Source organism: Sphingomonas sp. BLHR8 (assembly GCF_056821725.1).
The window spans coordinates 1576867-1631715 of the sequence record NZ_JBPDIM010000001.1; the positions used below are offsets into that span (position 1 = coordinate 1576867).

Sequence of the window (54849 nt, forward strand, 5' to 3'; positions counted from 1 at the left end):
CCCGCCAAAGCGCGCCGCGGCGTTGCGCCCAGCCTCGGGACTGATTTCCACCTCCCAGCGACGCGCGCCGGTCGCCGCGTCGAAGGCGACGACGCGGGCGTTGGTGTCGACGACGTAGAGCGTGCCGCCCGCGACAACCGGCGGCGCCGCAAGCCGCGCGCGGTTGGTGCCGCCCGCAATCTGCGCGGTCCATGCCTGGCCCAGCTGTTCACCGAGCGCGAGGTGGCCGCCCGATTTGGTGGCGCTACCGCCCGACTGCGCCCAGTCGGCGTTGACGGTGGCGGGGGGCAGGATCATCGCCTGCGCCGCGGTTGCCGCGTCGACCTCGAGCGCGCTGCGGTTGGAAAGGATCGGCACGCGCGTGCCGACGGTCGGCGTCGTCGGGGCGCCGCGCCCCTTGAAAACATTGCACCCGCCCAGCGCCAGCGCCGCGCCAACGAGGGCGACGAGAGGAAGCTGCGAAATCTTGGCTCGAGCCATCGTCACTTGGTCCTGCTGCTGGTCGTGGCCGGGGACGCCGCGGGGGTAGATGGGGTGGAGGTGGGAGGCGCGGGGGTGGCAGGCCGGGCCGCCGTCGCAGCCGGCGCGCCAGGGACCGCCGTTGCGGCGAGCGAGCTTGCCATCTGGTTGGCGCGAGTCTTCAGCGCCTCGCTCGCCTGCGGTGAGGCGGCGATACGACGGAACAGCGCCGCCGCAGCGTCGCGCTTGCCGCGCTTCAGCTCGGCAATGGCGGTCAGTTCAGCAGCAGTGGCCCAGCCCGGCCCCTCTGCGGCCACCATCGGCGCGAGCCGCGCGATGATCGCATCCGGCGGAGTCGTGTCGAAATCGGCGATCGTCTGCCGCAGCAACGCGACGCTGCGCAGATCGTCGGGCAGTGCCGTGTCGCCAGCGATCGCGGCAAAGGTCCGCGCCGCCGCCGCCTGGTCGCCCGCGCCTGCGGCCGCGCTGCCCTGCGTCATGCGCGCCAGCGCACGGTAGGCCGGCGTGCCGTCGCGAGCGATCGGCGCCATCGCCTTATCGAGCGCCGCCCGCCCGCCCGGCGCCTTGTCGAGCGCCGCATTGAAGGCGGCACCCTGCTCCGCGGCGCGCGTCTCCTGCCGGTGGTCCCATAGCATCCAGCCGCCGAACGCGAGCAATCCGGCCAGCGCGACCGCGACGATGGTGCGGCCATGGCGCTGAGCAACGTCGCGCGCGACATCGGCGCGGACGGCTTCGTCCACCTCACGCAAGATCGCGCTGTTCTCGGCAGGGGGCAAAGCCATGTTCTTCAAACCTCGTCGTCAGGTGCCGATCGATCGTCCGCCACCGCGCCGCGGTCCCTTAGCCGCGCGCGCGCCGGGGGGAAAGCCCGCCGCCCCGGCCCGCCCTGTCGCGATCAGGCTGAACCGCCGCTGGCTGGCGCCGGATAGACCTGATCCGCGGTCGGAAAGCTGCGTGCGCGCACCTCCTCGGCATAGCGCGCGGCGGTATCCGACACGGTCACCGCCAGATCGCCATAGCGTTTGACGAAGCGCGGCACGCGCTCGAACAGGCCGAGCATGTCTTCCGTGACCAGCACCTGTCCGTCGCAGCGTGCCGATGCGCCGATGCCGATCACCGGCACGGTGAGCGCGTCCGTCATCGCCTCCGCGATCGGTTCGAGCACCCCCTCCGCCACCACCGCGAACGCGCCCGCATCCGCCACCGCGCGGGCATCGCGCAGGATCTTGTCATGCTCGGCCTGGCTCTTGCCGCGCGCGCCATAGCCGCCGAGCGCATTGACTGCCTGCGGCGTCAGACCGACATGGCCCATCACCGGGATGCCCCGCCGGGTGAGAAACGCGACCGTGTCAGCCATCGCCTCGCCCCCTTCGAGCTTCACCGCCGCCGCGCCGGTTTCCTTGAGGATGCGCGCCGCGCTCTCGAACGCGCGCTCGGGCGAGGCTTCATAGGCGCCGAACGGCATGTCGATGACGACGACGCTGTGATAGCTGCCGCGCACGACCGCCGCGCCGTGGGCGCACATCATCTCGATCGTGACCGGCACCGTCGACGGGAGGCCGTAGATCACCTGCCCCAGCGAATCGCCGACCAGCAGCAGGTCGCAGTGCGGGTCGAGCAGCTGCGCCATGCGCGCGGTGTAGGCGGTCAGCATCACCAGCGGCTCCGCCGTCGCGCCGTCGACCTTGCGCCGCTGGATGGCGGGCACGGTCAGCCGCTTCATCGGCGCCGGGGTCGGGTTGGCGCGGCTGGTCGAGGTGTCGAGCGTGAAAGTCGTGGACATGGGGAGCGGGTGTAACTCCGCCGCACCGGAGCGCAATGGCGTCCCGGCTGGAAGGGTCAGCGACGCCGCGCGCGCACCCGCTCGACCGCGACCGCCGGGAAGTCGCTGAACATTCCGTCGACTCCCTCCGCCAGCAGCGCGTCGATCTCGCCGGCAAGATCGCCATGCTGGCGTGGGTCGTCCCCGCGTCGGAAACGCGGTGGCAGGAAATAATTCTCCGCGCGCAACGTCCAGGGATGCACCTTCAGCCCTGCGCCATGCGCGGCGGCGACGACGCTGGTCGAAGCGAGCGTATCCGGCGCCAGCACAAGCCGTTTGTCCGGGCCGATGCCGTCGGCGTAGCTCGCAATCGCGCGCAGTCCAGTGGGCGTCAGCATGTCCGCATAGGCCATGCCGGGGCGGTCGGCAGGGCCGCCCTCGGCGGCGATCAGCTGGATCAGCGTGACGTGGAGGCGGGGGCGCAGTCGCTGGAGGTTACCCACCTCGAAGCTCTGCACATACACCGGCGCGCCCGCGCGGTTGAGGCCGTGGCGCTCGAGCGCGGCGATCAGCGGCGCATCGTGGCTAAGACCGATGCTCGCGAAATAGCTGGGATGCTTGGTTTCGGGATAGACGCCGACGCTGCGCCCCGTTTCCACCGAGCGCGCCGCAGCGAGCTGCAGGATCTCGTCGAACGTCGGGATCGGGTGGAGGCCGTCGAAACGCGCATTGGCGGGACGCAGCTGCGGGAGGCGTTCCCGCGCCCGCAACGTGCGCAGTTCGGCGAGCGTGAAATCCTCGGTGAACCAGCCGGTGACGGTCGCGCCGTCGATCGTCTTGGTCGCTCGCCGCGCGGCGAACTCCGGGTGGTCGGCGACGTCGGTCGTGCCCGAAATCTCGTTCTCGTGCCGCGCCACCAGCACGCCATCCTTGGTGAGGACGAGGTCGGGTTCGATGACGTCCGCGCCCTGATCGATCGCACGGTCATAGGCGGCGAGCGTATGCTCCGGCCGCTCCCCGCTGGCCCCGCGATGCGCGATCACGATGGGCTGCGATACAGCGGAAGCCGGAGTGACCGCCGTACTGCTCATCGCCACTGCCAGCCAAGCCAGAGCATTGTGCAGCATGTCGCTCCCCTCATCCTTCGAACGCCTGCGTCCACGCGGCCTCATCGAACCCGACGAGCAGCGCACCCGCACCCTCCACCACGGGGCGGCGGATGGCCGATGGGTGTGACACCATGAGGTCCATGGCGCGGAGTTCGTCCAAGTCCGCCGTCAACGCGGATGCCAGTTTGCGAAAGGTCGTCCCGCGACGATTGAGCAGCGCCTCCCACCCCACCTCCCCCACCCAACGGCGAAGTGCGGCCACATCGACCCCGGACTTCTTATAGTCATGGAAGGCGTAGCCGATGTCCCGCGCGCCAAGCCAAGCGCGGGCCTTCTTCACCGTGTCGCAATTTGCAAGACCGTATAGATAGATTTTGGACACTGACTTTCTTTGCTTCATTTTCGGACTGTTCTGAGTTCGCTTGGGTGTGCAACGGAATTACGGAAGCAATTCCGTCAATTTGGGAAAAAGCTGCCGTTCAGCTGACGACCCCACAGCAGGCCTTCGCTACCGGCTGGAGCGTCGTATTTTGCGGCCGAACCGGGCTTCACGATGTAGCCCTGCGGCATTCGAACCAAATCCGAAGTAAGCGAGATAGCGCCATTCGGCATGATGGGAAGCGAGCTCGTTTCTGACCACCCGTCCTTGATCGCTGGCATGAGAGACTCTCGGAATCGACGTGATCGCTCGGGGTCCTTACCAAGCGAGAAAAGGAGGGGCAAAGGCAGGAGCACGCGAAGCGCCGATGTGGGATCGGCGCTCGACCGCGCCTAGTCAATGTCCGCTTTCCACTCAAAATCGGACATTCGTCCTGCCACCGAAGTTCGCCAACAGCGGCTGGTTAGCACGCTTTTCCATCTACAAGTGTTACGGATTGCTCGCAATTGGAGATGCCATGGAGGATGATCGCCATGGCGCATTCGTCGTACCGGAGGCGGCGGGTAAAGATGGGACGCGGACGCAAAAAAGGGCCGGAGATCGCTCCCCGGCCCCTTCTTGCGGAACTCCGTCCGATCAGTTGCGGACGAACTGACCGCGGATCGCGCCGTTGGGATATTCGGTCGTCGCGACCTGGATATAGTAGGCGCCCGGCGAGCGTTCGAAGCCCGCCTCCAGCCACTCCGCGCGCTGCACGCAGCGGCGCCAACCGCCTTCATTCGCCGCTTGCGCGCGCAGCACGACCGGGCCCGTTCGGCCAACGGTGCCGCGATGGATCGTGACAGCGGTGATCTGGCTCAGACCCTGCACGTCGTTGAGGTCGTAGCAGATGCTGTCGAGTTCGTTCGCGACCGACAGTTCGGCGCGCGCCGATCCGTCGGGATCGCCCCGCGTGCCAACCAGCTGCGCGGCGGTCAGCGTCGCGCGGCTCGTCTCCGATACGGCCTCAACCGCCGCTTCCTCAAGCGTTGCGCAGCCTGCCAGGCCAAGCGACGCGGCGGCGAGCGAAGTCGCCGCGAACAGACGGATGTTCATGAATATCTCCCTCGAAGATCCACGCTCGCGAAGGCGAGCTCTCCCCGGGGCAAGAACCGGCGGAGCGGGGTGGGGTTCCGGGCAGGCCTCAAGCGCCCGGCATAGCCACGACGCGCTTCAGCGGCGGTTCAGCCGATCGGGCCAGTCTGGGGATCGATATCTCCAGGGGGAGGTTCACCATGCTCGCTTTGATCGCCGCGCTCGCTGCGCAAGCTTCACTCACATGTGAGAGTGTCCGCGCTGTCGCGCCCGACGCGCGCTGCACCGCGACCGCCGGGGGATTGGTGCTCACAGAGGAAGCAGACGCTGCGCAGGCGCCGCGGCTGGTCGAGGCCGCCGCGGCGGCGACCGAACGCGCTCTCGCAAGCATCGCGCAGGCGATCGCAAGCGGCGGCACGTTCGAGGCATGGCTCGCCGCCAACGGAGCGGCCAAGCGGCTGCCAACGACGGTGCCGGCGCTCCAGAGCGCGTTCGTGGCGTGGCTGCCCGGCTATATCGGGCGCAACGGCGTCCCGCAGCGTCACAGATGCTAGCGCCAGCCCCCCGGCCGGAATGCGGCGTCCGCTTTGCGGGTCGCAGATAGCCCCGCTATTTCGCTCGCGTCGTCATTCCCACTCGATCGTGCCCGGTGGCTTTGAGGTGTAGTCGTACACCACCCGGTTGATCCCGCGAACTTCGTTGACGATCCGCGTGGCTACCCTCGTCAGGAAGGCCGCTTCGTAGGGGTAGACGTCGGCGGTCATGCCGTCAGTCGAGGTGACCGCTCGCAGCGCGCACACGCTGTCGTAGGTGCGCGCGTCGCCCATCACGCCGACCGTCCGCACCGGGAGCAGCACCGCGAACGCCTGCCAGATCGCGTCGTAGAGCCCGGCGGCGCGGATCTCCTCGAGGTAGATGGCATCGGCGCGGCGCAGGATGTCGCAGCGCTCCTTGGTGACCTCCCCCGGAATCCGGATGGCGAGGCCGGGGCCGGGGAACGGGTGGCGGCCGACGAAGACGTCGGGGAGGCCGAGTTCGCGGCCGAGCGCGCGCACCTCGTCCTTGAACAGCTCTCGCAGCGGTTCGACCAGCGCCATGTTCATACGTTCGGGGAGGCCGCCGACATTGTGGTGGCTCTTGATGGTGACGCTCGGCCCGCCGGTGAAGCTGACGCTTTCGATCACGTCGGGGTAGAGCGTGCCCTGCGCCAGGAAATCCGCGCCGCCGAGCTTGGTCGCCTCCTCCTCGAACACGTCGATGAACGTCTTGCCGATGAATTTGCGCTTGGCCTCGGGGTCGGTGACGCCTGCGAGGCCGGAGAGGAAGCGTTCCTCCGCGTCAACTACCACGAGCGGGATGTGGTAATGTTCGCGGAACAACGTCTCGACCTGCGTGCGCTCGCCGGAGCGCAAAAGGCCGTGGTCGACGAACACGCAGGTCAGCTGGTCGCCGATCGCTTCGTGAATGAGCACCGCCGCGACCGCGCTGTCGACGCCGCCTGACAACCCGCAGATGACGCGTGCGTCGCCGACCTGCGCGCGAATCTCCGCGATCTTGGTGGCGCGGAACTCGGCCATCGACCAGTCGCCAGCGCAGCCGCAGACGTGGCGAACAAAACGTTCGATCAGCCGCGCGCCGTCGGGGGTGTGGACGACCTCCGGGTGGAATTGAATGCCGTAGCGTTTCGCGGCATCGTCGGCGATGACCGCGAAGGGCGCGCCCGCGCTGGTAGCGACGATGCGAAAGCCGGACGCAAGCTGCGTCACCTTGTCGCCGTGGCTCATCCACACGAGATGCTCTTCACCCGGCGCCCACAGCCCGTCGAACAGCGCGCAGGGTTCGGTCACGGTAATGTTGGCGCGGCCGAATTCGCCGCCTTCACCGCGCTCGACCGCGCCACCGAGCGCACGGCTCATCAGCTGCTGGCCGTAGCAGATGCCGAGAATGGGAAGACCGCTGGCGAGAATTTCCGGCGCGAGATGCGGCGCCCCGTCATCGAGCGTGGAGGCGGGGCCGCCCGACAGGATGATCCCCCTTGGCTTCATGCGCGCGAGCGCCTCAGCGGCTTTCGGGAAGGGCGCGATCTCCGAATAAACGCCCGCCTCACGCACGCGGCGCGCGATGAGCTGGGTTACCTGGCTGCCAAAATCGACGATGAGGATGGAGTCGGCGGCGGGGTCGGTCTGCGCGGTCATGGGCGCGCGGATAGCGATGCGGCGCCAGCGCGGCTAGGCCCCCCGCCACGCAGAAGGGCCGGAGCGTTTCCGCGCCGGCCCCTCTTTTCGTCTCACCTATGTTGTCGATCAGAAGCCGCGCAGGCGGACGTCCTCGACCCGGCCATGGCGCACCGTGCAGGTGAAGCGCCCGTTGTCGGCGTCGCGGCTGCGGTTGTAATTGTCGTAATAACCGCGGTTGCCGTACCGCGGGTCATACCGCGGGTCGTACCGGGGATCGTAGCCCTGGTTGTAGCCCTGGTTATAACCCTGATTGTAACCGTAGCCGTCGGTGCGCGCATCGCCCTCGATACGGAAGCCGTTGTTGATGCGGTCGATGTCGCGGATCTGCGTCACATCGATGCGCTGACCGCGGTAGCCCTGACGCTCGACCGCATACACGCACTGCTCTACCGCCTGACGGCCATTGTCGTAGCCATTGCCATAGCGATCGTCATAGCCGTAGCCATAGGTGCGGTTGCGGTTGCCGGTGCCGCCGAGGATGGCCGCAAGCCCGCCGAGCACGACCGCGCCGGCGATAATCTCACCCACGCCGATACCGCGGTCGCGGCGGTAGTCGTCATAACGAATCTGCGCACTGGCGGGGACCGAACCCGCCAGCATCGCGCCGGCCAGCAGCGCGCCGGTCGCGCCCTTCCAAGTCTTCGCCAAGGTCGCCATCGTCTCAATCCTCCTGCCGTACGAAGCCATCTCCGCCGAGCCTGGTATGGAGTTATCGGATTCGCGGTGGCGCAACGCTGAACTTCGCTGACAGCGATCATTCAGGCGAAATGTCCGATTTCGATGCGACAAGTTGGTGAAATTCCCCAACTAACGTTGTCTAAGATACGCCGATCTGCCAGTTTGCGGCTCAACCCCGGTCTTTGGCGACTGGCACGCGCCTTGCGGAATGATGAACGTCGGCACCACGCCGGATGTTTCATCAATGAAGGGGTCTCCCATGTTCCGCACCATCCACCGCACCGAACTCGCCAGCTACGCTGCGGCGGCGACGATCGCCCTCACCTCGACGCTGACGCTGGCCGCCATCATGCTGTCCAGCCTCGCCGTCCCCGCGTCGGGAGTGGTCGCATGATCCATCCGATCGGTTCGGAGCCGCGGCGCTTCACGCTCGACCGCAGCCGGCGCAGGCTGCTCGGGGTGTGTGGCGGCATCGCCAACTATTTCGACATCGACGTGCTGTGGGTGCGGATCGGGTTCATCGCCGCGACGCTGGCGCTGGGCTTTCCGCTGCTGCTCTACCCCGCGTTTGCTCTGGTGGCGGATTGAACGCCGCCCGCCCGCCTCGGCAACAACGAAAAGCCCCGCCGGTGACACCGGCGGGGCTTTTGTTTGGCTCATGCGAGCAATGGCTTAGGCGTCGTCGCCCTCGCTATCCGCGCCCTCGTCATCTTCGACCGACGGCATTTCTGCATCGTCGCCGTCGGCGGCTTCGGGGTTGAGATAGTCGCCGGCGTCCGCGTCGGTGCCGTGGGTTTCACCGGTGACCATGCCCAGCGGATCGTCGCCCATCGCCGCTTCCGGCCCCTGCGCGAGTTCCGCGGCATGCTCCTCCTCAGCCGACTCCGGCGCGATCAGCGCGGCTTCGGTGGCGGCGCGCATCGACGCCCGCAGCGCCGCATCGCGCGACGAGGCGGTGACGCGGATGCGGTTCATCGCCGCCCCCGTGCCCGCCGGGATGAGCCGGCCGACGATGACGTTCTCCTTGAGGCCGTCGAGCGTATCCACCTTGCCCTGCACCGACGCTTCGGTGAGCACGCGGGTGGTTTCCTGGAACGACGCGGCGGAGATGAAGCTGCGGGTCTGCAGCGACGCCTTGGTGATGCCGAGCAGCACCGGCTTCCCTTCCGCGGGCACCTGGCCCTTGCTCAGGCGCGAGTTCACCTCGTCCATCTCGACCCGGTCGACCTGCTCGCCCGGCAGCAGCGTGGTGTCGCCACCCTTGGTGATCTCGACCTTTTGCAGCATCTGGCGAACGATCACCTCGATGTGCTTGTCGTTGATCTTCACGCCCTGCAGTCGATAGACCTCCTGGATCTCCGACACGAGGTAGGCCGCCAGTTCCTCGATTCCCAACACCTCAAGGATGTCGTGCGGATCGGGGCTGCCAGAGACGATGGTGTCGCCCTTCTTGACGTTATCGCCTTCCTGGACCTCGATCACCTTGGACTTCGGCACCAAATACTCGACGGTTTCGCCGTCTTCGGTGTGGATCGCGAACTTCCGCTTGGCCTTATAGTCCTTGAGGAATTCGATCTTGCCCGAAACCTTGGCGATGATCGCGTTGTCCTTGGGCTTGCGCGCCTCGAACAGCTCCGCGACGCGCGGCAGACCGCCGGTGATGTCGCGGGTCTTGGCGGCTTCGCGGCTGGCACGCGCGAGCACGTCGCCCGCCGCCACCGTCGCCCCGTCCTCGACCGAAATGGTCGTGCCCGGCGCGAGCAGGTAGCGCGCGGCCTCACCCGACTCTTCGTCGAGCAGGGTCAGGCGCGGCTGCAGGTCTTCCTTCTTGCCGCGACCGATGGCGCGATATTCGATCACCACGCGCTGCGCGATGCCGGTCGCTTCGTCGACCTGCTCGGTCATGGTCTTGCCGTCGACCAGATCCTGGAAGCGAACGATCCCCGGCTGTTCCGTAATCACCGGCATGGTGAACGGATCCCACTCGGCGAGGCGTTCGCCCTGCGCCACGGTCGCGCCATCCTTGACGAGGATGTTCGAACCGTAAGGCAGCTTGTGCACCGCGCGTTCGTGGCCGTCGGTGTCGGTCAGCACTAGCTCACCACCGCGGGCGAGGCTGAGGCGGCGACCGCGCGCGTCGGTGATCGTCGGCATGTCGCGATAGGCGACCGTGCCGTCGACCATCGCTTCGAGGTTCGACACTTCGTTGAGCTGCGCCGCACCACCGATGTGGAAGGTTCGCATGGTCAGCTGCGTGCCCGGTTCGCCGATCGACTGCGCCGCGATGACACCCACCGCTTCACCGATGTTGACCGGCGTCCCGCGCGCGAGGTCGCGCCCGTAGCAGGTGCCGCAGACGCCCGTCTTCGCTTCGCACACCAAGGGCGAGCGAATGTAAGCGGTCTGGATGCCCAGCGCCTCGATCTGCGCGATGTGCGCTTCGTCGAGCAGCGTGCCCGCGGTCACGACGACGTCGCCGGTCTTGGAATCGACCAGGTCCTCCGCGAGCGTACGCCCGAGGATACGTTCGCCCAAGGACGCGATGGTCGAACCGCCCTGCACGATCGATCGCATTTCGAGGAAGCGTTCGGTGCCGCAATCCTCCTCGACGATGGTCGCGTCCTGCGACACGTCGACCAGACGGCGGGTCAGGTAACCCGAGTTCGCCGTCTTGAGCGCCGTATCCGCGAGGCCCTTGCGCGCGCCGTGGGTCGAGTTGAAGTACTCGAGAACCGTCAGCCCCTCCTTGAAGTTGGAGATGATCGGGGTCTCGATAATTTCACCCGACGGCTTGGCCATCAGGCCGCGCATGCCGGCGAGCTGCTTCATCTGCGTCTGCGAACCACGCGCGCCGGAGTTGGCCATCATGTAGATCGAGTTGATCGGCGCCAGACGACCGCTGTCGGTCTTCGGCGTCGCCTTGATCTCGTCCATCATGGCGTTGGCGACCTTGTCGCCGCACTGCGACCAGGCGTCGATCACCTTGTTGTACTTTTCCTGCTGGGTGATCAGCCCGTCCTGATACTGCTGCTCATAGTCCTTCACCTGAGCGCGCGTTTCGTCGACCAGCTCGTCCTTCGATTCTGGGATGATCATGTCATCCTTGCCGAAGGAAATGCCCGCCTTGAACGCGTTGCGGAAACCGAGCGCCATGATCGCGTCGGCGAACAGCACCGTCTCCTTCTGGCCGGTGTGACGATAGACCTGGTCGATGACGTCCCCGATCTCCTTCTTGGTGAGGAGACGGTTGACGACGTCGAACGGGACCGTGTGGCTCTTGGGCAGGCATTCGCCGATGAGCATGCGGCCCGGCGTGGTTTCGAAGCGGACCATCCGCTCCTCGCCCGCCTCGTTGGTCTGCGGCACGCGCGCGGTGATCTTCGAATGCAGCGTCACCGCACCCATCGCCAGCGCGTGGTGCACCTCCGCCATGTCGGCGAGCAGCATGCCCTCACCCGGCTCCCCCTCACGCTCGAGGCTGAGGTAGTAGAGGCCGAGGACCATGTCCTGCGACGGCACGATGATCGGCTTGCCGTTGGCGGGGCTGAGGATGTTGTTGGTCGACATCATCAGCACGCGCGCTTCGAGCTGCGCTTCGAGTGAAAGCGGCACGTGCACCGCCATCTGGTCGCCGTCGAAGTCCGCGTTGAACGCCGAGCAGACCAGCGGGTGCAGCTGGATCGCCTTGCCCTCGATCAGCACCGGCTCGAACGCCTGGATGCCGAGGCGGTGGAGCGTCGGCGCGCGGTTGAGGAGCACGGGGTGCTCGCGGATCACCTCATCGAGGATGTCCCACACCTCGCGGCGTTCCTTTTCAACCCACTTCTTCGCTTGCTTGAGGGTCATCGACAGACCCTTGGCGTCGAGGCGCGCGTAGATGAACGGCTTGAACAGCTCGAGCGCCATCTTCTTCGGCAGACCGCACTGGTGCAACTTCAATTCGGGACCGGTCACGATCACCGAACGACCCGAATAGTCGACGCGCTTGCCGAGCAGGTTCTGACGGAAGCGCCCCTGCTTACCCTTGAGCATGTCGCTGAGCGACTTCAGCGGACGCTTGTTGGCACCGGTGATGACGCGGCCTCGGCGGCCGTTGTCGAACAGCGCGTCGACGGCTTCCTGCAGCATGCGCTTTTCGTTGCGGACGATGATGTCCGGCGCGCGCAGCTCCATCAGCCGCTTCAAGCGGTTGTTGCGGTTGATGACGCGGCGGTAAAGGTCGTTGAGGTCCGAAGTCGCGAAGCGGCCACCGTCGAGCGGCACCAGCGGGCGCAGCTCGGGCGGGATCACGGGGACGACCTGAAGGATCATCCACTCCGGGCGGTTGCCGGAGTCAATGAAGCTCTCGACGACCTTCAGCCGCTTGATGATCTTCTTGGGCTTGAGCTCCGACTTGGTCGTGCGCAGCTCCTCGAGCAGCGCCTCACGCTCGCCCTCGAGGTCGAGCTCCTCGAGCAGCTTGCGGATCGCCTCCGCGCCGATGCCGGCCGAGAAGGCGTCCTCGCCATATTCGTCCTGCGCGTCGAGCAGCTCGTCTTCGGTCAGCAGCTGGAACTTCTCGAGCGGGGTCAGACCCGGTTCGAGGACGATATACTGCTCGAAATACAGCACGCGCTCGAGCTGCTTGAGCTGCATGTCGAGCAGCAGGCCGATGCGGCTCGGCAGCGACTTCAGGAACCAGATGTGGGCAACCGGCGCGGCGAGTTCGATGTGGCCCATCCGCTCGCGGCGCACCTTGGTGACCGTCACCTCGACGCCGCACTTTTCGCAGACGATGCCCTTGTACTTCATCCGCTTGTACTTGCCGCACAGGCATTCGTAATCCTTGATCGGACCGAAGATGCGCGCGCAGAACAGGCCGTCGCGTTCGGGCTTGAACGTGCGATAGTTGATCGTTTCGGGCTTCTTGATCTCACCGAACGACCAGCTGCGGATGCGCTCGGGGGAAGCGATGCCGATCTTGATCTGGTCGAACGTCTCCGGCTTCGCGACCGGGTTCATGAAGTTGGTGAGCTGGTTCATTTGTCCGTCCCTTGAAGGGTGTCATTCGAAATGCGCGGGGCTGAAATCCGCCAACCCCAAACAAATACGCCGATCGAAAGCAGGAGGAATATTAAGCCGACAAACGTGCTTCTGCCGTAAGCACTGATGACCGCCTCATGGGCCAGCGGGATGCCGAAGAAGAAAACAAGCAAGAGCGCACAAGATAGCCCTCTATTCTCCTTCGGCATCCCTGCTGATGCCACGCCTTACTCCGCCGCTTCCGGTAGTGCTTCCGGGCCTTCGCCGTCCTCGCCGAGCTCTTCATGGCTCTTGAGGTCGACGTTGAGGCCGAGGCTGCGCATTTCCTTGACGAGCACGTTAAAGCTCTCGGGAATGCCGGCCTCGAAGGTGTCGTCGCCCTTGACGATCGCCTCATAGACCTTGGTGCGGCCGACCACGTCGTCGGACTTCACCGTCAGCATTTCCTGGAGCGTGTAGGCGGCGCCGTAGGCTTGCAGCGCCCACACCTCCATCTCGCCGAAGCGCTGGCCGCCGAACTGAGCCTTGCCGCCCAGCGGCTGCTGGGTGACGAGGCTGTACGGCCCGATCGAACGCGCGTGGATCTTGTCGTCGACCAGGTGGTGCAGCTTCAGCATGTAGATGTAGCCGACGGTCACCTTGCGGTCGAAGGCATCGCCCGTGCGGCCGTCGTAGAGCGTCACCTGACCCGACGGATCGAGCCCGGCGCGCTCCAGCATTTCGGCGACGTCCGCCTCGCGGGCGCCGTCGAACACCGGGGTCGCCATCGGCACGCCGCCGCGCAGCAGCTCCGCCATCTCGACGAGGTCGTCCCCATCGCGGCTGGCGATGTCGTCGGCATAGTTCTCGCCGTAGACGCGCTGCAGCGTTTCGACGACCGCCGCCGGCGCCTGCCCGCCGCTCGCGTCGGGGTTCGCCTCGCGCCACTCATCGAGCGCCTGCCCGATCTGCTGGCCAAGCCCGCGGGCCGCCCAACCAAGGTGCGTTTCAAAGATCTGCCCGACGTTCATGCGGCTCGGCACGCCCAGCGGGTTCAGAACAATGTCGACGTGCGTCCCGTCTTCGAGGAACGGCATGTCCTCAATCGGCAGGATGCGGCTAATGACGCCCTTGTTGCCGTGACGGCCGGCCATCTTGTCGCCCGGCTGCAGCTTGCGCTTCACCGCGACGAACACCTTGACCATCTTGAGCACGCCCGGGGCGAGCTCGTCGCCACGCTGCAGCTTTTCGACGCGGTCTTCGAAGCGGTCCTGGATGACCTTCACCGCCTCGTCATACTGCGCGCGGATGGCCTCAAGGTTCGACTGGACCTTGTCGTCCGCCACCGCGAACTTCCACCAGTCGGCCTTGTCGACGCCTTCAAGCATCCCCTCGTCGAGCGCGCTGCCCTTCTTGACGCTCTTGGGCGTCGCGGTCGCGGTCTGTCCGACGAGCATCTCTTTGAGGCGGGCATAGCTCGCACGGTTGAGGATGCCGCGTTCGTCGTCCGCGTCCTTCTTCAGCCGCTCGATCTCCTCGCGCTCGATCGCCATCGCGCGCTCGTCCTTGTCGATGCCGTGGCGGTTAAACACGCGCACCTCGACGACGGTCCCGGTCACGCCCGGCGGCAGCTTGAGCGAAGTGTCGCGCACGTCGCTCGCCTTTTCGCCAAAGATCGCGCGGAGGAGCTTTTCCTCCGGAGTCATCGGCGATTCACCCTTGGGTGTGATCTTGCCGACGAGGATATCGCCCGGCTCGACCTCGGCACCGATGTAGACGATGCCCGCCTCGTCGAGGTTGCGCAGCGCTTCCTCGCCGACGTTGGGAATGTCGCGGGTGATGTCCTCCGGCCCGAGCTTGGTGTCGCGGGCCATCACCTCGAACTCCTCGATGTGGATCGAGGTGAACACGTCGTCCTTCACGATGCGTTCGGAGATGAGGATCGAGTCCTCGTAATTGTACCCGTTCCACGGCATGAACGCGACGAGCGCGTTGCGGCCGAGCGCGAGCTCACCAAACTCGGTCGACGGACCGTCGGCGATGATCTGCCCGTCCTCGACGCGGTCACCGACCTTAACCAGCGGGCGCTGGTTGATGCACGTGTCCTGGTTCGAACGCTGGAACTTCTGCAGGCGGTAGATGTCAACGCCCGACTGGCCGGCTTCGACATCGCCCGTTGCGCGCACGACGATTCGGGTCGCATCGACCTGATCGACGATGCCGCCCCGGCGCGCGGCGATCGCCGCCCCGGAGTCACGCGCCACCGTCGCTTCCATGCCGGTGCCGACGAACGGCGCTTCGGCGCGGAGCAACGGCACCGCCTGACGCTGCATGTTCGAGCCCATCAGCGCGCGGTTGGCGTCGTCGTTCTCGAGGAACGGGATCAGCGACGCGGCGACCGAAACAAGCTGCTTCGGAGACACGTCCATCAGCGTCACCGTGTCGCGCGGCGCCATGACGAACTCGCCCGCCTCACGCGCACTCACCAGATCGTCGACCAGGCGGCCGTCGGCATCGGTCTCTGCCGACGCCTGCGCGACGGTGTGCTTCTGCTCCTCCATCGCGGAGAGATAGACCACCTCGTCGGTCACCTTGGAGTCGATCACCTTGCGGTACGGCGTTTCGATGAAGCCATATTTGTTGACCCGCGCAAAGGTCGACAGCGAGTTGATGAGACCAATGTTCGGCCCTTCGGGCGTCTCGATCGGGCAGATGCGGCCATAATGCGTCGGGTGCACGTCGCGCACCTCGAAGCCCGCACGCTCGCGGGTGAGACCGCCCGGCCCAAGCGCGGACACGCGACGCTTGTGCGTCACTTCGCTGAGCGGGTTGGTCTGGTCCATGAACTGCGACAGCTGCGAGCTGCCGAAGAATTCACGCACCGCGGCCACCGCCGGCTTCGCGTTGATGAGGTCGTTGGGCATGACCGTCGACACGTCGACGCTCGACATGCGCTCCTTGACCGCACGCTCCATGCGCAGCAGCCCGACGCGGTATTGGTTCTCGAGCAGCTCGCCGACCGAACGCACGCGGCGGTTGCCGAGGTTGTCGATGTCGTCGATCTCGCCCTTGCCGTCCTTGAGGTCGACAAGCTCCTTGACCACCGCGAGGATGTCTTCACGGCGCAGCGTGGTGAGGTCGTCGGGCGCGTCGAGGTCGAGGCGCATGTTGAGCTTGACGCGGCCCACCGCGCTGAGGTCATAGCGGTCGCTATCGAAGAACAGGCCCTGGAACAGCGCCTCCGCCGTCTCGCGGGTCGGCGGCTCGCCAGGGCGCATGACGCGGTAGATGTCGGCCAGTGCCTGGTCGCGGTCCTCCGCCTTGTCGACGCGCAACGTGTTGCGCATCCACGGACCCGTCGTGACGTGGTCGATGTCGAGCAGGTCGATCGCGTCGATCCCCGCCTTGTCGAGCTTCTCGAGATTCTCGGCGGTCACCTCGTCGCCGGCCTCGATGTAAATCTCGCCGGTCGCTTCATTGATGAGGTCGTAGGCCGAATAACGCCCGAAGATCTCCTCGGTCGGGATCATCAGCGTGGTGAGACCGTCCTTCGCCGCCTTGTTGGCGAGGCGCGGGCTGATCTTCTGGCCGTTGGCAAAGACAACTTCGCCGGTGCTGGCGTCGACCACGTCGAACGCCGGCTTTACCCCGCGCCATGCGTCCGCGCTGAACGGGATCTTCCAGCCGTCGCTAGCCCGTTCGAAGCGCGCAGTCGTATAGAAATGGTTGAGGATTTCCTCGCCATTGAGGCCAAGCCCGTAGAGCAGGCTGGTGACCGGCAACTTGCGCTTACGGTCGATGCGGACGTTGACGATGTCCTTGGCGTCGAACTCGAAATCGAGCCACGAGCCGCGGTAGGGGATGACGCGCGCAGCAAACAGGAACTTGCCGCTGGCGTGGGTCTTGCCGCGGTCATGATCGAACAGCACACCCGGCGAACGGTGCATCTGGCTGACGATGACGCGTTCGGTGCCGTTGATGATGAAGGTGCCGTTCTCGGTCATGAGCGGCATGTCGCCCATGTACACGTCCTGCTCCTTGATATCGAGCACGGAGCGGGTCTCGGTTTCCGAGTCCACTTCGAACACGATCAGACGCAGCGTCACCTTCATCGGCGCGGCGTAAGTCAGCCCGCGCTGGCGGCATTCCTCAATGTCGTACTTCGGCGGCTCGAGCTCATAATGCACGAAGTCGAGTTCGGCCGTGCCGGCAAAATCGCGGATGGGGAACACGCCGCGCAGCGTCTTCTCGAGCCCCGAGACATAACCCGTCGCCGCATCCGAACGCAGGAACTGTTCGTAGCTTTCGCGCTGAACCTCGATCAGGTTCGGCATCTCGATCGCTTCGTGGATGTTCCCGAACAGCTTGCGGATACGCTTGGTCGAAGTCGCAAGACCGCGCGTGGGGGCGCGAGTCGCAGCCTCGTTCGCGGTCGCAGCGGTGGTCGCCGGAGCCTTTTTCGCCATGTCGGAAAATCTGCCTTTGCCGTAGAAATCACGGGCGCATGAGACACGCAAAGCACCGCACGACCTCCGGAAAATCCGGTGGCGGCGGTGTCCAAGCGTCCTGATCCCCGCCGGTCCATCCGTGGAAAGCACTGCGCGACGGCGCCTTCCGTCCCGACCGATCGGGTAGGGCTGCATTACCGGGTCGGACGATGACTGTCAAACCGCCTAACCGACCGTCATATCGAAAACCGATAATATCGATTGACAATAAGAAGCCGCTTAAACATATCGACTTTCGATGAGTCATACATCGGAGCTCGATATGCGTAGTCCTGGTCCCTTCCTCAACATCAGCTTCGTGGTGACCCGCGTCGGGCTGATCCTTCTGGGCATTTTGACGCTGGTGACGGCGGGCATCACTTTCGCGCTCGTGGTAGGGTTGAGCCCGCTCCCAACGGACGCCGGGCTCAACTCCGCGCTGGTGGTCCCGATGATGGCGATCGCTACATTGGTGCTTGCCGTCTCCGCCCTCACTTTGTGGCAGCTCGATCGCATGCTGCGGGATGCCCGCGCGGGAGCGATCTTCACCGACCGGAACGTGCGCCGGCTGCGGACTCTCGCCTGGCTGGTCATCGCCTATCAGCCGGTGATTGTCGCCCAGCAGTGGATCGCGATGCGCATGGAGGGGAAAGGACTCCTGGACGGCGTGTTCCAGTACAGCCTGTCGGGCCTCCTGGCGGCGCTCCTGTGCTTCGCCCTCGCCGAGGTGTTCGCGCACGGCGTGGCGTTGCAGGAAGACGCGGAGGGGACGGTCTGATGGCGATCCGTATCCAACTCGACGAGCTCCTGCACCAGCGGCGCATGACGCTGACCGAACTCAGCGAGCGCGTCGACATCACCCTCGCCAACCTGTCGATTCTCAAGACTGGCAAGGCGCGCGCGATCCGTTTCTCGACGCTCGACGCCATTTGCCGCGCGCTGAGTTGCCAGCCCGGCGACCTCGTAGTCTGGGAGGAAGATGGCCCGTCGTAGGCGCGGTCAGCCGGAACCTCTCGGCCGCCGCCACGTTTCCATGCCACGGCCGCGCAAGTCATGTTGCGGCATTGAAATCGGGAGATATCTCATGGGTGAATTCGTCGACAAGGCGAAGGCCGCGGGTAACGACATCGCCGGCAAGGCCAAGGAAGCCGCAGGCGCGGCGATCGGCAACGAAAAGCTCGAAGCCAAGGGCGAAGCGCAGCAGGCGAAGGCCGATGTCCAGCACGCCAAGGGCACTGTGAAGGGCGCGCTGGGCGACGACGTCTGATCTTCCCAGCAGCGCTCGATCGGGGCCGGGGGGCGCGACGCCTTCCGGCCCCGGTTCGTTGAGCTAGTGACAGCAAGCGCACTCCGCGATAGAGCCGCGAACAAGCTGGCCGCTCCGGGAAGGGGCGGCCCTTATTGTTTCTAGCTCCGGGAGCCGCCTTCGATGGCCCAGCCGCTCATGCCCCACGCGACCGCCGCCTGGCTGGTCGACAACAGCTCGCTCACTTTTCAGCAGATCGCCGATTTCTGCGGGCTGCACATCCTCGAAGTGCAGGCGATTGCCGACGATACCGCGGGCACCAAGCTCACCGGCCGCGACCCGATCCGCGCGCACGAACTGACGCACGAGGAGATCGAGAAGGGCCAGGCCGACCCCAGCTATAAGCTGCAGATGCTCGCCGGGCCGGAGCCGGTGCGCCGCACCAAAGGGCCGCGCTACACCCCCGTCAGCAAGCGCCAGGACAAGCCCGACGGCATCGCCTGGTTGGTCAAGCATCACCCGGAGATCAGCGACGCGGCGATCGGCAACCTGATCGGCACCACGCGCAACACGATCGAAGCGATCCGCGAGCGCACGCACTGGAACATCGCCAATATCGTGCCGAAGGACCCGGTCGCGCTCGGGCTGTGCTCACAGCGCGAACTCGACGCCCTGGTGGCGAAAGCCGCGAAAAAGGCGGGCATCGAAGCCCCGGTCGACACCCGCTACGCCGGTGATCGCGCCGCGCTGATCGAAGAGCTGAAGGCGGAGCGGGAGGCCAACGCCCGCGCCGCGGAGGCGGCCGCGGCAGCCGAGGCGGCGGAGCAGGATGGTCTGACGATCGTCTCGGACGAGGAAGCGGCGGGGAGCGCCGCAAGCTCGTAACCGGCGATCCAGATAGCGTTCAGCTGACGCGAAAGAGGGCGGCGCGAGATCGATCGCGCCGCCCTTTTTTGTCGATCAGTTCGGGTTGCTGCCGGCGCGGGTGTGATCCAGCCCCTGCTTTTCCTCCCAATTGTCCGGGTTCTGCTCGCCCAGCGGCGCCTGTTGCGCCTGCGCGCCGCCGCTCTGCTGGCTGGCGATCCCGGCGGTTTCGCTGCGCTGCTGCTCAGGCGAACCTTCCGCGCTCGCGTCGTTGCCGGTCAGGCTGACGCCTTGTTCACCATCCGGCCCCGCAATCGGTCCTTCGTAGCGGGTGGTGGGGGAGTCGGACGGCCGCGCGCCCTGCGGGGGCGTGCCCCCGCCCTGCTGCTGCTGCGAACCCTGTTGCTGCGAGCCCGGCTGCTGAGAGCCCTGCTGCTGCTGTGAGCCGCCCTGCTGGCCTTGCGGCTGCGCGGTGGCGTCGGTCGGCATCGTGCCCGACGGGCCTTGCGGGCTGTTGGCGGTGTTCGGTTCAGGATTTTGCATGACGCTCTCTCCGGTGCGGCCGCGCAACGCAGCCGTTCGTCCGGATCAACCATCCACCCCGCGCCGGGTTGCCGGGTTGAGCAACGAAAAAGGGCCCCGCTTCCAAGCGAGGCCCCCTTCATCCGCGTTCGGAGGGTCAGGCAGGCTTGTTCAGCCCCGCCGCTTGCTCCTTGGCCGCGACGGCGTCGTCGTGCGCCTGCTTCTTGGCGCGGATCGCGTCCTGCTCTTCCTGCGACATCTGCTTGTCGCTCGAGCCCTCGGCCGCGCCGATCGCGTCCTGCTTTGCCTGCTGTTCGGGGCTGGCGCCGCCCATGCCCTTGCTCAGCCCTTCGAGATTGACGCCTTCCGCGCCACCGCCGCTCATCCCACCCACCGTCGCTCTCCTTGGCGTTACAGGCTCGCCGCCTGGAAGGTATCGCACTGGCGCGGATCGCCGGTCTGATACCCACGCTGCAGCCAACGCATGCGCTGCGCACTGGTGCCGTGCGTGAAGCTTTCGGGCTGTACGCGGCGGCCGGCGTTCTGCATCAGCGTGTCGTCGCCGATCGCTTGCGCGGCGCGCATGGCCTCTTCAAGGTCGCCCTGCTCCATCACCGGCTGGTTGGTGCGCGGGGTGCGCGCGCGGCTCGCCCACACCCCGGCGTAGCAGTCCGCCTGAAGCTCCATCCGCACTTGCAGCTGGTTGCCCTGCGTCTGGCTTGCGCGCGATTGCGCGCGACGCACCTGGTCGGACACGCCGGTGATCGTCTGGATATGATGCCCGACCTCGTGCGAGATGACATAGGCCTGCGCGGCGTCGCCCGCCGCGCCGAAGCGCTGCGACAGCTCGCGGAAGAAATCGGTGTCGAGATACACGCCCTGATCGCTCGGGCAGTAAAACGGACCCATCGCCGACTGCGCCGCGCCGCAGCCCGACTGCGTGCTGCGCGAATAGAAGTTGAGCGTCGTCGGCTGGTAGCGCGAACCCTGCTGCTGAAAGATTTGGCCCCACACCTGCTCGGTCGAGGCGAGCACGCGCGCGCCGAACAGCTCTTCGGGGGTGTCGCCGACGACATTGCCGCCGCCCGCGGTGCGCCCGCCAGCCTGCGTTGCCGGAACGCCACTCGACGGGCCGCTGAGGCCGCTCGAGAACAGGCCGCTGTTGAGGAGAAAAAAGCCGACGACGCCGATCAGCAGCATCGCCCCGCAGCCCAACCGCCGCCCGAGCAGCAGCGGGAGAAAATTGAACAGCAGCCCGAACAGACCCGCGCCGCCGCCGCCGCCACCGCCGAGGCCAAAGCCGCCACCGCCCCCGCTGCCGAGGTCGCGCGTGTTGGCACTCGGATCAAATTCGTCGAGCCGCATCCGGCCATTCCCCCTGTCGTCGATCGCTCGGCCCGCGAGCATAGCCGATTGAACCCCCGAGGGAAGCTTTCTATCCCGCGCTCGCCCCCACAGGAGATCCGCCTACATGACCGCCACCCCCACCCATCCGCTCCACGGTCGCCGCGCGCTCGTCACCGGGGGGACCAGCGGCATCGGCGCCGGCATCGCACGGGCGCTGGCGGGGGCGGGCGCGGCGGTGATCGTCAACGGCTTCGGCGAGGAAGCGGCGATCAACGCGCTGCTCGGCGAGCTCGGCGAAGGCGCGCGGCATGATGCAAGCGACCTCACCCAGGCAGCGCAGATCGAGGCAATGATGGCGAGCGCGGGGCCAATCGACATCCTCGTCAACAATGCGGGGATGCAGCATGTCTCGCCGGTGGAGAGCTTTCCGGTCGAGCAGTGGGACCGCATCATCGCGCTCAACCTCACCGCCGCGTTCCACACCATCCGGCTCGCGCTGCCGGGGATGAAGGCGCGCGGGTGGGGGCGGATCGTCAACACCGGCAGCGCCCACAGCCTCGTCGCCAGCCCCAACAAGAGCGCCTATGTCGCCGCCAAGCACGGCATCGCGGGCCTCACCAAAACCGTCGCGCTGGAGGCGGCGCAGAGCGGGGTGACGGTCAACACCATCAGCCCGGGCTATGTCTGGACGCCGTTGGTCGAGGCGCAGATCCCCGACACGATGGCCGCGCGTGGGCTGACGCGCGAGGAGGTGATGAACGACGTCCTCCTCGCCGCGCAGCCGACCAAGCGGTTCGTGAGCGTCGAGGAGGTCGCCAGCCTCGCGCTCTACCTCTGCAGCGAAGGCGCCGCGTCGATCACCGGGGCGAACCTCAGCATGGACGGGGGGTGGACAGCCGCATAGGCGAGCGATGTAGCGAAGCTACATCGCGGTGCTGCAAGCACGCCTAGGCCCGGCCGACAGGCGGCGAAGCCGACCTGATCGACGTCATGGGATTTACTCCCATGACGGCCCGCCGCTCAACCCCCTCTCCCCCCGGGAGAGGGGCGGGGGTGAGGGCCACCCGCCCACCGCCGAGGCGGACCGCCCCGCTACGCCCGCAACGACAAGCGGGGCGCCACGCCCCGCAGTTGCACCCGGAGCGGACCCACGCCACGATACGCCGCATGACCCGCGACCGCACTCGACCCCGCCGCCCGACCATCGCTCTGACCGCCGCCACCGCGGCGCTGGCCTTGGCTGGCTGCACCCCGACGAAGGTGGCCGGCAACCGCGCCGCCGCCCCCGCAGGACCCGAAAGGGCGCGCACCACGCTCTCCCCAACCGATGCGGACCGGGCGCGGCTGCGCGACTGGTATGGCGCTTGGGTAGAGGCGCTGCGCGCAGCGCGCGCCGCGGGGCATGGCGCGGCGATCGAGGCGGAGGGCGCGCTCTTGCAACCGCTCGCCGCGCAGACGCGCCCGGTGCCGCCGCCGGGCGACTATCGCTGCCGCACGATCAAGCTGGGCGCGAAGCGGCCGGGGCTGCTCCCCTACATCGCCTATCCCTGGTTTCGCTGCCGGGTGAGCGTCGAGGGGGGCATCACCCGCCTCGTCAAGCTGACCGGCTCACAGCGCCTGGCGGGGGAGATCGCCCCGCCCGAAGGCACCCGCGCCCGCTTCCTCGGCACGCTTGCGCTGGGCGATGAAACCACCCACCTCCCCTACGGCCGAGACCCCACCCGCGACATCGCCGGCTGGGTCGAACGCGTGGGCGAAGGCCGCTGGCGCGTGGTGCAGCCGAGGCCGGCGTTCGAGAGCGTGGTGGATGTGATGGAGTTGGTGCTATAGGAGCGACCCGCGACCCGCAGTATCTCTCCGATCATACCGCCGCGAAGAAACTTCCTCGGCCAAAATCGCGTAAGTCTCTTGGACGTCCAGAACAAGTTGATCGTAAGTGAAGTAAACCAACTCGTCCTTCAAAGCTACCAGGGGTCGCTCGCTGCCCCCCTTATAATCCCAGATCTCTAGTCCGATATGTTCGAAATCGGGATGTGTAACACGGAAACGCTGGTGCATCGCCGAGACGACGAACAGGCGTCCACGAGACGTTAGTCCCGAACGACGCAGATCCAAGAACGCGGCCGAAGTTTGGCCCGCCGCATCCCGGAAGAGTGTTGGCAAACCAAAATCATATCGGAACGGTGCGCCTAACGTGATCCTCGTGAAGGGATACGGAGCGGCGACAAGACCGCTTTTCTCGGCATACTCCTTAGTCGAATTCGCAACTTGGCGATTCATTTTAAGTAGGTCAGGACTACGAGCACAACTCTTCGCTAGCAGCCGATCGATCGCTCCCCACGGCGCAGCCGGAAGTGTTTCATCAGGAAATAGCGATAGACTGCTGTCTATGCAGCTGGGCAGCGCTGCACGAAATGGTTCGTACGACAGACCAGAGAGATTTTTAGCCGCGAGAAAACGCGCTGCATTAGCGCGCTTTTCTCGCGCACTTAGGAATGACCAATTAGCGAGATCAGTTTCAGGTAGGCGGACACTCATCCAACGGCTCCTCGTAGGCATTTACTTTAGACAAATCTCGTTTATGAGCTACGAAACGATTTCGTATGAGATCGTTGTGCATTCTGTCTCCGTAGGCTCGACTTGGAACGCCAAGTGACGTCGCGACGTCCCATGGGCTACCACGTGCGTGAGATAGGTCGACCAACAGTCCTGCCGAGAGTCTTGTCAGCGACGGAGCATACGTCTCTACGTAGGCGTGAATTCGAGTGTCTGATATTTCATACGCATTGCCTAAGCACTGCGTGAACGGATCAACCTGTCGAAGCAATCCTTGGATTGGGCGACCCCGAGTTTCCTTAAGTGCAGAGAAGAGAACGGGATGAACCGGTCCATACTTCCAGGCTTCGAAAAAGCCTGTCACCAGGGCGACATTTCGCTCAACGAGATACCTGCCATGAAGGAAGTAGACGATCTTCTGAAGAGATAGATGCGTTAGCGTCTGACCCTCTCGATCAGCGACTCGGAGGACTGCATTGGCGACCGCACGAGGATCCTGGGGGAGGTCAGGACTCATCTTACGCCGCGAACATGTCCGGCTCACTGCCGTCACCTTCGCCGACATCGTTGGCGCTATCGCTCCCCCGCGCCTTCAGTCGGGAGTCGAAGCTCGACCAGACCTGGTTCCAGTCGCCGCGGGTGGCGGCTTTGCTGTATTCGGTGGCGCGGGTTTCGAAGAAGTTGGCGTGCTCCACCCCGTTCAATAGCGGCGTCAGCCACGGCAGCGGGTGTTCGTCGACCATGTAGATCGCCGGCAGGCCGAGCTGGCTCAGACGCCAGTCGGCGATGTAGCGGATATACTTCTTGATCTCCTTGGGCGTCATGCCGGGGACCGGGCCCATCTCGAAGGCGAGGTCGATGAACGCGTCCTCCAGCCGCACCGTCGTCTGGCACATGTCCATGATGTCGTCGCGGACCGATTTGGTCATGCACTGCCGCTCCGCGCAGAATGCGTGGAACAGCTTGATGATGCCTTCGCAGTGCAGGCTCTCATCGCGCACCGACCAGCTGACGATCTGCCCCATGCCCTTCATCTTGTTGAAGCGCGGGAAGTTCATCAGCATCGCGAACGACGCGAACAGTTGCAGCCCTTCGGTGAAGCCGCCGAACATCGCCAGAGTCTTCGCAATGTCCTCGTCGGTGTCGACGCCGAAGTTCTGCAGATAATCGTGCTTGTCCTTCATCTCGGCATATTCGAGGAAGGCGCCATATTCGCTTTCGGGCATGCCGATGGTGTCGAGCAGGTGCGAATAGGCCGCGATGTGCACCGTCTCCATGTTGGAGAAGGCGGTCAGCATCATCTTGATCTCGGTCGGCTTGAACACGCGGCCATATTTCTCGTGGTAGCAGTCCTGCACCTCGACGTCGGCCTGGGTGAAGAAGCGAAAGATCTGAGTCAGCAGGTTGCGCTCATGCTCGCTGATTTTTTGCGCCCAGTCGCGGCAATCCTCCCCCAGCGGCACCTCTTCGGGCATCCAGTGGATCTGCTGCTGGCGCTTCCAGAAGTCGTACGCCCACGGATATTCGAACGGCTTGTAGGTCTTGCGGGCTTCGAGGAGGGACATGGGGTTCGGCCTTCGGTTCGGGTGAGTCGCTTTAAGGTCAGATATAGGACGCGATGAGCGGCCAGTTGAGGGCGATGTTGAGCACCAGCATCGCGATGCTGACGCCGACCTGGATCAGCCCCACGTTGCGCAGCGCGGCGCCGCGCGGATCGTCGCGTCCGACCGCGCCCGCCGCGCGCAGCTTGGCGAGGCCGGCGAGGAGCTGCCACACCGCCAGCGCGGCGATGATGAAGAGGAGGATGATCACGACCTCTGCGCTCCGATCACTCCCTCCCCCTTGTGGGGAGGGCTGGGGTGGGGGCCGGGCCGCGTCTGCGGCCCAATCAGGACTGTGGCGCTTGCGTTGCCGGGGGTCTCTTCCGCTCGCAGACGCGAGCGGGCCCCCACCCCTACCCCTCCCCACAGGGGGGAGGGGGGATAGGGAGCGATCACTGACACGCCAGGCATTCGTCGTAGTTGGTGACCTCGACCTGGATCACCGGGGCCTCGGCGGTATTGTCCGCCTCCACCCCGCCGGCGAAACCGGCGCGCTGCACCGACTTCGAGCGCAGGTAATAGAGCGACTTGATGCCCAGCTCCCACGCGCGGAAGTGGAGCATCATCAGGTCCCATTTCTCGACGTCGGCGGGGATGAACAGGTTCAGCGACTGCGCCTGGTCGATGTAGGGCGTGCGGTCGGCGGCGAGTTCGAGCAGCCAGCGCTGGTCGATCTCGAAGCTCGTCTTGAACACGTCCTTTTCTTCGGGCTCGAGAAAGTCGAGGTGCGCGACGCTGCCGCCCTTTTCGAGGATCGAGTTCCACACCGCGTCGCTGTTCTTGGCCTTGGCGATCAGCAGCTTTTCAAGGTGCGGATTGCGGATGGCGAAGCTGCCCGACAGCGTCTTGTGAGTGTAGATATTGGCCGGGATCGGTTCGATGCAGGCGCTGGTGCCACCGGCGATGATCGAGATCGATGCGGTCGGCGCGATCGCCATCTTGCAGCTGAAGCGTTCCATCACCCCCTGGTCGGCGGCGTCGGGGCACGGCCCGCGTTCGTTGGCGAGCAGCATCGAGGCTTCGTCCACCTGCGCCCGCACGTGGCGGAAGATGCGGAGGTTCCAGCTCTTGGCCATGGCCCCCTCGAACGGCAGCCCGCGCGCCTGGAGGAAGCTGTGGAAACCCATCACGCCGAGACCCACCGAGCGTTCGCGCGACGCGCTGTACTTCGCCCGCGCCATCTCCGGCGGCGCGCGGTCGATGTAATCCTGCAGCACATTGTCGAGGAAGCGCATCACGTCCTCAATGAACTGCTTGTCCTGCGACCATTCGTCCCAGGTTTCGAGGTTGAGCGAGGAGAGACAGCACACCGCGGTGCGATCCTGCCCGAGATGGTCGACCCCGGTCGGCAGCGTGATTTCGCTGCACAGGTTGGAGGTGGTGACCTTCAGCCCCAGATCGCGGTGATGCTTGGGCATCGTCCGGTTCACCTGGTCGATGAAGATGATGTAGGGCTCACCCGTCGCGAGGCGCGTTTCGACGAGCTTCTGGAACAGCGAGCGCGCATCGACGCGGCCGCGCTCCGACCCGTCGCGGGGTGACGTGAGCGCAAAGTCGGTGCCGTCGCGCACCGCCTCCATGAAGGCGTCGGTGATCAGCACCCCGTGGTGGAGGTTCAGCGCCTTCCGGTTGAAGTCGCCCGACGGTTTGCGGATTTCGAGAAATTCCTCGATCTCCGGGTGGCTGACGTCGAGGTAGCAGGCCGCCGACCCGCGCCGCAGCGAGCCCTGACTGATCGCCAGCGTCAGGCTGTCCATCACGCGCACAAACGGGATGATGCCGCTGGTCTTGCCGTTGAGGCCGACGGGCTCGCCGATGCCGCGGACGTGGCCCCAGTAGGTGCCGATCCCGCCGCCCCGCGAGGCGAGCCATACATTCTCGTTCCAGGTGTTGACGATCCCTTCGAGGCTGTCGCTCACCGAATTGAGGTAGCAGCTGATGGGAAGGCCGCGCCCCGTCCCGCCGTTCGACAGTACCGGCGTTGCCGGCATGAACCACAGCCGGCTGATATAATCATAAACGCGCTGCGCGTGGCCCTGGTCGTCGGCGTAGGCCGCGGCGACGCGCGCGAACAGGTCCTGATAGGACTCGCCCGGGAGAAGGTAGCGGTCCTCGAGCGTGTCCTTCCCGAACGCGGTGAGCAGCGCGTCGCGACTGGCGTCGGTGACCACGTCGAAGCGGCGCGCGGCGATACTGCTGGAACCCAGCGCTTCGGGTGCTGCCTTCGCCGACGCAGCGGCCGCGAGCAGCGAGGCGTTCATTGCCGCCAGCGCCGCATCGCTGTCGCCGCCGGTGGTCGCCGGACGCTCCTCGAGCTGCGTTGCCATCGTCATTCCCTCCGTCGTGGTGCCCGCGCCATGCGAGTCCGAACCGCGCTCCGCGGTCGAGTCCCTGAAATCCATCCCTACCCCCCTGTGACAGGCGCTCGCATGAGTCGCCAGTCCTTTTGTTCTATGTTCGTTCGCGCCGACACGCCGGCGGGGGAAGCACGGTCCGCAACCCTAAACCACAACCTGTAGGGGGCCCGCCTCGCTTCAACCCCTACAGCTTGTGGAAAGACCGTGGGTTGATCAAGCCCCCTGCGACGAGACGTGAAGACGGCTCCGCTCGTCGCGACCGCAACGATCGGGTGCGACGCGTGGACGCAGCGGGCTTTCCCCGACTGGCAAGCTGAACATTGCGGTAACGAAAAAATTTGTTCCCGCCCCCATTTGGGGGGTTCGCTTGTGCGAGCGGTCCCGCTTGTCTGCGTCGCCGGCCGGACGCATGGTCGTGCGGCCGGTGGGGAGGCGGCAGCGACATGACGGCGAAGGGCAAGCGACTCCGGGCACGAGGGTTTTCTACGCCGGCGGCGATGGTCGCGATGGCCGCAAGCGCATGGCTTGCGGTCACGGCATCGCCCGCGCAGGCGAGCGCAGATATGCTCTGCCGCTCCGGCTGGACGCTGTACGAAACGCAGTTCGGCAGCTGCAGCGGCCGCGCCTTGCTGAGCCCCGGCAATGACAGTCGCATCAACCTCGCCATGCTGCTCGGCGATCGGTTCGGGCCGCTCGGAGTGGCGATCCGACCGGTCTATGTCGAGCCGATGGAGCGCTCCCCGGCTGGCGGCTTCGACTGGCCGAGCTTTTTGGCAACGGTGGCGACGATGCCGCCCGACCCGGCGGAGAACACGACCGCCGTCCGCAGCGCCGACGACGACCTCGTCGGCACGCGCTGTCAGAGCAACGCCAGCGGGCGCGCCGCCTTCATCGCCGCGGTGCGCGCAGCGGGGGGCGTCAGCGCCGCTGATCGCGCCACGCTCATTGCCGCGCGCGAGACGCTCGTTCCGACCTGCACCGACGAGCCGGCCCCGCCGGTTGCGCCGATCGCCGTGGCCGCGGGCGAAGCGCAGCGGTTCGCCGATTATCTGCGCGGTGCGCGCGCCTTCTACGTCGGCGACTGGGGCGCAGCGGAGCGGAGCTTCGCCGGGGTGGGTGCCACCAGCAACGGCTGGCTCGCCGAAGCGGCGGGCTACATGCGCGCGCGCACCGCTTTGAACGCCGCGGTCGCCAACGCCTATGACGAGTGGGGCAGCCCCGACTGGACAAAGGTCACCCCCGCTCAGCAGGCTGCCGTCGACCAGGCCTTCGCCGCCTATCTCGCGGCGCACCCCGGCGGGCGATACGCGGGCTCCGCGCAGGCGCTGCTGCGGCGGGTTGACTGGGTCGCGAAGCGCAACGAGGCGCTGCTCGGCCGATATGCGCAAGTCTTCGCGGAGGGGCGCGACCCCGGCGATGCCAGCCTCGCCGCGCTGATCGAGGAGTTCGACAGCAAGGGTGCGCCGGTGCTCACCCCCGCCAATGCACCAACGCCGCTGCTGCTCGCGATCGCCGACCTCGAGGCGATGCGTCGGCTCGACCCCGATGCCGAGCTGGGCACGCCGCCGCCGATCAGCCGCGCCGCGCTCGAAGCACAGGCCGCGCGCTTTCGTCGCGCCGAGCCACTGTTCGCTTATCTGCGTGCGGCGCATGCGCTTTACGTCGAGCGCGCGCCGCAGCGGGTGGCGGCGCTGATCCCGGCGAGCGCTGACGGGCGCGGGCGGGCATCTCGGCTTCTCGCGCAAGCTGCTCCGCGCCCTGGCCGCCGACGCGGGCAACGCCGCCGACGCTCGAGCGCAGTGGGTCGGCGCGATCGACGCGGGCGCCACCCCCTATCAGCGCGGCAGCGCCGAGCTTGGGCTCGCCTTGCACGAGGAGCGGCGTGGCGACATCGCGCGGGTCTTCGCCGCCGGTTCGCCCGTGCGCGACCCCGGGGTGCGCGCACAACTCATCGCCTACAGCGCCGGCCCCGCGCTGCTGGAGGCAATCGCTGCCGACAATCGCGCTAACGGTGAGGAGCGCGCGCTGGCGCGGGGGGTGTGGCTCTACAAGTCGCTGTTCGCGGGCCGCTATGGCGAGCTTGCCGCCAAGATCGACCGCTACGCGGCGCCCTGGCCGGTGCGCGACAACCGCTCGCCGCACTATACACCCCTCGCGATCGATCCCGAGGCGTTTGCCTGGACCGGCACGCGCGCCGGCAGTGCGGGCTACGACTGCCCCTCGCTGAAGCAGGTCGCGGCAACTTTGACGGCGCGGCCCCGCGATCCGGCAGCGCTGATCTGCCTCGGCGAATTCCTGCGGCTGACGGGTGGCGATTCGTCCTGGGGGCCGCGCGGGTTGATTACCGAGCGACCCGAACCCGACGAACTGGGCGGCGCTGGCGATCACTGGGCGCGACCGGCCGCGCCGACCTGGTTCAGTCGCCTCGCCGCCTATCGCCGCATCATCGCCGACCCGGCGAGCCCCGCCGACGCGCGCGCCTACGCGCTCTATCGCGCATTTCATTGCTATGCGCCGTCGGGCAACAACACGTGCGATGCGAGCGAGGACCCGCTTGCGCAGCGGCGGGCGTGGTTCAACGAATTGAAGCGGCAGTATCCGCAGACTCGCTGGGCTCGCGCGGCGACCGTCTATTGGTGAGACTTCGCCGGCGCGCATGGCTGCTGGCGCTGATCGCCACGCTGACGAGCTGCGGCGATCGGCAGGCGCCCGAGCAGGTCGTTGCGCGGGGGGACTACGATGCTTTCTGGCTCTGGCCGGGGGTCAGCCCCGATCCGGCCACCGCGGCCAGGGCAACGCGCGTCTATATCCTCGCAGGCGAAGTGCTGGCGCGTGCGCCCGACCGCATCGAACCGCGCCGTGCCGCACCGCCGCGCGGGGTGCGAGCCAGGCTTTACCTCACCTATCGTCTCGAAACACTCGCGCTCGGACCGCGCGTGGTGCCGCAAATGCGTAGCGAGCTGGCGAGCTGGCGGCGGCTGTCGCCCGACGTCGCGGGGATCCAGATCGACTTCGACAGCGCCACCCGCGGGCTCGACCGCTACGCCGCGTTCCTCGCCGAACTTGATCGCGCGCTGGGGCCGGACGTCGAGCTGTCGGTCACCGGCCTCTACGACTGGGCGGCGCAGGGCGACCCGCAAGCACTTCGCGCCATCGGCGCGAGGGTGGAGGAGCTCGTCATCCAGACCTATCAGGGCCGCGCGACGGTCGGGAACGCCGACCGCTACGGCGCGGCCCTAACACGCGTGCCGATCCCCTTTCGCGTCGGACTGGTCGAAGGCGGACGCTGGCGCGAGCCTCCGGAGCTCAGCTCGAACCCGCGCTTTCGTGGCTACGTCGTGTTCCTCACGCGGTAGCTCACATGCGCCAGGCCGCTCGCGGTCAGCGCGGCGGTCGCGTCGCGCGCGGGTCGGGCAGCGGCGCGCTGTCGGCGTCGGTTTGCGGGGAGGTCTCCCCGGTGCGCGCGCGACGCGCCGCTTCATCCCGCGCAATCGCCTCCTCCTGCGCACGCGCGGCAGCATCGAAGCTTTCGAGCCGGCGGCGACGCTCGGCTGACACGGTGGTCGTCCAGTCGACATTGGCCGCCTGACGTCGCTCCTCCTGCGCTTCGGTGACGAGGTCGTTGAGGCAGCCCGTGAAGCCCCCCAGCCCGACCGGCGAGCAGCTCAGCGTTCCCGTCCGGCCAACGCGTTCGAGCGCGCGGACTCGCTGCGTCCAGCTTTCACGGCGCGGGCTGTTGGGGTCGCCACGCAGCGCCTCGGGGATGCGGTAGCGTTCACCTTCATCGAGTCGGCCGCACACGACGATGTCCTCGCCTTCCGCCTCCGGGCAGGGGTCGTCGCCGAACACGAACACCGTGTTGACGCGCTCCCCGCGAACGGTCGTCGTTTCGCTTTGCGCAAGGGCCGGCGACGCGATGACGAGGGCGGCGAGCGGGAGGAGATAACGGGTCGCGGACATGGTCATACCTTTAGCGTGCGAGCGGATTGACGTGGACTGAACGCTCAAATTCGCTCCGAGAGCCGGATGGCGATGCGGCAGATCGCGCGGATCCCGAAACTCATCAGCGCATAGGCGGGTGCGCGCTCGGCGCCCGCCGACAGCGCGTGGTCGCGATGCTCCAGCTCCTCCGCCTGAAACTGCGCGATCACGCCTTCGAGTTCGGGATCATGCCCGACGAGTGCGTTGCGCTGCTGGTCATAATGCCGGTCGATTTCGGTCTCAACTGCCGCCGTGCAGGCCATCGCCGCTTCGGGAGAGATCGCGGCCGTGACCGCGCCCAGGGCAAAGCCGCCGCGATTCCAGATCGGATGCAGCAGCGTCGGGCGGACCCGATGACGCGTCAGTGCCGCGTCGAACCACGCGAGGTGCGCGACCTCCTGCTCCGCCATGTGCGCAATGTCGCGCGCACCGGGCCCGCCCGACCCCAGCACCGCGAGCTGGCCTTCATAGATGCGCGTCGCACCATATTCGCCGGCATGATCGACCCGCATCATCGCCGCCTTGGTGCGACGCGACGGCGGGATGCGGCTGCGAACCGGTGAACTATTGGGAACGGTCGTCGTCATGCCGAGTGCTTCCTTACTCGCGCCAGGAGCCAGCCGATCACCGCAGCGCTCGCCAGCGACAAAATCGCGTTCCAGGCGGCCATCGACAGTCCGAGAAAGCGCCACTGCACTTCGTCGCAGCGAACCAGCGGCGCGGCCATGATCTCCTCGAAGCTGCGCGCCGACCCGCCGGCGGTGCAGGCGGTCACCCCGCTCCACATCCGCGCCTCGACCCCGGCGTGATAGACGCCAATCACCCCGCTGACCGCAATCGCCAGCGCCGCCAGCGTCAGCAGCGCGATGCGCGGACTTCCCCGCGTCGTCAGCGCGACGAGGCCCAGCGCCAGCGCCGCGAAATGCGGCCAGCGCTGCCACAGGCACATCTCGCACGGAGCGAGGTCGCCGACATATTGCGACAGCAACGCCCCCGACAGCAGCGCAGTCGGCACCGCCAGCGCGAGCAGGTGCGCGAGGCGCAGCGCGTCGCGGGGCGGGAGGGCGCGCGGCTCCGATGGCGCCGGCGTGGCAGCCCCGCCGACGAGCGGATCTTCGCTACGGCGTCCGATGCGGCGCACCGACTGTCGCTCAGCGGCCGCCCGACGTGCCGCTGCGGGGCGTCGCCGCTGCGGTGGCGGCCGGGGCCGGGCCCTGCGCCAGGCGTGCGACCGCGCGCGTGGCATAGTCGAGCTGGAAGTCGGTGATGCCGGCCGCCCGCAGCTGTTCGGGCGTCTTGCTGAAGCGCGGATCGGTCGCGGCGTCGTCCTCGACCAGGCGATCGTCCACCCGCGCCTGATTGACGAGGTGGCGGCGCAGGTCCGCCTCGCGGATGACCGGGCGGCGGCGATAGTCGGGGTCGGTCAACTGCGGCACGCGGATATCGGGGGCGATCCCGCCCTCCTGCACCGACCGGCCCGATGGCGTGTAATAGCGCGCGGTCGTCAGCCGGAGCCCCGTGGTCGCGGTCAGCGGCACGACGGTCTGCACCGATCCCTTGCCAAAACTGGTCTGCCCCATCACCACCGCGCGGCGATTGTCCTGCAGCGCACCGGCGACGATCTCACTCGCGCTGGCGGAGCCGGCGTCGATCAATACGACTATCGGCTGGCCGCGGCTGATGTCGCCCGCCTGCGCCGCCCAGCTTTCATTCTCCGCCGACACGCGCCCGCGCTGCGACACGATCGTGCCGCGCTCGAGGAACAGGTCGCTGACCTCCACCGCCTCGTCGAGCAGCCCGCCCGCGTTGCCGCGCAGATCGAGTACCCAGCCCGCCGGCGCGCGGCCGAGCTGACGCTGCACCGCGTTCATCGCCGCGGTGATCTCCCGCGCCGCGCCCGCCGAAAAGCTCGCCAGCTTGACCACGCCGACGCCGTTCTTGACCTCCCAGGTCACCGGCCGCAGCACGATCCGTTCGCGCCGGACGCTGATGTCGAGCGGCTCGTCGCGTCCGAGGCGGATGACGGTCAACCGCACCGTCGTGCCCGCCGGCCCGCGCATCTTGGCGACCGCCTCGTCGAGCGAGTAGCCGCCGAGATATTCGCCATCGATATGGGTGATGTAATCGCCCGCCTTGATCCCGGCGCGGTCGGCTGGCGTGCCCGCTTGCGGTGCGATCACCTTGACCGCGCCGTCCTCCTGCGTGACCGACAGGCCAAGCCCCGGATATTCGCCGTCGGTCTGCGTCCGCAGCTGGGTGAAATCCGACGCATTGAGATAACCCGAATGCGGATCGAGCGAGGACAGCATCCCCTCGATCGCGCCGTCGATCAGCTTGGCATCATCGACCGGCTCGACGTAGTTGGCCTTCACCTCCCGCAGCACGGTCATGAAGCGGGCCAGTTCCGCGCGGGTATCGCTCTCGACCGCAGCCATCGCCGCCGTCGATGCCGGGATCGCGACCAACGCAAGGCTCGCAGCAACCACCGAGGCGACGCCGCGTCGCGAGTGCGCGGCTGGACGGGAGAGTGTCATGAGCGCCGTTTTACTGTGATCGGCTCGCCTTGCATAGCGCACTGTTCACGGGCTGTCCCTCAGCGCAGGTGCGGCGTCACATCGACCGCGGTGCCGTCGTGGCGAAGCTCGAACCCGACCGTCGGGCTGCCCGGCCCGGCGCGGCCGATCGGCTCCCCGGCGGCAAGCTGCTGACCGACATCGACCTCCAGCGTCAGCAGATCGGTGATCAGCGTCGACCATCCGCCGCCGTGGTCGATGATGACGATCCGCTGATAGGTGCGAAAGGGCCCGGCGTAGGCGACCCGACCGCTCGCCGCAGCGACCGCGAGCGCGCCCGGAGCGACCGCCAGCGTGACACCGCGCGACTGCAACGTGCCCTCCCCCGCCCCGAAGCCGCGCACGACCCGGCCCACCGCCGGCAACCGCAATCGCGGGGCGCCGACCGGAACAGCGGCACCCGGCAGGTCCTCGACCGGCTGCTGCGCCAATGATGCCGCTCCGGCCGCGAAATCGGCCTGGCCGGGGCGAGGGCGTGGCGGCGGCAACGTGGCCAGGTCGTCGCGGATCCGTGCCGCCTCGGCCAGCGTGCCGAGCAACCGGTCGAGGTCCGCCGCCCCCTCCCCGACCGCGGTCGCCCGGTCCGCCTCCAGCCCGGCGCTGGCGCGCAGCCGATGTGAGCGTGCGCGCGCGGCGGCCTCCGACTGTGCCAGCGCCGCGCGCCGCGCGTCGAGTTCGCGCGCGCGTGCCCTGGTGGCCGCGAGCGCAGCCTGCTCCCCTGCGACGAGCCGCCGCCGCTCGGCAAGCGCGCCCTCCAGCACGGCGGTTCGCGCCCGGATCTGCGGCATCATCGCATCGATGAGGGCGCGCGCGTGGATGACCTCGTCGAGCGTATCCGGCGCGAACAACAGCGTCGCGGGCGGGCGGCGCGACATGAGCTGCAGCGCCCCCGTCAGTTCCACCAGCGGCGCGCGGACGCGGGCGATCTGCCGCTCGCTTTCCGCGACTTCGGTCCGCGCCCGCGCCAGGTCCGCGCCCGCGGCGAGCAGACGCGCTTCCGCCGCCTGGATCGCCTGCGCCAGCGATGCCAGGCGGGAGCGATCCGCATCGGCGGCTTGAGCGGCTGCTGCGGCTTCGCGTTCGAGCCTGCGCGCCGCTTCGTCCGCCGCGCGCGCCTGGCGCTCGGCTGCCTCACGCGCGTCGCGTTGTGCGGCAAGTTCAGCGGCCACCGCGTCCGACAGAGGGGGGCGTGGCAGGACAACCGGCGCAGCGGGGCTTGGCTGCCCGGCGCTCCACCACGCCCACCCCGCCGCCCCGAGCAGCAGCGAGATCAGCGCGATCAACCCCAGGCGCTGCGCGATGGTCATGCGCGATGGTAGGGGTGGCCGGACAGGATCGCCGCACTGCGCCACAGCTGCTCCGCCAGCATCGCCCGCGCGAGCATGTGCGGCCAGGTCAGCCGGCCCATCGACAGCAGCCAGTCGGCTTCGGCGCGGTCCGTCGCACTGAACCCGGCGTCCGGTCCAAGCGCGAAACGCAGGGTTGCGATACCGTCGTCCCGCCATCGGCCGATGCGCGCGGCCAGCGCGGGACTGTCGGCAACCTCGCCGCGCTCATCGAGCAGCACCGTGCGGCTGCGGGGCGGCGCAGGCGGAAGCGATTTCGCCGACATGGGAAGCTCGACGACCTCCACCGGCCAGGGAAGGCGGGCAATATAACGATCGACGATCGCCGCTTCGGGGTCGCGGCCGATCCGCCCGTGCGCGAGAATGATGATGCGCACGGCGGCCGGTCCCTCCCGGATCGGTGCGTCAGGCGGGGCCGACCGCCACGCGGCGCGGCGCCGACGACGCGTTCGCCGCATCGCCCCACATCCGCTCCAAATTGTAGAAGCTGCGCACCTCGGGCCGAAAGATGTGAACGATCACGTCATTGGCGTCGATCAGCACCCAGTCGGCGGCGGGCAATCCTTCGATGCGCGCGTTGCCGAAGCCTTCGTCCTTCATGCGACGGGCAATCTTGTCCGCCATCGCCGCGACGTGCCGGGTCGAGCGGCCCGAGGCGATCACCATATGATCGGCGATCGCGCTCACCCCGGCGAGCGGGATGGACACCACCTCGATCGCCTGGTCCTCGTCCAGCTGGTTGAGGATCAATTGGTGCAGCGGATCGCTGGCGAGCGGGTTCGCGGGCGCAGCAGGCGTCACATCGTCTCCGTGGGTAGCGCGGGGGATCCCGCAAAGGGCAGCGGTCGGTGGGTCACCGGATCGTGAGCCAGTTGCAGCGGTTCATGCGCGGCCCAGTCGGGCCGGCCCCGCCGGATCGCGCTCGCCGAGCGCGGGTCCGCGGGAAAGCGCAGCAGAACAATGGCAGGCAGGGTCCAGTCGGTCCACTCCAACGCGCGATCGGCTGGACGTTCAAAGCGCCGCAGCCAGCCCATCGCGACCGCCGCGCGGGCCTGACCGTCATACCCCGGCCGGGCGATGACCGCAATCGGCATCTCCCGCGCGATCCCGCGCCAGTCGCGCCACAGATGCAGTTGAGCGAGATTGTCCGCGCCCATCAGCCAGATAAAGCGCCGTCTGAGGTAGCGCGCCTTGATCGCCCGCAGCGTATCGATGGTGTAGCGCGTGCCGAGCTCCGTCTCGATCGCGGTCGGACGAATGCGCGTTCCGTTTGCGACGCGCGCCGCGGCGTTGAGGCGCGCCGCGAGCGGCGCCATCCCGGCCTTCGGCTTGAGCGGATTGCCGGGGGACACGAGCCACCAGACCTCGTCCAGCCCGAGCGCCGCCAGCGCTGCCAGGCTGATTCCCCGGTGACCGCCGTGGGCCGGATTGAAACTGCCGCCGAGCAGGCCGGTTCGGATCACGGCCCCATCCTGTCAGCGACGATTGCATCCACGCCGCACCTATAATGCACGCGCCCGCGTAGTCCACGCACCACGGCATCAACTCGCTCGCCGCGCCGCCCGAGCAGCTTGCCAGGCGGCGGGGCAAGCCTCTACGCCACCGACGCGGCCTTGAGGGACGCGACGGGGGGAATGGCATGGCGGCGTCGGAGACCTGCCTCAATTGCGGCAATGCGCTGGGCACGGGCGCCTACTGCTCGGGCTGCGGGCAGGAGGCGCATCCGCATCGCACGCTCGGCGCGTGGTGGCACGAGGCGCTGCACGGTGTCCTCCATGTCGAGGGGCGCATCCGGTCGACGCTGCCGATGCTCGCTTGGCGTCCGGGCGAACTGACGCGGCGCTACATCGACGGGGAGCGCCGCCATTTCGTCGCGCCGTTCGGGCTGTTCCTGTTCGCGCTGTTCGCGACCTTCGCTACCATGGGCCTCACCGGGCACAGCATCGCAGGCGAAGGCGATGGGCTGGTCCGCCAGATCGAAAACGCCCGCGTCATCGACAGCGACGTTGCGCGGCTCGAAACCTCGGTTAATGCCCTGCCCCCCGGCTCGCGCGAGCGCGTCCGAGCGCAGGCCCAGCTCAACGAAGCGCGCACCGCGCGGCGGCTGTTGCGTGGAGAGCTCGGCGATTTCGATCCGTCGACCGAACTGTCGGTCGAACGTCAGGCGGAGGCCGCCAAGGGGCGAGTGACGATCGAAGCCGACCGCCGCTCCCTGACGGTGATCAGCAATGCAATCCGCAAATTCCGCGAGAACCCGAACCTCGCACTCTACAAGCTCCAGAACAACAGCTACAAATTCGCCCCGCTGCTGGTGCCGTTGTCGCTGCCGTTCCTGTGGCTGCTGTTTCCGTTTTCGCGCCGCTACGGCCTCTACGACCATGCGGTGTTCATCACCTATTCGCTAGCGTTCATGCTCTTGCTGGCGACATTGTTGACGCTGGCGTGGTCGGCGCGAGTGCCGAGCGGGCTGCTCTCGGCGGCAGCGGTACTGATACCGCCGGTCCACATCTATCGCCAGCTGCGGGGCGCATACCGGCTCAGCCGGGTCGGCGCGGCGGGACGGATGCTGGTGCTGGTTGCGGTCGCGGTGTTCCTCGTCGCGAGTTTTGGGGTGGCGCTGCTCGGCTGGGGCCTGGCGGGCGGGAGCCATTGATTGCCGCGCGTCGGATAGACCGCTAGACCGCGCGAGGAAGCTGCGGGAAGGATAACGCGGGGCCGCATGATCATTTCGCTGCACGAACGGCGTCGCGCCCGCATCGCCCGCCTGCCGGTCGATTGGCCAGCGCGCGCGGCGATGACCGCGCTGATCGCGCTGGCGAGCGTGCAGGGGGTGCGCCTCGCCCTTGCCGCGCTGACGCCGGTGTCGCCGCTCGGCGACTGGCGCCTCGCCGGCCCGCCCGAGCTCGACGATGCGACCCGCGCCGGCCTGTTCGCGCGCGTCGACCCGTTTTTCCGCACGCAGCCGGTCGCGGCGCAGCCAACCAGCCGCGTCACCGGCCTGCCGCTGCAGCTGTTCGGAACCCGCGTCGACCGGTCGAGCGGCGGCGGCTCCGCCATCATCGCCGGGCAGGATCAGATCCAGAAATCGATCCTCGTCGGCGAGGAGATTCAATCCGGCGTCAAGCTCGTCGCGGTGCACTTCGATCATGTCGAGATCGACAATGCGGGCGCGCGCGAACTGCTGTACATCGACCAGAGCGATGCACCGCAGCCTCCCGCTGGCGCTCAGGGTGCGTTGCCCTCGACCCCGCCGGGCGTCGTTGTCGTGCCAGGCTCGCTGCCCGGCGCTGTCACACCGCCGTCACAAAGCGCGCCCACCGCCCCGCCGCCGCCCGCCCCACCTGCGCCTGTGAGAAACACCGTCATCACCCCGCCTCCGCAAGTCGCGCCACCGCCGCCACCTCCGCCGCCGGCAGGCATTTCGCGATGAAGCGGTCCGCATTCCGACTCACCGCCGCGCTGGCGCTCGCGCTGGCGGTGCCCGCTCCGCTTGCTGCGCAGAACCAGATCAATGTGCGCGATGCCGATGTGCGCGCGTTTCTGACCGACGCGGCGCGCGTTACCGGGCGCACCTTCGTCGTCGATGGCCGCGTGCAGGCGCGGGTGACCGCGGTGACCGACCGGCCACTCTCGCGCGCCGAATATTTCGAGGTCGTGCTTTCGACCCTGCGCGCCAACGGCCTCGTCGCCATTCCGATGGGCAATGGCGCCTATCGCGTGCAGCCCGCAGAGGGCGCGGCGACGCAGCCGTCGCGGCTCGGCAGCCGCGGTGCACCCGCGAACGCGCTCGTCACCGATGTCATCCGCCTCCAGCGCGCCGATGCCGCGAGCGCGATCGAAACGCTGCGTCCGCTGGTGAGCAGCGCGGGTTCGCTGACCGCCAATCGCGCCGCCAACAGCCTGGTCATCGCCGACTACGCCGACAATGTGCGCCGCATCCGCGCACTCGCCGCGACGCTCGACCGCGACACGACGACGCAGCGGATCATCAACCTGCGCAACGCGGGCGCGCGGGAGATTGCCGAGAGCCTGCGCCAGCTCGGCGGCGCGGCGGCACCGGGGGCGCCGGGGGGCGTGTCGATCGCGCCCTTCGACGGCTCCAACAGCGTCGCCATCCGCGGCGACGCGCGCGAGGTGGAGCGGCTCGCCGCGCTCGCGCAGCAGCTCGACACGCGCGCGGCGAGCGCGGCGGAGATCCGCGTTTACACGCTCCAGCATGCCGACGCGGCGCGACTGCTGCCGACGCTGCAGCAGCTGATCGGCGGCGGCAGCGATCCTGCTGGGCCCGCGACCGGCGCTTCGCAGCGTGGCCCGTCGAGCCCCTACAACCTCCCCGAAGGCGGCAACGGTAACGCCAGCCAGCCGATCGAGCGCGCGGTTCCTGCACAGACCACCGCCGGCGGTGGCGCGGGTAACAGCATCGTCCGCCGCGGCCCGGCGATCGTCACCCGCTACGAAGGGGTCAACGCGATTATCGTCGCCGCCAACCCCGACGTGCAGCGCCAGCTGGGCGAGTTGATCCGCCAGCTCGACGTGCGCCGACCGCAGGTGCTGGTCGAGGCGATCGTGGTGGAGATCGGCGACGCCGCCGCCCGCCAGTTGGGAGTGCAATTCCTGCTCGGTGGCCGCAATGCGCCGTTCCTCGCCACCAATTATTCGAACGCGAACCCTTCGATCCTCGGCGTCGGTGCGGCGGTGGGCGGCTATCTGCTGTCGCAGCAGACGACGACCATCAACGGCAACATCGTCACCACCACCAACAGCAACCCGTTCGGCCCGGAAGTCGCGCAGGGTGCGATCCAGCAGCTGCTCAACGCGGCAGGCGGGTTCGCGGGCTTCGCGGGCGACATCGGCCGCAACACCATATTCGGCGCGATCATCAACGCGGTTCAGAGCGACACCGCCTCCAACCTGCTCGCGACGCCGCATATCGTCACGCTCGACAACCAGCCGGCGCGCTTCCTCGTCGGGCAGGACGTGCCGATCACCACCGGCGAGCGCCTCAGCCAGAATTTCGACAACGCCTTCCGCACCGTCCAGCGCGAAGAGGTCGGCATCAAGCTCGAGGTCACGCCGCAGATCAACGCCAGCGGGGAGATCAAGCTCTACCTCCGCCAGGAAGTGTCGAGCGTCGCCGGGCCGGTCAGCTCGCGCTCGTCCGACCTCATCATCAACAAGCGCGCGTTCGATACGGTGCTGACCGTCGATGACGGCGAAATCCTCGCAATCGGCGGCCTCCTCAACGACGACGAACGTCGCACGATCGAGCGCATCCCGCTGCTCAGCGACATTCCCATCATCGGCCAGCTGTTCCGCAGCCGCTCGCGCAGTCGGTCGAAGACCAACCTGATGGTCTTCATCCGCCCGACGATCCTCAACAATCGAGAGGATAATGCGGCGATGACCGCGCAGCGCTACGGCTACATCCGGCGCGAGCAATGGTTGCGCAATCCGGATGCGGAGCCGGAGATCGACAATCTGGTGCGCGACTATCTCGGCACGGTTCCTCCGGTGGTAACCCCGCGGCCCGACGACGTGCTGATCGCGCCGAGTGCGATCATCGACGCGCGGCCGCAAAGCTCGGCCCCCGTGGTCATCCCCATTCCCGCGAGCCAGGTGCCGCCGAGCCCGATCCCGCCGGTGACCGCCGCGCCCCCGCCGCCGCGCTGACGGGAAGGCGAGCATGGCCAGCGCGCCCGACATCATCAGCGCCGCCATTCCCTACACCGCCGCGCGCGAGGGCGGTGTCCTGATCGGCGGCACCGCCCACGCCCCGACCGCGGTTCTGCGCGAGGGCGCGGCGGCGAGCATGCTGATCGAACTGCGTCGGCACTTGGGGCGACCCATCGCCGCGGTCGAAACGGTCGACGCCGAACGCTTCGACGCGCTGCTGTCGGAGCACTATGCGCTCGATTCGCAAGCGGCGATGGCGGGGGCGATCGCGGGCAGCGAAGGGCTCGATGCGCTCGGCCACGACCTGCCGAGCGCGGAGGACCTGCTCGACAGCGCCGACGATGCGCCCGCCATCCGCCTCATCAACACGATCATCGCCGATGCCGCTCGCCAAGGTGTCAGCGACATTCACATCGAACCCTATGAGAGCGCACTCGTCGTGCGGATGCGCATCGACGGCATCTTGCGTGAGGTGCTGCGCATGCCCGCTCGCGTCGCCGCGGTGCTGGTCAGCCGGGTCAAGGTGATGGCGCGGCTCGATATCGCCGAACGGCGCGTGCCGCAGGACGGGCGCATTTCGCTGACGCTCGGCGGACGCGCGCTCGACGTGCGCGTCTCCACCCTCCCCGCGCGCGGCGGCGAGCGGGTGGTGATGCGCCTCCTCGACACCAAGAGCGCGGGCATCGCCTTCGACCGGCTCGGCCTGTCGGGCGACGCGTATGAGATCCTCAAGGCCGCACTGGCGCAGCCTAACGGCATCATCCTCGTCACCGGGCCGACCGGTTCGGGCAAGACGACCACGCTCTATGCCGCGCTCGCTCGGCTGAACGATGGCAAGCGCAACATTCTGACCATCGAGGATCCGGTCGAATATAGCGTCGACGGGGTCGGCCAGACGCAGGTCAACGCGCGCGTCGGGCTGGACTTCGCGACCGGCTTGCGCGCCATTTTGCGGCAGGACCCCGACGTGGTGATGGTCGGCGAAATCCGCGACCGCGAGACCGCGGACATCGCCGTGCAGGCCTCGCTCACCGGCCACCTCGTGCTGTCGACGGTGCATACCAACGACGCCATCGGCGCGATCACCCGGCTGAAGGATCTGAAGGTCGAGCCTTTCCTGATCGCCTCGTCGCTGCGCTGCGTCATCGCGCAGCGGCTGGTGCGGCGGCTGTGCGAAGTCTGCGCCGAGCCGGCGACGGTCGAACCGGCCTTCGCCCGTGCGCTGGGCGCCGAAGCGCTGACCGGCCGGCGCCCGGTCGGGTGCGAGGCGTGCGGCGGATCAGGCTACCGCGGCCGCGTCGGGCTCTACGAAGCGGTGCGGGTGGATGAAGAACTGCGCCGCCTGATCGGCGAAGGCGCGGACGAAGCGGCGCTCTCCGCGCACGCCTTTGCGCACGCGCCGACGCTGGCGGAAAGCGCCCGCGCCGCGGTGGCGCGCGGCGACACCAGCGCGGAAGAAGCGCTGCGCGTGGTGCGCAGCGACGACGGCACGGCGCCAACCTCCCCCCTCCCCCTCAGGGGAGGGGCCGGGGGTGGGGGCTCTCAACCCAACACAGCGTCACACGACAGCCCCCACCCCAACCCCTCCCCTGAAGGGGAGGGGCTCATCTGTCCCCCGGCACCGTAAATGGCCGCCTTCGCCTACATCGCGATCGACCCGGCGGGGCGGGAGAAGCGGGGGACGCTCGATGCGGCGGACCGCGGAGCGGCGTCGGCGCAGCTGACCGCGCGGCGGCTCTATGTCGTCAAGGTCGAGCCGACCAGCGCACGCCCCTCGGAGGGTAAGGCGGAGCCGCGCGGCCCCGCGCTACTCACCCGCGCCGCGAAACTCAGCGCCAAGGACCTCGCGCTATTCACCCGCCAGCTTGCGACGCTGACGCAGGTCAGCCCGATCGAGGAGGCGCTGCGCACCGCCATGCGGCAGAGCGAACGCGCCAATGTCGCGGGCGTCATCGGCGCGGTTCACGCGGGCGTCGTCGAGGGCCGACGCCTCGCCGATGCGATGGCGCGCGAGCCGAAGAGCTTCCCCCCGCTCTACCGCGCGATGATCGCCGCGGGCGAGGCGTCGGGCAGCCTCCCCGAAATCCTCGAGCGGCTGTCGGCGCTGCTCGAGCGGCAGGCGGAGGTGCGCGGCAAGCTGCTCTCGACGCTCGCCTACCCGATTGTGCTGGCGATCGTCGCGGTGGCGGTGGTCGCGGCGCTGATGATCTTCGTCGTGCCGCGCGTGGTCGAACAGTTCGACAATGTCGGCCAGCAGCTCCCGTGGCTCACCCGGGCGGTGATCGCCGTGTCCGCCTTCGCGGCGAGCTGGTGGTGGGCGGTGCTGATCGCGCTGGCGCTGGCGGGCGTCGCGCTGGCCGCGCTGCTGCGCCAGCCGGGGCCGAGGCTCGGGTTTGACCGCGCGATCATCCGCCTGCCGCTCGTCGGGCGCCTGCTGCGCGACCTCCACGCCGCCCGCTTCGCGCGCACGCTGGCGACGATGGTCGACGCGCGCCTGCCGCTGGTGGAGGGGCTCGCCCTCACCCTCCCCACCATCCGCAACCACGCGCTGCGCAGCGCCACCGCCGACATCGCCGAACAGGTACGCGGCGGCGGGTCGCTCTCCGCCGCGATGCGCGGCGCGGGCGTGTTCCCGCCGCTCCTCACCTACCTCGCCGCGAGCGGGGAGAGCGCGGGGCGGCTGGAACTGATGCTCGCGCGCGCGGCGGACTATCTCGAACAGGAGTTCGACCGCTTCACCACGACGACGATGGCGCTGATCGAGCCCGCGATCATCATCCTGATGGGCGGCACCGTCGCGCTGATCATCCTCTCCATCCTCCTCCCCATCCTGCAGCTGCAAAGCCTCGCAGGCGGCTAAAGGCGCAACGCCCATGACCCACGACAATGAACACGCCCGAGATGACAAACGCCGCAATCGCGGCTTTACGCTGACCGAGCTGATGGTGGTGATCTTCATCATCGGGCTACTGAGCGTGGTCGTGCTGATCAACGTCCTGCCGAGCCAGGACCGTGCGATGGTGACCAAGGCGCGCGCCGACATCGCCACGCTCGAAAGCGCGATGGAGCAGTATCGGCTCGACAACCTCACCTACCCGAGCGCCGCCGACGGCATCGCCGCGCTCAAGACCGCGCCCGCCGGCCTCGCCGACCCGTCGCGCTATCGCCCGGGCGGCTATGTCCGCTCGCTCCCGAACGATCCTTGGGGTCGACCGTATCAGCTGGCGACGCCGGGGCCGAGCGGACAGCCGTTCGCGATCTACTCATTGGGCGCGGATGGCGCGCCGGGCGGCAGCGAGCTTAACGCCGACGTTTATGCCGAGGCGAAATAGCCCGCACCCCCGCGACGCCGGCTTTTCGCTGGTCGAGCTGATGGTGGCGCTGGGCGTGCTCGGCTTGCTGACCGCGGCGGTGGTGCTGTCACTGCCCCCCGCCGGCGGCAGCCCCGCAACCGAGGCGAGCCGCTTCGCCGCGCGCGCCGCCGCGGTGCGCGATGGCGCCATCGTCACGGGCACGCCGCAGCGGCTGTGGGTGGCGCCGTCGGGCTATGGCGTCGAACGGCGGGTGGAGGGCGAATGGCGCCTCGACCCCGCCGAGCAGCACGACTGGGCCGAGGGCACTGGCGTCACGCTGAACGGCGGCGGGCGGGTGACGTTCGACGCGCTCGGCCTGCCCGACCAAGCGCTCGAGCTCGCCATTGCGCGCGGCGACACGCGCGTCACCGTCCGCATCGACGGCGCGGGGAGCGTGACCGTCCAGTGACCCACCGGCCACCCTCCGCCGACGGCTTCACGTTGATCGAGATGCTCGTCGCGCTGGCCGTGCTGGCGATTGCGGGTCTGGCGCTGGTGCGGCTCGACGCCTTTGCGGTGCGCAGCGCGAGCGAGGTCGAACTGGCGACGCTCGCCCGCATCGTCGCGCAGAACGAAGCCGCGCTGGTAGCGAGCGCGCCCGGTGCGCCCACCGCAGGCTCATCGCGCGTCACCAACGGCGGCGCGAGCTTTCTCGTCCAGCGCGCGGTCAGCGGGGGGCCGGTGCCGGGCACCGCACGGGTCGACATTCGCGTCGCCGGTCAGGGCGGCGGGCGCGCGGCGCTGTCGCTGCTGGTGCCAGCGCAAGGCACGCCGCTTTGAAGGATCGCGGCTTCACCCTCGTCGAGATGATGGTTGCGCTGGCGATCTTCGCGATGGTGGCGAGCGCGGGGGTGCTGCTGCTGCGCACCAGCGTCGACACGCAGCAGGCAGCGGCGGGACGCCTGAGCGACGGGTCGACGCTGGTGGGATTGGACGCGCTGCTTGCCGCCGACCTCGGCGCCGCGCAGCCGCGGCCGTGGCGCGATGCGGGCGGACAGCGCCGGCCGGCGTTCGTGATCGAGCCGACCGGCATGCGCTTCACCTCCGCCCGCGATGCGCTGAACGGGGTGGAGTGGCGGCTCGACGGCGGCAAGCTCATGCGCCGCTCGGGCCGCGCGGACGGTGCGCTGACCGGGCCGTCGGGCACGCTGCTCGACAAGGTGCGCGGCCTTCGCATCGAGGCGCGAGCGCGCGACGGAAGTTGGCGCTCGGACTGGCCGGCCGAGGCCGCCACCGCCCTCCCCCGCGCAGTTCGGTTGACGATCGAGCGCGATGGTGCCGCGCCGCTGACGCTCATCCACGCGCTGCCGCCGGGGGGCGGAGCATGATCGCCCAGAAGGACAAGGGCGCCGCGCTGCTCACCATCCTGCTGATCGTCGCCGTCATGGCGGTGGTCAGCGCGGGCGCGCTCGAGCGGCTGACGCTGGCGACTCGCCTCTCCGCCAGCGCGGCCGCCGGAGCGCAAGCGCGCGAGGCGGCGCTGGCGGCGGAGGCAGTGGCGCTGGCGCAGCTGCAGCCCTTCGTCGCCGCCAAACGCGTGCCGGTGGAGGGGTTCGCCCGCCCGATCGACGTGCCGCTGCCCGGCGGCAGCGCGAAGGTGACGCTGACCGACGCGGGCAATTGTTTTAATCTCAACAGCCTCGCCACCGAAACCGGCCAGCCCAGCCCGGAGGCGGGCGCGCAGCTGGTCGCCATCGCCACTGCGCTCGGCATCCCGCGCGGCGACGCGGAGCGGCTGATGGCGCGCGCCACCGACGCGATCGACAGCGACAGCCTGACCTCCGTCGATGGCGCGGAGGACGGCGGCGGAGGCGACGCCGCCTACCTCGCCGCCAACGCGCCGATGGTCGACGTGGGCGAGCTCGCCGCGCTGCCGGGTGTCGGCGCCGCGCTGGCGGCGCGGCTGGCCGGACAGGTCTGCGCGCTGCCGACCAGCAAACCCGCGCCCCTCAACGTCAACACGCTGACCCCGGCGCAAGCCGCGCTGCTCGCCGCGCGGCTGGGGGGCGAGGGCGCGCTGGCGCGGGCGCAGTCGCTGATCGCCAGCCGCCCGGTCGGCGGGTGGTCCACGCTGGCGCAACTGCGGCAGAGCCCGACGCTCGCAGGCGGGTTCGTGCCGCAGGGCCTCGCGGTCGAAACACGCTTCTATCGCTTGCGCAGCGAGGCGCGGATCGGCGATGCGGTGCGCGTGAGCGAAGCCCTGATCGACACCGCGCCGCTGCAACCGGTCGCCGCCGCCCCCGGCACAGCCGCGCCCGCGCCGCTGCCGCCCTTCGCACGCATGGTCCGCCGTCGCTGGCCGAGCGCGCTGTGACGCCCCCCGCCACTAACGCTCCGCGCTGGATCGCGCGGCTGGGCGCGCTCGATCAGCCCCCGATCATCGGCTGGTGGTGGGTGGATGACGACGGCGCGATCCTGCTAACCGACGAGCCCCCCGCCCCGCCCCCCGCCGACCCGCTCGCCGACCTCCCGCCCGAAACGCCGCAGCTGTTGGGCGTGGCCCCGGCAAGCGAAGTGGTCGCGCATCACGCCAACCTCCCCGACCTCACCCCGCGGCAGGCCGAGGCGGCGGCGCGGTTGCTTGGCGTAGAGCGCAGCCTGTCGGACCCCGCGACGCTGCACGTCGCGGTGGGCGCAGCGGAGGCGGACGGCGGGCGCGACATCGCGGTCGTCTCTCGCGCGCTGATGCAGCACTGGCTGGGCGGCGCAGCGGCGGCGGGGGTGCGGTTTTCCGCCATCGTCCCAAGCTGGGCGCTGGTGCCGCGCGGCACCATCGAAGGGCCGGTCGCCGCCGCTCCGCTCGGCGATGCGCTGTATCGCACCGCCGACGGCGCGCTCCCGGCGGAGCCCGCGCTGCTCGACGCGCTGGCGCTGAAACCCGCGGTCGAAGCCGACTCCGTCGACGTCGATGCAGCGCTGATCGCCGCGCTGACCGCGCCGCCCCTCGACCTCCTCTCGGGCGACTATGCGCGGCGACCGCGGCGGTCGTGGGACGCCGCGTGGATTGCACGCGCGGTGCGGGTGGCGGCGCTGATCCTGCTGCTGAGCATCGGCATCGCCATCGCGCAGATCGTGCAATATCGCCGCGACACCGCGCGTCTCGACGCCGAGGCGGAGGCCGCCGCCGCCCGCGTACTTCGCCCCGCACCCGCGCTGGAGGTCGCCGTGGCCCAGCTCGACGCTCGCCTCGCCGCGCTCGGGCGCGGGAGCGGGCGCTTTTCCGCGCCGACGTCGGCGCTGGTGGCCGCGCTTGACCGCGCGCCCGGGGTCAGCGTGACCACGCTCGGCTGGCGCAGCGACGGGACGCTCAGCGTCAATCTCGCCGCGCCGCGGGTGGAGGAGATCAACGCCGTGCTGATCGCGCTGCAGGGCGATGGCTGGGCGGTCACCGCCACGCCGCGCACCGCCCCCGACGGCCGCGCTACGGGCGACATCACCATCCGAGGCCGGCGATGAGGAGGCTCGCATGAGGAGCAGCATCGTCCGCTGGTGGAAGGGACTGTCCTCGCGCGAGCGCGTGCTGATTGGCGTCGCCGGCGCGATCGCGCTGCCGCTGTTCCTCATCTACGCGCTGTGGCTGCCGCTGGCGGGCGTAGTGGAGACCGCGCGCGCGGACCACGGCGTCGCGGTCGACCGTCACGCCGCGATCCTCGACCGCGTCGAGGCGATCCGCACCGCCGAGGCCGCACGCGGCAACACGGCGGTCGCCGCGGCCGGCGACGTAGCGCAGCTCGTCGCGCAGAGCGCGGCAGCCGCCGGGCTGACGCTCGCCCAGAATGAAGCATCGGGCACTGCGCGCACCCGAGTGGCAATCGCCAATGCGCGCGCGATCGTGGTGCTGCCGTGGCTCGACGCGCTCGAACGCGCCGGCCTGACGCTGGAGGAGGTGACGATGCGACCCAACCCCGACGGCACTGTGGCCACGACGCTAGTCGCGCGGAGGGGCGCATGATCCGCACCGCGGTCCGCTGGATCCTGCCCGTCGCGCTGCTGACGCTCGTCCTGCTGTTTCCGCTGCGCTGGCTGGTGGAAGTCGCGGGGCTGGAGCGCGCCGGGCTCGCCGCACGCTCGGTCTCGGGTAGCGTGTGGGGCGGCCGGCTCGAACAGGCCCAAGTCGGCGGCTTCGAACTGGGCACATTGGACGCACATCTGTCGCCGCTGCCGCTGCTGCTCGGCCGTGCGCGGCTGAACCTTGCACCTGCGGCGGCGGAGGGCACGGCGCCCATCGCCGCGCCGGGACTGCGCGGCAGCATCGAACGCCGCCCGGGGGGACGCACGATCCTCAGCGGGATCGACGGCCTCGCCGGACGGGGGCGGCTGGGGCCGGTGCCGCTGCGCGAGGTCCGGTTCGCCAATGTCGCGCTCGACATGGGTGCGGACGGTTGCCGCGCGGCGTCGGGGCAGGTCACTGCCGTGCCGGTGCTCTCGCTCGGGCCGGTCTCGGTGAGCGAAGGGTTCAGCGGAGCCATTCGCTGCAACGGCCGCGACCTCGAACTGCCGCTCGCGAGCAGCGGCGGGGGCGAGCGGCTGACGCTGAACATCGCGCCCGACGGCAGCTATGTCGCGCGGCTCGGTATCAGTGCCAGCGACCCGCTGGTCGCTGCGGCGCTCGGCGTCGCGGGGTTCAGCGCGGTCGACGGCGCGTGGGTGCGGGTGATCCGCGGGCGGTTGTGATCGCGCCGTGGCTCGCCGCGGTGCTGGGCGGGCTTGGCGGCGCGGTCATCGGCAGCTTCCTCGCCACGGTCGCCATCCGCTGGCCGCAGGGACTGTCGATAGGAGGGCGATCCCGCTGCGATCATTGCGGTGTGCCGGTCGGCGCGGCCCGGCTGATCCCGCTGCTGAGCTACCTCCTGCTCGGCGGGCGGTGCCGCGCCTGTCGCGGCCCGATCGACCGAACCCATCCGGTCGTGGAGTTCGTCTGCGCGGCGGTCGGCGCCATGCTCGCCGCCGCAGTCGCGCTCGGCACCCTGCCCCTCAAGTCCGCTATCGCGCTGGCGCTGCTGGCGCTGGGGTTGATCCTCGCCGCGGCGATGGACGCACGTTCGCTGTTCCTGCCGCGCGCGCTCAGCCTCGCAATCCTCGCCCTGGGGCTGGCCTTGGGTGATGTTGCGCTGGCGCCGCTCGGCGTGTCGGTCCCGTTCGAACAGCGCATGCTGGGCGGGGCGTTGGGCGGCTTTGCGCTCGCCGGCGTCGCCTTTGCCTACCGACGCGCGCGCGGAGTGGAGGGCATGGGCGGGGGCGACCCGCCCTTTTTCGCGGCGCTGGGCGCCTGGGGCGGCGCGACCCCGCTGCCGTTCGTGCTGCTGCTGGCGAGCCTTGCCGGGATCGGCGTCGCGCTGGTCCGCCGCGCGGCTGGTCGCGCGGTCGACGATCCGCCGCTCCCGTTCGGAACGTTGATGGCACTTGCCTTCCCGCTCGCTCTGAGTCTCGCCGCGGTCCTTCGCCCGTAGCGCCGTTGCCCCTGACCCCGCCACCCCCTAGATACCGCGGGACGAAGGGGGACTTTATGCCGAACAGTGGACGATTCAGCGACGATCTCGCCGAATCTTTCTGGCGCAAGCCGATCCAGATTGACCGCCCTTTGCCCGACCTCGGCGACGATCCGCTCGACCCGTTGGAGGATGAACTTCGGCTGATGCTCGACGGGCTGCCCGTGCCATGCTGGATGGCGCGCGGCGACGGTTACCTGTGCTGGGTTAACCAACGCCTGGTCGACTACGCCGGGGTGCCTGTCGAAAAGCTGTGCGGCTGGGATTGGGGCGGAATCCACGATCCCAAGCACCTCGACGCGGTGGTCGAGCGGTGGACCGCAGCGATCGAGAGTGGCGAACCGGTGGAGCTGGTCTTCCCCCTGCGCGGCGCGGACGGCAAATTTCGGCCGTTTCTGACGCGCATCGTCCCCCTGCGTGACGCAACCGGAACGGTGAAGCGCTGGTATGGCGTCAACACCGATGTCGGCAGCCACGGCGACGTGATCCAGCAGCTGGCCGAATCGCGCTCCAGCTATGCGACGCTGACCGAAGCCATGCCGCAGATGGTGTGGTCGACGCGGGCCGACGGCTATCACGATTATTTCAACGAACGCTGGTATGAATTCACCGGCACCCAGCGCGGCGACAGCGACGGCGAAGGCTGGCGTGACCTTTTCCACGCCGACGACCAGGATCGGATCAACGAAATCTGGTCGCATTCGCTCGAGACGGGCGACCCTTATGAGATCGAATATCGGCTGCGCCGCGCCGATGGCGAATGGCGCTGGGTGCTGGGCCGGGCCTATCCGGTGCGCGATGAAGGGGGCACGATCACGCGCTGGATCGGCACCTGCACCGACATCCACGACGCCAAGATGGCGGCCGAGCAAAGCGAACTGTTCAGCCGCGAGCTGTCCCATCGCATCAAAAATATCTTCGCGGTGATCGTCGGGCTGATCTCGATGAGCTCGCGACAGTTTCCGGGCAGCGGGCCATTCGCGGACGATTTGAAAGAGCGCATCCTGTCGCTGTCGCGGGCGCACGAATTCGCCCGCCCGCACAGTCCGGAAAGCGCCCCGATCACCGGCAACCCTACCCTCAAAGGCATGCTCGAACGGCTGGTCGAACCCTATCGCGGAGAAGACAATCCGCGCGTGATCGTGAGCGGTGACGACACCGACCTCGACGATCAGGCCGCAACGCCGATCGCGCTCATCTACCACGAGCTTGCGACCAACGCGGCCAAATATGGCGCGCTGTCCACCGCGGACGGGCGGGTCGAGCTCGACCTCTCGCGGGTCGATGCCGATCATATGCTGATCTGCTGGAAGGAGGTTGGCGGCCCCAAGATCGAACAGACGCCGACGCACGCCGGCTTTGGCACGCGGCTAGCCGACCTGTCCGTCAAGCAGCAGCTGGGCGGTAAGCTCGAACGCAATTGGGATCGCGACGGGCTGGTCGTTTCGCTGACCGTGCCCATCAGCCGCCTCAGCCGCCGCTGATCGCTTAGGGGGGGCGGCGATTGCCGCGGCCCGCTCGCGCGCCCATATCGGTGTGCGATGGCCATTCAGATCCGCACCAGCCTCGCCGAACCGGAAACCGGCGAGGATTTCCAGCCGCACCGCCCCGCGCGCCCACCGAAGAACGAGGGCGGCAAGCGGTTCGTGCTACACAGCGAATATGAGGCCGCGGGCGACCAGCCCACCGCTATCGCCGAACTGGTCGAAGCCGCGCAGCAGGGCGAGCGCGACCAGGTCCTGCTCGGCGTCACCGGCTCGGGCAAGACCTTCACCATGGCCAAGGTGGTCGAAGCGTTGCAGCGTCCCGCGCTGGTGCTCGCGCCCAACAAGATCCTCGCCGCGCAGCTCTACGGGGAGTTCAAGAGCTTTTTCCCCGACAATGCGGTCGAATATTTCGTCAGCTATTACGACTATTATCAGCCCGAGGCGTACGTCCCGCGCACCGACACGTACATCGAGAAGGAATCGTCGACCAACGAGGCGATCGACCGCATGCGCCATTCGGCGACGCGATCGCTGCTCGAGCGCGACGACGTGCTCATCGTCGCATCGGTCAGCTGTCTTTACGGTATCGGCTCGGTCGAAACCTATTCGGCGATGATCTTCGACCTCAAGAAGGGGACGAGCGTTGACCGGCAGGAGATCATCAGAAAGCTGGTCGCGCTGCAGTATAAGCGCAACGACGCCGGTTTCTCGCGCGGCAACTTTCGCGTGCGCGGCGACAGCCTTGAAATCTTCCCCTCGCACTATGAAGACAGCGCCTGGCGCGTCACCTTCTTCGGCGACGAGATCGAAGGGATCGACGAGTTCGACCCGCTCACCGGCAAGAAATCGGCGAGCCTCAACCACGTCCGCGTCTATGCCAACTCGCACTATGTGACGCCGGGGCCGACGCTCAAGCAGGCGAGCGAAGCAATCAAGCATGAGCTCGAGGAGCGGCTAAAAGAGCTGACCGCGGAAGGGCGCCTGCTCGAAGCGCAGCGGCTCGAACAGCGCACCAACTTCGACCTCGAGATGATCGCGGCGACGGGGAGCTGCGCGGGGATTGAGAATTACAGCCGCTTTCTCACCGGCCGCCTCCCCGGCGAACCGCCGCCGACGCTGTTCGAGTATCTTCCCGAAAACGCGCTGCTGTTCGTCGACGAAAGCCACCAGACGGTGCCGCAGATCGGCGCGATGGCGCGCGGCGACCACCGGCGAAAGATTACGCTCGCCGAATATGGCTTTCGCCTGCCGAGCTGCATCGACAACCGCCCGCTGCGCTTCAACGAATGGGACGCGATGCGCCCGCAGACGACGTTCGTCTCGGCGACCCCCGGCCCGTGGGAGATGGAGCGCACCGCGGGGGTGTTCTCCGAACAGGTCATCCGCCCCACCGGCCTCATCGACCCGCCAGTCGAGATCCGCCCGATCGAGGAGCAGGTCGACGACCTCATCGCGGAAGCCAAGGCGACCGCGGCCAAGGGCTATCGCACGCTCGTCACCACGCTCACCAAGCGCATGGCGGAGGACCTCACCGAATATCTGCACGAGGCGGGGCTCAAGGTCCGCTACATGCACAGCGACGTCGAGACCCTCGAGCGCATCGAGCTAATCCGCGACCTGCGGCTTGGCGTCTATGACGTGCTGGTCGGCATCAACCTGCTGCGCGAAGGGCTCGACATTCCCGAGTGCGGGCTGGTGGCGATCCTCGACGCCGACAAGGAAGGATTCCTGCGCAGCGAAACTTCGCTCATCCAGACCATCGGCCGCGCCGCGCGCAACGCGGAGGGCAAGGTCATCCTCTACGCCGACCGGATCACCGGCTCGATGGAGCGGGCGATGGCGGAAACCGAACGCCGCCGCGAGAAGCAGCGCGAGTATAATGCCGAGCACGGCATCACCCCGACCACGGTCGTCCGCGCAGTGGCCGACATCGTCGCGCACGTTCGCCCCGAGGAGGTCGCCCCCGCCCTCCCCGCCCCGGCGCAAGGCGGCGCGGGGCACAACCTCCGCGCCTACATCCAGGACCTCGAAGCGCAGATGCGCAAGGCCGCCGGCGACCTCGAGTTCGAGACCGCGGCGCGGCTGCGCGACGAGATCCGCAAGCTCGAGAACGACGAGCTTGGCCTCCCTTCATCGGAGCATGTCGCGCCGGCCATCGGCCGCAGCAACGAAGGCAAGCCCGGCACGCGCAAGGACCGCTATCGCACCAAGCGCAAGAGTTGGGGGCGGTCGAATTGAAGAGGACGTAACCCAACCCGGCAACGTCGCCCCGGACCTGATCCGGGGCCGGGCTGTGTTTGCGGCGAACCGGGAAAAGCCCAGCCCAGCATCCTGTTTACGCAACGGCGTCGAAATGGCCGGGCACTTCCACTCGCAGGCCCACGCTTGCCGCCCGGCACCCCGCCGGGCATAGCGGCGCCATGCGTGCTTCCCTTCTCGCCGCGAGCGGCTTTGCGCTCGCGCTCACCGCTTGCGCGGCCCCGCGTGCTCCAGCTCCCACGCCGCCGCCGGTCCAGCGCCCGGTCCCGTCGCCGGTGCCACCGGTCGTGAGCAGCGAACGCGCGCCAGACAATTGGGACGTCGCCAATCTCTCACCGGGCGAATGGCGGCTGCGACAGGACGGCAGCGCCACTTCGGCGCAGTTCGGCGTCGCCGGCGGCCGGGCCGAGGCGGCGCTGTCGTGCGAGCGAGGCCAGCTGACGCTCGTGCGCCTGGCGCAAGGGTTGAGCGTCACGCCGCGCCATCATCTGCGCGTCCGCACCAGCTATGGCGAGCATCACCTCCCGGCCGTGCACGACACTGGCACGACGCCGACACTTTCCGCCACCAGCAGTGCACGCTCGCCGATGTGGGACGAGGTCAGCTACAGCCGCGGGCGGTTCGTGCTGGAAGGTTCGGGGGTTGCGCCGCTGATTCTGCCGGTGCGCGCGGAACTCATCCACTTGCTCGAACGCTGCCGAAGCTAGCGAGCCAAGGCGACCCCCCGAGCGCCTCAGTCGTCGATCGGGTCCGCGTCGAGGATCGCCTCGATCGCCGCTGTGACCGCATCGATATCCGCCATCCCGTCGACGCAGCGCACCAGCCCGCGCGCTTCATAGACCGGCAGGATCGGCGCGGTCTTCGCGCGATATTCCGCGAGCCGGGTGCGAACCGTCTCCGCGTTGTCGTCGGGGCGGCGTTTGAATTCGGTGCTGCCGCAATGGTCGCAGACGCCCTCGACCTTCGGACGTTCGAACAGGTCGTGGTA

General features: G+C 68.3%; 57 protein-coding genes (2 of these 57 cut by a window edge). 29 read left to right on the plus strand and 28 right to left on the minus strand.

Translation table 11 applies throughout. The features are described from left to right. From ACRYJK_RS07845 to ACRYJK_RS07875, 7 genes are all read right to left on the minus strand, one after another. Window positions 1-480 carry the start of an outer membrane protein assembly factor BamB family protein gene (locus ACRYJK_RS07845; RefSeq protein ID WP_482666970.1) on the minus strand. The gene continues 861 nt to the left of window position 1, outside the view, so 480 of the gene's 1341 nt are visible here — the first part of the coding sequence; the start codon lies at window positions 478-480; its stop codon lies beyond the left edge, outside the window. Between the two features lie 2 nt (window positions 481-482). Then, window positions 483-1262, minus strand: coding sequence for a tetratricopeptide repeat protein (locus ACRYJK_RS07850; protein ID WP_482666971.1), 780 nt, complete (start codon window positions 1260-1262; stop codon window positions 483-485). A gap of 113 nt (window positions 1263-1375) precedes the next feature. Continuing rightward, entirely contained in the window at window positions 1376-2263 is an 888-nt protein-coding gene (panB, locus tag ACRYJK_RS07855) for a 3-methyl-2-oxobutanoate hydroxymethyltransferase (RefSeq protein WP_482666972.1), read from the minus strand. A gap of 56 nt (window positions 2264-2319) precedes the next feature. Further along, complete coding sequence (locus ACRYJK_RS07860; RefSeq protein WP_482666973.1) at window positions 2320-3369, minus strand: glycerophosphodiester phosphodiesterase; 1050 nt, start codon at window positions 3367-3369, stop codon at window positions 2320-2322. 10 nt (window positions 3370-3379) lie between these two features. Then, the gene (locus ACRYJK_RS07865; RefSeq protein WP_482666974.1) at window positions 3380-3733 is read right to left on the minus strand and encodes an arsenate reductase; all 354 of its coding nucleotides are present in this window, start codon (window positions 3731-3733) and stop codon (window positions 3380-3382) included. A 74-nt stretch (window positions 3734-3807) separates the two neighbouring features. Next, on the minus strand, window positions 3808-4011 hold the full coding sequence (locus tag ACRYJK_RS07870) for a hypothetical protein (RefSeq protein ID WP_482666975.1): 204 nt from the start codon (window positions 4009-4011) through the stop codon (window positions 3808-3810). Window positions 4012-4366: 355 nt separating this feature from the next. After that, window positions 4367-4825: a CHRD domain-containing protein gene (locus tag ACRYJK_RS07875; RefSeq protein ID WP_482666976.1), complete on the minus strand. Its 459-nt coding sequence runs from the start codon at window positions 4823-4825 to the stop codon at window positions 4367-4369. 179 nt (window positions 4826-5004) lie between these two features. Between ACRYJK_RS07875 and ACRYJK_RS07880 the strand changes: the two genes are divergently transcribed. After that, the gene (locus ACRYJK_RS07880; RefSeq protein WP_482666977.1) at window positions 5005-5358 is read left to right on the plus strand and encodes a hypothetical protein; all 354 of its coding nucleotides are present in this window, start codon (window positions 5005-5007) and stop codon (window positions 5356-5358) included. Between the two features lie 72 nt (window positions 5359-5430). Here ACRYJK_RS07880 and guaA read toward each other — a convergent pair whose 3' ends face one another. Beyond that, window positions 5431-6999, minus strand: coding sequence for a glutamine-hydrolyzing GMP synthase (gene guaA, locus ACRYJK_RS07885; protein WP_482666978.1), 1569 nt, complete (start codon window positions 6997-6999; stop codon window positions 5431-5433). A gap of 108 nt (window positions 7000-7107) precedes the next feature. Next, complete coding sequence (locus ACRYJK_RS07890; RefSeq protein WP_482666979.1) at window positions 7108-7698, minus strand: hypothetical protein; 591 nt, start codon at window positions 7696-7698, stop codon at window positions 7108-7110. A gap of 280 nt (window positions 7699-7978) precedes the next feature. On the opposite strand from ACRYJK_RS07890, the gene ACRYJK_RS07895 reads away from it, so the two are divergent. Together ACRYJK_RS07895 and ACRYJK_RS07900 are read left to right on the plus strand one after the other, a co-directional pair. Further along, entirely contained in the window at window positions 7979-8113 is a 135-nt protein-coding gene (locus ACRYJK_RS07895) for a hypothetical protein (RefSeq protein WP_482666980.1), read from the plus strand. Then, window positions 8110-8307 (plus strand): PspC domain-containing protein, encoded by a 198-nt coding sequence (locus ACRYJK_RS07900; RefSeq protein WP_482666981.1) that lies wholly within the window; start codon window positions 8110-8112, stop codon window positions 8305-8307. Before ACRYJK_RS07895 ends, ACRYJK_RS07900 begins: the two co-directional genes overlap by 4 nt. 84 nt (window positions 8308-8391) lie before the next feature. On the opposite strand, the gene rpoC is transcribed toward ACRYJK_RS07900, so the two are convergent. Continuing rightward, entirely contained in the window at window positions 8392-12741 is a 4350-nt protein-coding gene (rpoC, locus tag ACRYJK_RS07905) for a DNA-directed RNA polymerase subunit beta' (RefSeq protein ID WP_482666982.1), read from the minus strand. A 227-nt stretch (window positions 12742-12968) separates the two neighbouring features. Further along, complete coding sequence (gene rpoB / locus ACRYJK_RS07910; protein WP_482666983.1) at window positions 12969-17186, minus strand: DNA-directed RNA polymerase subunit beta; 4218 nt, start codon at window positions 17184-17186, stop codon at window positions 12969-12971. 280 nt (window positions 17187-17466) lie between these two features. On the opposite strand from rpoB, the gene ACRYJK_RS07915 reads away from it, so the two are divergent. The 4 genes from ACRYJK_RS07915 (at window position 17467) to ACRYJK_RS07930 (ending at window position 19338) form a co-directional block, all read left to right on the plus strand. Continuing rightward, on the plus strand, window positions 17467-17985 hold the full coding sequence (locus ACRYJK_RS07915) for a DUF2975 domain-containing protein (protein WP_482666984.1): 519 nt from the start codon (window positions 17467-17469) through the stop codon (window positions 17983-17985). Further along, window positions 17985-18200 (plus strand): helix-turn-helix domain-containing protein, encoded by a 216-nt coding sequence (locus ACRYJK_RS07920; protein ID WP_482666985.1) that lies wholly within the window; start codon window positions 17985-17987, stop codon window positions 18198-18200. Before ACRYJK_RS07915 ends, ACRYJK_RS07920 begins: the two co-directional genes overlap by 1 nt. 91 nt (window positions 18201-18291) lie before the next feature. After that, entirely contained in the window at window positions 18292-18474 is a 183-nt protein-coding gene (locus tag ACRYJK_RS07925; RefSeq protein WP_482666986.1) for a CsbD family protein, read from the plus strand. A 177-nt stretch (window positions 18475-18651) separates the two neighbouring features. Then, window positions 18652-19338 (plus strand): cell cycle transcriptional regulator TrcR, encoded by a 687-nt coding sequence (locus ACRYJK_RS07930; protein ID WP_482667423.1) that lies wholly within the window; start codon window positions 18652-18654, stop codon window positions 19336-19338. 75 nt (window positions 19339-19413) lie between these two features. On the opposite strand, the gene ACRYJK_RS07935 is transcribed toward ACRYJK_RS07930, so the two are convergent. From ACRYJK_RS07935 to ypfJ, 3 genes are all read right to left on the minus strand, one after another. Further along, window positions 19414-19860 (minus strand): hypothetical protein, encoded by a 447-nt coding sequence (locus ACRYJK_RS07935; protein ID WP_482666987.1) that lies wholly within the window; start codon window positions 19858-19860, stop codon window positions 19414-19416. Window positions 19861-19996: 136 nt separating this feature from the next. Further along, window positions 19997-20224, minus strand: coding sequence for a hypothetical protein (locus ACRYJK_RS07940; protein WP_482666988.1), 228 nt, complete (start codon window positions 20222-20224; stop codon window positions 19997-19999). Between the two features lie 26 nt (window positions 20225-20250). Beyond that, window positions 20251-21204 carry a KPN_02809 family neutral zinc metallopeptidase gene (gene ypfJ, locus ACRYJK_RS07945; protein ID WP_482666989.1) on the minus strand — a complete coding sequence of 318 codons (954 nt, stop codon included), beginning with the start codon at window positions 21202-21204 and terminating at the stop codon, window positions 20251-20253. Window positions 21205-21310: 106 nt separating this feature from the next. Here ypfJ and ACRYJK_RS07950 point away from each other — a divergent pair, with 106 nt between their 5' ends. Together ACRYJK_RS07950 and ACRYJK_RS07955 are read left to right on the plus strand one after the other, a co-directional pair. After that, window positions 21311-22090: a 3-hydroxybutyrate dehydrogenase gene (locus tag ACRYJK_RS07950; RefSeq protein WP_482666990.1), complete on the plus strand. Its 780-nt coding sequence runs from the start codon at window positions 21311-21313 to the stop codon at window positions 22088-22090. Between the two features lie 263 nt (window positions 22091-22353). Then, window positions 22354-23016 carry a DUF4893 domain-containing protein gene (locus tag ACRYJK_RS07955; protein ID WP_482666991.1) on the plus strand — a complete coding sequence of 221 codons (663 nt, stop codon included), beginning with the start codon at window positions 22354-22356 and terminating at the stop codon, window positions 23014-23016. On the opposite strand, the gene ACRYJK_RS07960 is transcribed toward ACRYJK_RS07955, so the two are convergent. The 5 genes from ACRYJK_RS07960 to ACRYJK_RS07980 all read right to left on the minus strand — a co-directional run bounded on the left by ACRYJK_RS07960 (window position 23011) and on the right by ACRYJK_RS07980 (window position 27604). Continuing rightward, entirely contained in the window at window positions 23011-23745 is a 735-nt protein-coding gene (locus ACRYJK_RS07960; protein WP_482666992.1) for a hypothetical protein, read from the minus strand. The genes ACRYJK_RS07955 and ACRYJK_RS07960 overlap by 6 nt on opposite strands. After that, window positions 23705-24307: a Panacea domain-containing protein gene (locus ACRYJK_RS07965; protein ID WP_482666993.1), complete on the minus strand. Its 603-nt coding sequence runs from the start codon at window positions 24305-24307 to the stop codon at window positions 23705-23707. Before ACRYJK_RS07965 ends, ACRYJK_RS07960 begins: the two co-directional genes overlap by 41 nt. Then, window positions 24261-25307: a ribonucleotide-diphosphate reductase subunit beta gene (locus tag ACRYJK_RS07970; RefSeq protein ID WP_482666994.1), complete on the minus strand. Its 1047-nt coding sequence runs from the start codon at window positions 25305-25307 to the stop codon at window positions 24261-24263. The genes ACRYJK_RS07965 and ACRYJK_RS07970 overlap by 47 nt, the downstream gene beginning before the upstream one ends. A 37-nt stretch (window positions 25308-25344) precedes the next feature. Next, window positions 25345-25554 carry a hypothetical protein gene (locus tag ACRYJK_RS07975; RefSeq protein ID WP_482666995.1) on the minus strand — a complete coding sequence of 70 codons (210 nt, stop codon included), beginning with the start codon at window positions 25552-25554 and terminating at the stop codon, window positions 25345-25347. A 181-nt stretch (window positions 25555-25735) separates the two neighbouring features. Further along, the gene (locus tag ACRYJK_RS07980; RefSeq protein WP_482667424.1) at window positions 25736-27604 is read right to left on the minus strand and encodes a ribonucleoside-diphosphate reductase subunit alpha; all 1869 of its coding nucleotides are present in this window, start codon (window positions 27602-27604) and stop codon (window positions 25736-25738) included. A gap of 602 nt (window positions 27605-28206) precedes the next feature. Here ACRYJK_RS07980 and ACRYJK_RS07985 point away from each other — a divergent pair. Genes ACRYJK_RS07985 through ACRYJK_RS07995 form a run of 3 tightly spaced genes read left to right on the plus strand, consistent with a single transcriptional unit; the run spans window position 28207 to window position 31056 of the window. Then, window positions 28207-29709, plus strand: coding sequence for a hypothetical protein (locus ACRYJK_RS07985; protein ID WP_482666996.1), 1503 nt, complete (start codon window positions 28207-28209; stop codon window positions 29707-29709). Continuing rightward, window positions 29636-30340 (plus strand): hypothetical protein, encoded by a 705-nt coding sequence (locus ACRYJK_RS07990; protein WP_482666997.1) that lies wholly within the window; start codon window positions 29636-29638, stop codon window positions 30338-30340. Before ACRYJK_RS07985 ends, ACRYJK_RS07990 begins: the two co-directional genes overlap by 74 nt. Continuing rightward, window positions 30337-31056, plus strand: a complete 720-nt coding sequence (locus tag ACRYJK_RS07995; RefSeq protein WP_482666998.1) for a DUF3142 domain-containing protein — start codon at window positions 30337-30339, stop codon at window positions 31054-31056. The genes ACRYJK_RS07990 and ACRYJK_RS07995 overlap by 4 nt, the downstream gene beginning before the upstream one ends. A gap of 25 nt (window positions 31057-31081) precedes the next feature. Here ACRYJK_RS07995 and ACRYJK_RS08000 read toward each other — a convergent pair whose 3' ends face one another. The 8 genes from ACRYJK_RS08000 to ACRYJK_RS08035 are packed head-to-tail and all read right to left on the minus strand — an operon-like array spanning window position 31082 to window position 37063. Then, window positions 31082-31660: a hypothetical protein gene (locus tag ACRYJK_RS08000; RefSeq protein WP_482666999.1), complete on the minus strand. Its 579-nt coding sequence runs from the start codon at window positions 31658-31660 to the stop codon at window positions 31082-31084. A gap of 44 nt (window positions 31661-31704) precedes the next feature. After that, window positions 31705-32268: a demethoxyubiquinone hydroxylase family protein gene (locus ACRYJK_RS08005; RefSeq protein WP_482667000.1), complete on the minus strand. Its 564-nt coding sequence runs from the start codon at window positions 32266-32268 to the stop codon at window positions 31705-31707. Then, window positions 32265-32822: a disulfide bond formation protein B gene (locus ACRYJK_RS08010; RefSeq protein WP_482667001.1), complete on the minus strand. Its 558-nt coding sequence runs from the start codon at window positions 32820-32822 to the stop codon at window positions 32265-32267. Before ACRYJK_RS08010 ends, ACRYJK_RS08005 begins: the two co-directional genes overlap by 4 nt. A 10-nt stretch (window positions 32823-32832) precedes the next feature. Then, window positions 32833-34215: a S41 family peptidase gene (locus tag ACRYJK_RS08015; RefSeq protein WP_482667002.1), complete on the minus strand. Its 1383-nt coding sequence runs from the start codon at window positions 34213-34215 to the stop codon at window positions 32833-32835. A gap of 59 nt (window positions 34216-34274) precedes the next feature. Further along, window positions 34275-35561 (minus strand): murein hydrolase activator EnvC family protein, encoded by a 1287-nt coding sequence (locus ACRYJK_RS08020; protein ID WP_482667003.1) that lies wholly within the window; start codon window positions 35559-35561, stop codon window positions 34275-34277. Further along, window positions 35558-35977 (minus strand): 23S rRNA (pseudouridine(1915)-N(3))-methyltransferase RlmH, encoded by a 420-nt coding sequence (locus tag ACRYJK_RS08025; protein WP_482667004.1) that lies wholly within the window; start codon window positions 35975-35977, stop codon window positions 35558-35560. The genes ACRYJK_RS08020 and ACRYJK_RS08025 overlap by 4 nt, the downstream gene beginning before the upstream one ends. Window positions 35978-36005: 28 nt before the next feature. Next, window positions 36006-36401, minus strand: a complete 396-nt coding sequence (rsfS, locus tag ACRYJK_RS08030) for a ribosome silencing factor (RefSeq protein WP_482667005.1) — start codon at window positions 36399-36401, stop codon at window positions 36006-36008. Further along, the gene (locus ACRYJK_RS08035) at window positions 36398-37063 is read right to left on the minus strand and encodes a nicotinate-nucleotide adenylyltransferase (RefSeq protein WP_482667006.1); all 666 of its coding nucleotides are present in this window, start codon (window positions 37061-37063) and stop codon (window positions 36398-36400) included. The genes rsfS and ACRYJK_RS08035 overlap by 4 nt, the downstream gene beginning before the upstream one ends. 176 nt (window positions 37064-37239) lie before the next feature. Between ACRYJK_RS08035 and ACRYJK_RS08040 the strand changes: the two genes are divergently transcribed. The 17 genes from ACRYJK_RS08040 to ACRYJK_RS08120 all read left to right on the plus strand — a co-directional run bounded on the left by ACRYJK_RS08040 (window position 37240) and on the right by ACRYJK_RS08120 (window position 54568). Then, window positions 37240-38253, plus strand: a complete 1014-nt coding sequence (locus ACRYJK_RS08040; RefSeq protein ID WP_482667007.1) for a DUF3667 domain-containing protein — start codon at window positions 37240-37242, stop codon at window positions 38251-38253. A gap of 66 nt (window positions 38254-38319) precedes the next feature. Beyond that, window positions 38320-39030, plus strand: coding sequence for a type II secretion system protein N (locus tag ACRYJK_RS08045; RefSeq protein ID WP_482667008.1), 711 nt, complete (start codon window positions 38320-38322; stop codon window positions 39028-39030). Beyond that, window positions 39027-41270 (plus strand): type II secretion system secretin GspD, encoded by a 2244-nt coding sequence (gspD, locus tag ACRYJK_RS08050; RefSeq protein ID WP_482667009.1) that lies wholly within the window; start codon window positions 39027-39029, stop codon window positions 41268-41270. Before ACRYJK_RS08045 ends, gspD begins: the two co-directional genes overlap by 4 nt. A 13-nt stretch (window positions 41271-41283) precedes the next feature. Beyond that, window positions 41284-42900, plus strand: coding sequence for a GspE/PulE family protein (locus tag ACRYJK_RS08055; RefSeq protein ID WP_482667010.1), 1617 nt, complete (start codon window positions 41284-41286; stop codon window positions 42898-42900). Then, the gene (gene gspF / locus ACRYJK_RS08060; RefSeq protein ID WP_482667011.1) at window positions 42901-44133 is read left to right on the plus strand and encodes a type II secretion system inner membrane protein GspF; all 1233 of its coding nucleotides are present in this window, start codon (window positions 42901-42903) and stop codon (window positions 44131-44133) included. It abuts the gene before it with no gap. Between the two features lie 13 nt (window positions 44134-44146). Beyond that, the gene (gspG, locus tag ACRYJK_RS08065) at window positions 44147-44605 is read left to right on the plus strand and encodes a type II secretion system major pseudopilin GspG (RefSeq protein ID WP_482667012.1); all 459 of its coding nucleotides are present in this window, start codon (window positions 44147-44149) and stop codon (window positions 44603-44605) included. After that, on the plus strand, window positions 44589-45035 hold the full coding sequence (locus ACRYJK_RS08070; protein WP_482667013.1) for a prepilin-type N-terminal cleavage/methylation domain-containing protein: 447 nt from the start codon (window positions 44589-44591) through the stop codon (window positions 45033-45035). Before gspG ends, ACRYJK_RS08070 begins: the two co-directional genes overlap by 17 nt. Next, window positions 45032-45406 carry a type II secretion system protein gene (locus tag ACRYJK_RS08075; RefSeq protein ID WP_482667014.1) on the plus strand — a complete coding sequence of 125 codons (375 nt, stop codon included), beginning with the start codon at window positions 45032-45034 and terminating at the stop codon, window positions 45404-45406. Before ACRYJK_RS08070 ends, ACRYJK_RS08075 begins: the two co-directional genes overlap by 4 nt. After that, the gene (locus ACRYJK_RS08080; RefSeq protein WP_482667015.1) at window positions 45403-45954 is read left to right on the plus strand and encodes a type II secretion system protein GspJ; all 552 of its coding nucleotides are present in this window, start codon (window positions 45403-45405) and stop codon (window positions 45952-45954) included. The genes ACRYJK_RS08075 and ACRYJK_RS08080 overlap by 4 nt, the downstream gene beginning before the upstream one ends. Beyond that, on the plus strand, window positions 45951-46940 hold the full coding sequence (gene gspK, locus ACRYJK_RS08085) for a type II secretion system minor pseudopilin GspK (RefSeq protein WP_482667016.1): 990 nt from the start codon (window positions 45951-45953) through the stop codon (window positions 46938-46940). Before ACRYJK_RS08080 ends, gspK begins: the two co-directional genes overlap by 4 nt. After that, on the plus strand, window positions 46937-48082 hold the full coding sequence (gene gspL / locus ACRYJK_RS08090) for a type II secretion system protein GspL (RefSeq protein WP_482667017.1): 1146 nt from the start codon (window positions 46937-46939) through the stop codon (window positions 48080-48082). The genes gspK and gspL overlap by 4 nt, the downstream gene beginning before the upstream one ends. Window positions 48083-48092: 10 nt before the next feature. Next, window positions 48093-48578 carry a type II secretion system protein GspM gene (gspM, locus tag ACRYJK_RS08095; protein ID WP_482667018.1) on the plus strand — a complete coding sequence of 162 codons (486 nt, stop codon included), beginning with the start codon at window positions 48093-48095 and terminating at the stop codon, window positions 48576-48578. After that, on the plus strand, window positions 48575-49300 hold the full coding sequence (gspN, locus tag ACRYJK_RS08100) for a type II secretion system protein N (protein WP_482667019.1): 726 nt from the start codon (window positions 48575-48577) through the stop codon (window positions 49298-49300). Before gspM ends, gspN begins: the two co-directional genes overlap by 4 nt. Then, window positions 49270-50076 carry a prepilin peptidase gene (locus ACRYJK_RS08105; protein WP_482667020.1) on the plus strand — a complete coding sequence of 269 codons (807 nt, stop codon included), beginning with the start codon at window positions 49270-49272 and terminating at the stop codon, window positions 50074-50076. Before gspN ends, ACRYJK_RS08105 begins: the two co-directional genes overlap by 31 nt. Window positions 50077-50132: 56 nt before the next feature. Further along, complete coding sequence (locus ACRYJK_RS08110) at window positions 50133-51599, plus strand: sensor histidine kinase (protein WP_482667021.1); 1467 nt, start codon at window positions 50133-50135, stop codon at window positions 51597-51599. Between the two features lie 57 nt (window positions 51600-51656). After that, window positions 51657-53840, plus strand: a complete 2184-nt coding sequence (uvrB, locus tag ACRYJK_RS08115) for an excinuclease ABC subunit UvrB (RefSeq protein WP_482667022.1) — start codon at window positions 51657-51659, stop codon at window positions 53838-53840. Between the two features lie 182 nt (window positions 53841-54022). Then, the gene (locus ACRYJK_RS08120; RefSeq protein WP_482667023.1) at window positions 54023-54568 is read left to right on the plus strand and encodes a hypothetical protein; all 546 of its coding nucleotides are present in this window, start codon (window positions 54023-54025) and stop codon (window positions 54566-54568) included. A gap of 26 nt (window positions 54569-54594) precedes the next feature. On the opposite strand, the gene ACRYJK_RS08125 is transcribed toward ACRYJK_RS08120, so the two are convergent. Next, window positions 54595-54849, minus strand: partial view of an adenylate kinase gene (locus ACRYJK_RS08125; RefSeq protein WP_482667024.1) — the 3' portion only. The gene runs 414 nt beyond the window's last position; 255 of the gene's 669 nt are visible here — the last part of the coding sequence; the start codon falls outside the window, past its right edge — the gene reads right to left on this strand; it ends in the stop codon at window positions 54595-54597.

What these genes read in the sequence shown, in the direction of transcription:
- ACRYJK_RS07850 (WP_482666971.1), bottom strand. Translation starts at nt 1,262, where the DNA reads ATGGCTTTGCCCCCTGCCGAGAACAGCGCGATCTTGCGTGAGGTGGAC.
- ACRYJK_RS08005 (WP_482667000.1), bottom strand. Translation starts at nt 32,268, where the DNA reads ATGACGACGACCGTTCCCAATAGTTCACCGGTTCGCAGCCGCATCCCG.
- ACRYJK_RS07925 (WP_482666986.1), top strand. Translation starts at nt 18,292, where the DNA reads ATGGGTGAATTCGTCGACAAGGCGAAGGCCGCGGGTAACGACATCGCC.
- rpoB (WP_482666983.1), bottom strand. Translation starts at nt 17,186, where the DNA reads ATGGCGAAAAAGGCTCCGGCGACCACCGCTGCGACCGCGAACGAGGCT.
- gspN (WP_482667019.1), top strand. Translation starts at nt 48,575, where the DNA reads ATGATCCGCACCGCGGTCCGCTGGATCCTGCCCGTCGCGCTGCTGACG.
- ACRYJK_RS08000 (WP_482666999.1), bottom strand. Translation starts at nt 31,660, where the DNA reads ATGTCCGCGACCCGTTATCTCCTCCCGCTCGCCGCCCTCGTCATCGCG.
- gspF (WP_482667011.1), top strand. Translation starts at nt 42,901, where the DNA reads ATGGCCGCCTTCGCCTACATCGCGATCGACCCGGCGGGGCGGGAGAAG.
- gspM (WP_482667018.1), top strand. Translation starts at nt 48,093, where the DNA reads ATGAGGAGCAGCATCGTCCGCTGGTGGAAGGGACTGTCCTCGCGCGAG.
- ACRYJK_RS08120 (WP_482667023.1), top strand. Translation starts at nt 54,023, where the DNA reads ATGCGTGCTTCCCTTCTCGCCGCGAGCGGCTTTGCGCTCGCGCTCACC.
- uvrB (WP_482667022.1), top strand. Translation starts at nt 51,657, where the DNA reads ATGGCCATTCAGATCCGCACCAGCCTCGCCGAACCGGAAACCGGCGAG.
- ACRYJK_RS07920 (WP_482666985.1), top strand. Translation starts at nt 17,985, where the DNA reads ATGGCGATCCGTATCCAACTCGACGAGCTCCTGCACCAGCGGCGCATG.
- ACRYJK_RS08020 (WP_482667003.1), bottom strand. Translation starts at nt 35,561, where the DNA reads ATGACCATCGCGCAGCGCCTGGGGTTGATCGCGCTGATCTCGCTGCTG.
- ACRYJK_RS07970 (WP_482666994.1), bottom strand. Translation starts at nt 25,307, where the DNA reads ATGTCCCTCCTCGAAGCCCGCAAGACCTACAAGCCGTTCGAATATCCG.
- ACRYJK_RS07985 (WP_482666996.1), top strand. Translation starts at nt 28,207, where the DNA reads ATGGCCGCAAGCGCATGGCTTGCGGTCACGGCATCGCCCGCGCAGGCG.
- ACRYJK_RS07860 (WP_482666973.1), bottom strand. Translation starts at nt 3,369, where the DNA reads ATGCTGCACAATGCTCTGGCTTGGCTGGCAGTGGCGATGAGCAGTACG.
- rpoC (WP_482666982.1), bottom strand. Translation starts at nt 12,741, where the DNA reads ATGAACCAGCTCACCAACTTCATGAACCCGGTCGCGAAGCCGGAGACG.
- ACRYJK_RS07965 (WP_482666993.1), bottom strand. Translation starts at nt 24,307, where the DNA reads ATGTCGGCGAAGGTGACGGCAGTGAGCCGGACATGTTCGCGGCGTAAG.
- ACRYJK_RS07875 (WP_482666976.1), bottom strand. Translation starts at nt 4,825, where the DNA reads ATGAACATCCGTCTGTTCGCGGCGACTTCGCTCGCCGCCGCGTCGCTT.
- ACRYJK_RS07980 (WP_482667424.1), bottom strand. Translation starts at nt 27,604, where the DNA reads ATGAACGCCTCGCTGCTCGCGGCCGCTGCGTCGGCGAAGGCAGCACCC.
- ACRYJK_RS07895 (WP_482666980.1), top strand. Translation starts at nt 7,979, where the DNA reads ATGTTCCGCACCATCCACCGCACCGAACTCGCCAGCTACGCTGCGGCG.
- ACRYJK_RS08055 (WP_482667010.1), top strand. Translation starts at nt 41,284, where the DNA reads ATGGCCAGCGCGCCCGACATCATCAGCGCCGCCATTCCCTACACCGCC.
- ACRYJK_RS07940 (WP_482666988.1), bottom strand. Translation starts at nt 20,224, where the DNA reads ATGAGCGGCGGTGGCGCGGAAGGCGTCAATCTCGAAGGGCTGAGCAAG.
- ACRYJK_RS08015 (WP_482667002.1), bottom strand. Translation starts at nt 34,215, where the DNA reads ATGACACTCTCCCGTCCAGCCGCGCACTCGCGACGCGGCGTCGCCTCG.
- ACRYJK_RS07915 (WP_482666984.1), top strand. Translation starts at nt 17,467, where the DNA reads ATGAGTCATACATCGGAGCTCGATATGCGTAGTCCTGGTCCCTTCCTC.
- ACRYJK_RS07890 (WP_482666979.1), bottom strand. Translation starts at nt 7,698, where the DNA reads ATGGCGACCTTGGCGAAGACTTGGAAGGGCGCGACCGGCGCGCTGCTG.
- ypfJ (WP_482666989.1), bottom strand. Translation starts at nt 21,204, where the DNA reads ATGCGGCTCGACGAATTTGATCCGAGTGCCAACACGCGCGACCTCGGC.
- ACRYJK_RS07880 (WP_482666977.1), top strand. Translation starts at nt 5,005, where the DNA reads ATGCTCGCTTTGATCGCCGCGCTCGCTGCGCAAGCTTCACTCACATGT.
- ACRYJK_RS07950 (WP_482666990.1), top strand. Translation starts at nt 21,311, where the DNA reads ATGACCGCCACCCCCACCCATCCGCTCCACGGTCGCCGCGCGCTCGTC.
- ACRYJK_RS07900 (WP_482666981.1), top strand. Translation starts at nt 8,110, where the DNA reads ATGATCCATCCGATCGGTTCGGAGCCGCGGCGCTTCACGCTCGACCGC.
- panB (WP_482666972.1), bottom strand. Translation starts at nt 2,263, where the DNA reads ATGTCCACGACTTTCACGCTCGACACCTCGACCAGCCGCGCCAACCCG.
- ACRYJK_RS08070 (WP_482667013.1), top strand. Translation starts at nt 44,589, where the DNA reads ATGCCGAGGCGAAATAGCCCGCACCCCCGCGACGCCGGCTTTTCGCTG.
- gspK (WP_482667016.1), top strand. Translation starts at nt 45,951, where the DNA reads ATGATCGCCCAGAAGGACAAGGGCGCCGCGCTGCTCACCATCCTGCTG.
- ACRYJK_RS07960 (WP_482666992.1), bottom strand. Translation starts at nt 23,745, where the DNA reads ATGCCTACGAGGAGCCGTTGGATGAGTGTCCGCCTACCTGAAACTGAT.
- ACRYJK_RS08110 (WP_482667021.1), top strand. Translation starts at nt 50,133, where the DNA reads ATGCCGAACAGTGGACGATTCAGCGACGATCTCGCCGAATCTTTCTGG.
- gspG (WP_482667012.1), top strand. Translation starts at nt 44,147, where the DNA reads ATGACCCACGACAATGAACACGCCCGAGATGACAAACGCCGCAATCGC.
- ACRYJK_RS08045 (WP_482667008.1), top strand. Translation starts at nt 38,320, where the DNA reads ATGATCATTTCGCTGCACGAACGGCGTCGCGCCCGCATCGCCCGCCTG.
- ACRYJK_RS08040 (WP_482667007.1), top strand. Translation starts at nt 37,240, where the DNA reads ATGGCGGCGTCGGAGACCTGCCTCAATTGCGGCAATGCGCTGGGCACG.
- ACRYJK_RS07955 (WP_482666991.1), top strand. Translation starts at nt 22,354, where the DNA reads ATGACCCGCGACCGCACTCGACCCCGCCGCCCGACCATCGCTCTGACC.
- ACRYJK_RS07935 (WP_482666987.1), bottom strand. Translation starts at nt 19,860, where the DNA reads ATGCAAAATCCTGAACCGAACACCGCCAACAGCCCGCAAGGCCCGTCG.
- ACRYJK_RS07930 (WP_482667423.1), top strand. Translation starts at nt 18,652, where the DNA reads ATGCCCCACGCGACCGCCGCCTGGCTGGTCGACAACAGCTCGCTCACT.
- guaA (WP_482666978.1), bottom strand. Translation starts at nt 6,999, where the DNA reads ATGACCGCGCAGACCGACCCCGCCGCCGACTCCATCCTCATCGTCGAT.
- ACRYJK_RS07870 (WP_482666975.1), bottom strand. Translation starts at nt 4,011, where the DNA reads ATGCCAGCGATCAAGGACGGGTGGTCAGAAACGAGCTCGCTTCCCATC.
- gspD (WP_482667009.1), top strand. Translation starts at nt 39,027, where the DNA reads ATGAAGCGGTCCGCATTCCGACTCACCGCCGCGCTGGCGCTCGCGCTG.